59 protein-coding genes and 1 tRNA gene (2 of these 60 cut by a window edge) are annotated in these 55,555 nt (G+C 60.4%); 40 read left to right on the top strand and 20 right to left on the bottom strand.

Annotated features, from left to right (window positions below; translation table 11 throughout):
* The 4 genes in view from AAC850_RS03980 to AAC850_RS03995 are tightly spaced (at most 44 nt apart) and all read right to left on the bottom strand, a layout consistent with a single transcriptional unit that may run on beyond the window.
* Nucleotides 1-400, bottom strand: the 5' portion of a protein-coding gene (locus AAC850_RS03980) for an ATP-binding cassette domain-containing protein (protein ID WP_340587327.1). Its footprint begins 278 nt before the window's first position; the window shows 400 of its 678 coding nt (coding positions 1-400); its start codon is at nt 398-400; its stop codon lies beyond the left edge, outside the window.
* Nucleotides 390-1,085: a molybdate ABC transporter permease subunit gene (gene modB / locus AAC850_RS03985; RefSeq protein WP_340587328.1), complete on the bottom strand. Its 696-nt coding sequence runs from the start codon at nt 1,083-1,085 to the stop codon at nt 390-392. The genes AAC850_RS03980 and modB overlap by 11 nt, the downstream gene beginning before the upstream one ends.
* Nucleotides 1,082-1,861, bottom strand: coding sequence for a molybdate ABC transporter substrate-binding protein (modA, locus tag AAC850_RS03990; RefSeq protein WP_340587329.1), 780 nt, complete (start codon nt 1,859-1,861; stop codon nt 1,082-1,084). Before modA ends, modB begins: the two co-directional genes overlap by 4 nt.
* Nucleotides 1,862-1,905: 44 nt before the next feature.
* Nucleotides 1,906-3,534 (bottom strand): CHASE domain-containing protein, encoded by a 1,629-nt coding sequence (locus tag AAC850_RS03995; RefSeq protein ID WP_340587330.1) that lies wholly within the window; start codon nt 3,532-3,534, stop codon nt 1,906-1,908.
* A 306-nt stretch (nt 3,535-3,840) separates the two neighbouring features.
* On the opposite strand from AAC850_RS03995, the gene AAC850_RS04000 reads away from it, so the two are divergent.
* From AAC850_RS04000 to AAC850_RS04010, 3 genes are read left to right on the top strand one after another with little or no spacing between them, the layout of a single operon-like run.
* Nucleotides 3,841-3,999, top strand: a complete 159-nt coding sequence (locus AAC850_RS04000) for a NepR family anti-sigma factor (RefSeq protein WP_340587331.1) — start codon at nt 3,841-3,843, stop codon at nt 3,997-3,999.
* Entirely contained in the window at nt 3,996-4,631 is a 636-nt protein-coding gene (locus AAC850_RS04005; RefSeq protein WP_340587332.1) for a sigma-70 family RNA polymerase sigma factor, read from the top strand. The genes AAC850_RS04000 and AAC850_RS04005 overlap by 4 nt, the downstream gene beginning before the upstream one ends.
* A 42-nt stretch (nt 4,632-4,673) precedes the next feature.
* Complete coding sequence (locus AAC850_RS04010) at nt 4,674-5,831, top strand: AI-2E family transporter (RefSeq protein ID WP_340587333.1); 1,158 nt, start codon at nt 4,674-4,676, stop codon at nt 5,829-5,831.
* A 64-nt stretch (nt 5,832-5,895) separates the two neighbouring features.
* Here AAC850_RS04010 and AAC850_RS04015 read toward each other — a convergent pair whose 3' ends face one another.
* Nucleotides 5,896-6,507, bottom strand: coding sequence for a superoxide dismutase (locus tag AAC850_RS04015; protein ID WP_340587334.1), 612 nt, complete (start codon nt 6,505-6,507; stop codon nt 5,896-5,898).
* Nucleotides 6,508-6,687: 180 nt separating this feature from the next.
* Between AAC850_RS04015 and glmM the strand changes: the two genes are divergently transcribed.
* The 3 genes from glmM to thiD are packed head-to-tail and all read left to right on the top strand — an operon-like array spanning nt 6,688 to nt 8,998.
* Complete coding sequence (glmM, locus tag AAC850_RS04020) at nt 6,688-8,025, top strand: phosphoglucosamine mutase (protein ID WP_340587335.1); 1,338 nt, start codon at nt 6,688-6,690, stop codon at nt 8,023-8,025.
* The gene (locus AAC850_RS04025; RefSeq protein ID WP_340587509.1) at nt 8,025-8,249 is read left to right on the top strand and encodes a DUF1272 domain-containing protein; all 225 of its coding nucleotides are present in this window, start codon (nt 8,025-8,027) and stop codon (nt 8,247-8,249) included. Before glmM ends, AAC850_RS04025 begins: the two co-directional genes overlap by 1 nt.
* Nucleotides 8,246-8,998, top strand: coding sequence for a bifunctional hydroxymethylpyrimidine kinase/phosphomethylpyrimidine kinase (thiD, locus tag AAC850_RS04030; protein WP_340587336.1), 753 nt, complete (start codon nt 8,246-8,248; stop codon nt 8,996-8,998). The genes AAC850_RS04025 and thiD overlap by 4 nt, the downstream gene beginning before the upstream one ends.
* A gap of 12 nt (nt 8,999-9,010) precedes the next feature.
* On the opposite strand, the gene purU is transcribed toward thiD, so the two are convergent.
* The 3 genes from purU to AAC850_RS04045 form a co-directional block, all read right to left on the bottom strand.
* Entirely contained in the window at nt 9,011-9,886 is an 876-nt protein-coding gene (gene purU / locus AAC850_RS04035; protein ID WP_340587337.1) for a formyltetrahydrofolate deformylase, read from the bottom strand.
* A gap of 21 nt (nt 9,887-9,907) precedes the next feature.
* Nucleotides 9,908-10,798 (bottom strand): LOG family protein, encoded by an 891-nt coding sequence (locus tag AAC850_RS04040; RefSeq protein WP_340587338.1) that lies wholly within the window; start codon nt 10,796-10,798, stop codon nt 9,908-9,910.
* A 102-nt stretch (nt 10,799-10,900) separates the two neighbouring features.
* Nucleotides 10,901-11,602, bottom strand: a complete 702-nt coding sequence (locus AAC850_RS04045) for a M23 family metallopeptidase (RefSeq protein WP_340587339.1) — start codon at nt 11,600-11,602, stop codon at nt 10,901-10,903.
* Between the two features lie 334 nt (nt 11,603-11,936).
* On the opposite strand from AAC850_RS04045, the gene AAC850_RS04050 reads away from it, so the two are divergent.
* From AAC850_RS04050 to AAC850_RS04120, 15 genes are all read left to right on the top strand, one after another.
* Nucleotides 11,937-12,713, top strand: a complete 777-nt coding sequence (locus AAC850_RS04050) for a hypothetical protein (protein ID WP_340587340.1) — start codon at nt 11,937-11,939, stop codon at nt 12,711-12,713.
* Between the two features lie 81 nt (nt 12,714-12,794).
* Complete coding sequence (locus AAC850_RS04055) at nt 12,795-13,040, top strand: hypothetical protein (RefSeq protein WP_340587341.1); 246 nt, start codon at nt 12,795-12,797, stop codon at nt 13,038-13,040.
* Nucleotides 13,041-13,501: 461 nt separating this feature from the next.
* Nucleotides 13,502-13,759: a Flp family type IVb pilin gene (locus tag AAC850_RS04060; protein WP_340587342.1), complete on the top strand. Its 258-nt coding sequence runs from the start codon at nt 13,502-13,504 to the stop codon at nt 13,757-13,759.
* Nucleotides 13,760-13,853: 94 nt separating this feature from the next.
* Nucleotides 13,854-14,789, top strand: a complete 936-nt coding sequence (cpaB, locus tag AAC850_RS04065) for a Flp pilus assembly protein CpaB (protein ID WP_340587343.1) — start codon at nt 13,854-13,856, stop codon at nt 14,787-14,789.
* Nucleotides 14,790-14,791: 2 nt separating this feature from the next.
* Nucleotides 14,792-16,198, top strand: a complete 1,407-nt coding sequence (locus tag AAC850_RS04070; RefSeq protein ID WP_340587344.1) for a type II and III secretion system protein family protein — start codon at nt 14,792-14,794, stop codon at nt 16,196-16,198.
* Nucleotides 16,188-16,475, top strand: coding sequence for a hypothetical protein (locus AAC850_RS04075; protein WP_340587345.1), 288 nt, complete (start codon nt 16,188-16,190; stop codon nt 16,473-16,475). Before AAC850_RS04070 ends, AAC850_RS04075 begins: the two co-directional genes overlap by 11 nt.
* Nucleotides 16,476-16,487: 12 nt before the next feature.
* Complete coding sequence (locus tag AAC850_RS04080; RefSeq protein ID WP_340587346.1) at nt 16,488-18,092, top strand: pilus assembly protein TadG-related protein; 1,605 nt, start codon at nt 16,488-16,490, stop codon at nt 18,090-18,092.
* The gene (locus AAC850_RS04085) at nt 18,089-18,616 is read left to right on the top strand and encodes a TadE/TadG family type IV pilus assembly protein (protein WP_340587347.1); all 528 of its coding nucleotides are present in this window, start codon (nt 18,089-18,091) and stop codon (nt 18,614-18,616) included. The genes AAC850_RS04080 and AAC850_RS04085 overlap by 4 nt, the downstream gene beginning before the upstream one ends.
* The gene (locus AAC850_RS04090) at nt 18,613-19,230 is read left to right on the top strand and encodes a TadE/TadG family type IV pilus assembly protein (protein WP_340587348.1); all 618 of its coding nucleotides are present in this window, start codon (nt 18,613-18,615) and stop codon (nt 19,228-19,230) included. The genes AAC850_RS04085 and AAC850_RS04090 overlap by 4 nt, the downstream gene beginning before the upstream one ends.
* 50 nt (nt 19,231-19,280) lie before the next feature.
* Nucleotides 19,281-20,429 (top strand): CpaE/TadZ family protein, encoded by a 1,149-nt coding sequence (locus AAC850_RS04095; RefSeq protein ID WP_340587349.1) that lies wholly within the window; start codon nt 19,281-19,283, stop codon nt 20,427-20,429.
* Nucleotides 20,430-20,545: 116 nt separating this feature from the next.
* A complete protein-coding gene (locus AAC850_RS04100) occupies nt 20,546-21,856 on the top strand; it encodes a TadA family conjugal transfer-associated ATPase (protein WP_340587511.1) in 1,311 nt (436 codons plus the stop codon).
* Nucleotides 21,857-21,859: 3 nt separating this feature from the next.
* A complete protein-coding gene (locus AAC850_RS04105; protein WP_340587350.1) occupies nt 21,860-22,861 on the top strand; it encodes a type II secretion system F family protein in 1,002 nt (333 codons plus the stop codon).
* A gap of 1 nt (nt 22,862) precedes the next feature.
* Entirely contained in the window at nt 22,863-23,837 is a 975-nt protein-coding gene (locus AAC850_RS04110) for a type II secretion system F family protein (RefSeq protein ID WP_340587351.1), read from the top strand.
* 5 nt (nt 23,838-23,842) lie between these two features.
* Nucleotides 23,843-24,697, top strand: coding sequence for a tetratricopeptide repeat protein (locus AAC850_RS04115; RefSeq protein ID WP_340587352.1), 855 nt, complete (start codon nt 23,843-23,845; stop codon nt 24,695-24,697).
* A 14-nt stretch (nt 24,698-24,711) separates the two neighbouring features.
* Complete coding sequence (locus AAC850_RS04120; RefSeq protein ID WP_340587353.1) at nt 24,712-25,149, top strand: A24 family peptidase; 438 nt, start codon at nt 24,712-24,714, stop codon at nt 25,147-25,149.
* Between the two features lie 25 nt (nt 25,150-25,174).
* On the opposite strand, the gene AAC850_RS04125 is transcribed toward AAC850_RS04120, so the two are convergent.
* Both AAC850_RS04125 and AAC850_RS04130 read right to left on the bottom strand, forming a co-directional pair.
* Nucleotides 25,175-25,558 (bottom strand): hypothetical protein, encoded by a 384-nt coding sequence (locus tag AAC850_RS04125; RefSeq protein ID WP_340587354.1) that lies wholly within the window; start codon nt 25,556-25,558, stop codon nt 25,175-25,177.
* Complete coding sequence (locus AAC850_RS04130; protein WP_340587355.1) at nt 25,555-26,424, bottom strand: DUF2391 family protein; 870 nt, start codon at nt 26,422-26,424, stop codon at nt 25,555-25,557. Before AAC850_RS04130 ends, AAC850_RS04125 begins: the two co-directional genes overlap by 4 nt.
* A 142-nt stretch (nt 26,425-26,566) precedes the next feature.
* Between AAC850_RS04130 and gntA the strand changes: the two genes are divergently transcribed.
* The 4 genes from gntA (at nt 26,567) to ligD (ending at nt 31,284) form a co-directional block, all read left to right on the top strand.
* Nucleotides 26,567-27,271 carry a guanitoxin biosynthesis heme-dependent pre-guanitoxin N-hydroxylase GntA gene (gntA, locus tag AAC850_RS04135; protein ID WP_340587356.1) on the top strand — a complete coding sequence of 235 codons (705 nt, stop codon included), beginning with the start codon at nt 26,567-26,569 and terminating at the stop codon, nt 27,269-27,271.
* The gene (locus AAC850_RS04140) at nt 27,268-27,855 is read left to right on the top strand and encodes a DUF1989 domain-containing protein (protein ID WP_340587357.1); all 588 of its coding nucleotides are present in this window, start codon (nt 27,268-27,270) and stop codon (nt 27,853-27,855) included. The genes gntA and AAC850_RS04140 overlap by 4 nt, the downstream gene beginning before the upstream one ends.
* Nucleotides 27,856-27,933: 78 nt before the next feature.
* On the top strand, nt 27,934-28,779 hold the full coding sequence (gene ku, locus AAC850_RS04145) for a non-homologous end joining protein Ku (RefSeq protein WP_340587358.1): 846 nt from the start codon (nt 27,934-27,936) through the stop codon (nt 28,777-28,779).
* A gap of 3 nt (nt 28,780-28,782) precedes the next feature.
* On the top strand, nt 28,783-31,284 hold the full coding sequence (gene ligD / locus AAC850_RS04150; protein WP_340587359.1) for a DNA ligase D: 2,502 nt from the start codon (nt 28,783-28,785) through the stop codon (nt 31,282-31,284).
* 6 nt (nt 31,285-31,290) lie between these two features.
* Here the strand turns inward: ligD and AAC850_RS04155 are convergent, their stop codons facing one another.
* The 5 genes from AAC850_RS04155 to AAC850_RS04175 form a co-directional block, all read right to left on the bottom strand.
* Nucleotides 31,291-31,878: a PRC-barrel domain-containing protein gene (locus AAC850_RS04155; protein ID WP_340587360.1), complete on the bottom strand. Its 588-nt coding sequence runs from the start codon at nt 31,876-31,878 to the stop codon at nt 31,291-31,293.
* 54 nt (nt 31,879-31,932) lie between these two features.
* Nucleotides 31,933-32,006 (bottom strand) — tRNA-Gln (locus tag AAC850_RS04160).
* Between the two features lie 65 nt (nt 32,007-32,071).
* On the bottom strand, nt 32,072-32,488 hold the full coding sequence (locus AAC850_RS04165) for a DUF2147 domain-containing protein (protein WP_340587361.1): 417 nt from the start codon (nt 32,486-32,488) through the stop codon (nt 32,072-32,074).
* A gap of 33 nt (nt 32,489-32,521) precedes the next feature.
* Entirely contained in the window at nt 32,522-33,508 is a 987-nt protein-coding gene (locus AAC850_RS04170; RefSeq protein ID WP_340587362.1) for a radical SAM protein, read from the bottom strand.
* A complete protein-coding gene (locus tag AAC850_RS04175; RefSeq protein ID WP_340587363.1) occupies nt 33,508-34,926 on the bottom strand; it encodes a dihydrolipoyl dehydrogenase family protein in 1,419 nt (472 codons plus the stop codon). Before AAC850_RS04175 ends, AAC850_RS04170 begins: the two co-directional genes overlap by 1 nt.
* A 91-nt stretch (nt 34,927-35,017) precedes the next feature.
* On the opposite strand from AAC850_RS04175, the gene AAC850_RS04180 reads away from it, so the two are divergent.
* Nucleotides 35,018-36,067, top strand: coding sequence for a methyltransferase domain-containing protein (locus AAC850_RS04180; protein WP_340587364.1), 1,050 nt, complete (start codon nt 35,018-35,020; stop codon nt 36,065-36,067).
* Nucleotides 36,058-37,062, top strand: coding sequence for an SDR family oxidoreductase (locus AAC850_RS04185; protein WP_340587365.1), 1,005 nt, complete (start codon nt 36,058-36,060; stop codon nt 37,060-37,062). The genes AAC850_RS04180 and AAC850_RS04185 overlap by 10 nt, the downstream gene beginning before the upstream one ends.
* On the opposite strand, the gene AAC850_RS04190 is transcribed toward AAC850_RS04185, so the two are convergent.
* Nucleotides 37,059-37,802, bottom strand: a complete 744-nt coding sequence (locus AAC850_RS04190) for a glycosyltransferase (protein WP_340587366.1) — start codon at nt 37,800-37,802, stop codon at nt 37,059-37,061. The two genes, AAC850_RS04185 and AAC850_RS04190, sit on opposite strands and share 4 nt — an antisense overlap.
* Complete coding sequence (locus AAC850_RS04195) at nt 37,781-38,365, bottom strand: TIGR04282 family arsenosugar biosynthesis glycosyltransferase (protein WP_340587367.1); 585 nt, start codon at nt 38,363-38,365, stop codon at nt 37,781-37,783. Before AAC850_RS04195 ends, AAC850_RS04190 begins: the two co-directional genes overlap by 22 nt.
* A gap of 137 nt (nt 38,366-38,502) precedes the next feature.
* Between AAC850_RS04195 and AAC850_RS04200 the strand changes: the two genes are divergently transcribed.
* Together AAC850_RS04200 and AAC850_RS04205 are read left to right on the top strand one after the other, a co-directional pair.
* The gene (locus AAC850_RS04200; protein ID WP_340587368.1) at nt 38,503-39,702 is read left to right on the top strand and encodes a Ppx/GppA phosphatase family protein; all 1,200 of its coding nucleotides are present in this window, start codon (nt 38,503-38,505) and stop codon (nt 39,700-39,702) included.
* Entirely contained in the window at nt 39,699-40,367 is a 669-nt protein-coding gene (locus AAC850_RS04205; protein ID WP_340587369.1) for an RlmE family RNA methyltransferase, read from the top strand. The genes AAC850_RS04200 and AAC850_RS04205 overlap by 4 nt, the downstream gene beginning before the upstream one ends.
* Nucleotides 40,368-40,426: 59 nt before the next feature.
* Here the strand turns inward: AAC850_RS04205 and AAC850_RS04210 are convergent, their stop codons facing one another.
* Complete coding sequence (locus AAC850_RS04210) at nt 40,427-41,101, bottom strand: c-type cytochrome (RefSeq protein ID WP_340587370.1); 675 nt, start codon at nt 41,099-41,101, stop codon at nt 40,427-40,429.
* 119 nt (nt 41,102-41,220) lie between these two features.
* Here AAC850_RS04210 and AAC850_RS04215 point away from each other — a divergent pair, with 119 nt between their 5' ends.
* From AAC850_RS04215 to AAC850_RS04260, 10 genes are all read left to right on the top strand, one after another.
* Entirely contained in the window at nt 41,221-42,117 is an 897-nt protein-coding gene (locus AAC850_RS04215; RefSeq protein ID WP_340587371.1) for a prephenate dehydratase, read from the top strand.
* Nucleotides 42,118-42,192: 75 nt separating this feature from the next.
* Nucleotides 42,193-42,867: a hypothetical protein gene (locus AAC850_RS04220; RefSeq protein WP_340587373.1), complete on the top strand. Its 675-nt coding sequence runs from the start codon at nt 42,193-42,195 to the stop codon at nt 42,865-42,867.
* Nucleotides 42,864-44,126 carry a DUF4350 domain-containing protein gene (locus tag AAC850_RS04225; protein ID WP_340587374.1) on the top strand — a complete coding sequence of 421 codons (1,263 nt, stop codon included), beginning with the start codon at nt 42,864-42,866 and terminating at the stop codon, nt 44,124-44,126. Before AAC850_RS04220 ends, AAC850_RS04225 begins: the two co-directional genes overlap by 4 nt.
* Nucleotides 44,123-45,085 carry an AAA family ATPase gene (locus AAC850_RS04230; protein ID WP_340587375.1) on the top strand — a complete coding sequence of 321 codons (963 nt, stop codon included), beginning with the start codon at nt 44,123-44,125 and terminating at the stop codon, nt 45,083-45,085. Before AAC850_RS04225 ends, AAC850_RS04230 begins: the two co-directional genes overlap by 4 nt.
* Before the next feature lie 11 nt (nt 45,086-45,096).
* Nucleotides 45,097-46,449, top strand: a complete 1,353-nt coding sequence (locus tag AAC850_RS04235) for a DUF58 domain-containing protein (RefSeq protein ID WP_340587376.1) — start codon at nt 45,097-45,099, stop codon at nt 46,447-46,449.
* Complete coding sequence (locus AAC850_RS04240; protein ID WP_340587377.1) at nt 46,449-47,498, top strand: stage II sporulation protein M; 1,050 nt, start codon at nt 46,449-46,451, stop codon at nt 47,496-47,498. Before AAC850_RS04235 ends, AAC850_RS04240 begins: the two co-directional genes overlap by 1 nt.
* A 47-nt stretch (nt 47,499-47,545) precedes the next feature.
* On the top strand, nt 47,546-48,382 hold the full coding sequence (locus AAC850_RS04245; protein ID WP_340587378.1) for an RDD family protein: 837 nt from the start codon (nt 47,546-47,548) through the stop codon (nt 48,380-48,382).
* Nucleotides 48,383-48,471: 89 nt separating this feature from the next.
* Nucleotides 48,472-49,713, top strand: coding sequence for a mechanosensitive ion channel (locus AAC850_RS04250; protein WP_340587379.1), 1,242 nt, complete (start codon nt 48,472-48,474; stop codon nt 49,711-49,713).
* Between the two features lie 57 nt (nt 49,714-49,770).
* Nucleotides 49,771-50,301: a GNAT family N-acetyltransferase gene (locus AAC850_RS04255; RefSeq protein ID WP_340587380.1), complete on the top strand. Its 531-nt coding sequence runs from the start codon at nt 49,771-49,773 to the stop codon at nt 50,299-50,301.
* 49 nt (nt 50,302-50,350) lie between these two features.
* Nucleotides 50,351-51,601, top strand: coding sequence for a sensor domain-containing phosphodiesterase (locus tag AAC850_RS04260; protein ID WP_340587381.1), 1,251 nt, complete (start codon nt 50,351-50,353; stop codon nt 51,599-51,601).
* 19 nt (nt 51,602-51,620) lie between these two features.
* Here the strand turns inward: AAC850_RS04260 and AAC850_RS04265 are convergent, their stop codons facing one another.
* Nucleotides 51,621-53,384: a cation:proton antiporter domain-containing protein gene (locus AAC850_RS04265; RefSeq protein ID WP_340587382.1), complete on the bottom strand. Its 1,764-nt coding sequence runs from the start codon at nt 53,382-53,384 to the stop codon at nt 51,621-51,623.
* A gap of 31 nt (nt 53,385-53,415) precedes the next feature.
* Nucleotides 53,416-54,423 carry a zinc transporter ZntB gene (locus AAC850_RS04270; protein WP_340587383.1) on the bottom strand — a complete coding sequence of 336 codons (1,008 nt, stop codon included), beginning with the start codon at nt 54,421-54,423 and terminating at the stop codon, nt 53,416-53,418.
* 85 nt (nt 54,424-54,508) lie between these two features.
* Between AAC850_RS04270 and ispG the strand changes: the two genes are divergently transcribed.
* Nucleotides 54,509-55,555, top strand: the 5' portion of a protein-coding gene (gene ispG / locus AAC850_RS04275) for a flavodoxin-dependent (E)-4-hydroxy-3-methylbut-2-enyl-diphosphate synthase (RefSeq protein ID WP_340587512.1). The gene runs 99 nt beyond the window's last position; 1,047 of the gene's 1,146 nt are visible here — the first part of the coding sequence; its start codon is at nt 54,509-54,511; its stop codon lies beyond the right edge, outside the window.

Here is a 55,555-nt window from a genome sequence, read left to right on the forward strand (position 1 = left end):
ATAGGGTGGCGGGCCAGCGCCCAAGCAGGTCCTCGATCTGGAGCAATCCGGTGACATTGCTGCGCGTTATCCAGCGCTCGGCAGGGGCCGCCAGCTTTTCACCATAGGCCAGATTACCCTCCACTCGCAGGTGTGGGAAAAGGCGGGCGTCCTGGAACACGTACCCCGCGCGCCGCTTTTCGGGCGCGATGTCGCAGTGAGTACTGGAATCGAACAGGAAATTACCGGCCACCGCAATCCGGCCAGAGCTGGGTTTGAGAAGGCCTGAGATGGCGTTGAGCACGCTCGTCTTTCCCGCACCGGACGGCCCAACCAGCGCCGTCAATTTCGCGCCGGATGCAAAGGCACAGGCGATCCGCCGCTCGCCCAAGGTCAGCTCGATGTCGACATCAAAGGACATGTGCGCGGCTCCCTTGCGAGCGGCGGACCAGCCATTCGGAGACCATCAGCGCGCCGAGCGACAGGATGATCGAGATCACCGCAAGTCGGGCGACTGCATCCTCGTTTCCCGGCACCTGCAGCCCGCTATAGATTGCCAGTGGCAAGGTGCGCGTTTGTCCTTCGATGTTGGCGGCAAAGGTGATCGTCGCGCCGAATTCGCCGAGCGAACGGGCGAAGCCGAGCATTGCTCCCGCCGCAATGCCGGGCAGGCTGAGCGGCAGGGTGATCGTGAGGAACGCCCTGAAAGGTGAAGCGCCCAACGTCCGGGCCGCCCCGACCAGTCGCCGGTCCACCGCCTCTATGGACAAGCGCATCGCGCGCACCATCAGCGGCAGGGCCATGACCGCCGCGGCTATGGCTGCTCCCAACCAGTTGAAAACCAGGGTGATCCCGAATGCCGCCTCGAGCCATGCGCCGACTGGACCATTACGCCCCAGCACGATCAGCAGCAGCCAACCCGTTACGACCGGCGGCAGCACAAGTGGCAAGTGGATCGCCGCATCGAGCAGCATCCCTCCCGGAAACCGCCGCCGGGCGATCAGCCATGCCAGCGCATAGGCAATCGGCAACGTCACAAGCACCGCAACGAGACTGACCCGCAAGGACAGGGCGATCACCGCCCATTCGGCTGTCGAGAGGATCACGGCGCCATCTCGTATGGGATAAACCCGTGAGCGGCATAGATATCGTGCGCGGTGGAGCTGGAAAGGAACTGCAGGAAGGCATCGGTTTGCGGGTGCCGCGCAGAAGACAAGCGGGCGGCGGGGTAAACAATCTCCGGCGTGTCGCGGAAGTCAAATGTATCCACGATATGCACGCTGCCGGATGCTTGCGCATCGGTTGCATAAACTATCCCGAAGCGTGCCTCGCCAGCCTCTACCAATGCAAGAGCGGCGCGGACATTCTCGGTTGGAACTATACGGTCCATTATCGCGTCCCACAGGCCCAGCGCGCCCAGCGCCGCGCGACCATAGCGGCCCGCCGGAACAGATTGCGGATCGCCCATCGCCAGCCGCCCGCTGCCCAGCACTCGCAAGCTTTCGGTTATCGAACCCTTGCTGTCTGCCGGACTGGCCGCGATCAGGACAAGCGCATTGCCAACAAGCACCCGCCGCGTTCCAGATTCGACCAAATTGCGCTCGGCAAGCCAATCCATCCATGCGGTATCGGCTGTGATGATGATGTCTGCCGGAGCCCCGCGTTCCGCCTGCCGCACCAATGCCGCTGTCCCCGCGAAGGAAAGTGCCGGACGTTCATGGCCATCGCCCTCCCACGCATCCGCCACCGCTTCCAATGCTTCCTGCATGCTCGATGGTGCCAGCACGGTTGGACCATCAGGCTCGCCTGGAGCGCAGGCGGAAAGCATGAGGGCGAACAGCAGGCCCGGCAGCAGTTGCGCAAGGGAATAGAGGGGCCGCATCGGCGGGACTGTAGTTTGGGGCACGAAAGCCGTCCAGCGCCGCGCTAACTGTCCTCGTGAAAGGCTGCGGGCTTGTCGCGCCCGGCGCGGATCATGAATTCGGTTGCCCGGCGTACCGGGATCATCAGCACGCAGCGCACTCCTTCAGGATCGAAATCCAGTTCTACTGGATGGCGCAATTCATGCGCAACAATACGCTCGATCAAATCGGTGCCGAACCCGCGAGTGCGTTCCTGCGAAACAGGCGGCCCGCCCCGCTCGAGCCATTCCACCCGAACGGTCGTTGGGTCTACGAGCTTCCAGTTGATCGAAACAGTCCCTTCCGATTGGCTCAGCGCACCATATTTGGCAGCATTTGTGGCGAGTTCATGAATTGCGAGCCCCAGTGAAAGTGCATCGTTGGGCGCTAACTCCACGGCTGGTCCGGTCATTTCCACCCTTCGGTCGGCTCCATGCGCATAGGGCAACAATTCAGCCTCCAGCACGGCCTCTACAGGGGTCGAGCCCCAGTCCGATTGCGTCAGCAAGTCATGCGTGGCTGAAAGAGCCCTGATACGTCCGTCGAGCGAGTTCGCGAAATCCTCTACCTTGTCCGCGCGGCGACGCGTCAGGGCGATGATCGAAAGGACATTGGCAAGTGTATTCTTGACCCGGTGGTTGAGTTCCCGGGTAAGCGAATTACGGATCGAAGCCTGTTCCTCGAACCATGCGAGCGATGCCTCATCTTCCTGCGCCTGCTGGGTGAGCATCCGTACCAGCAGCATCAGGAGTGCAGCAACCAGCAGCCCAAAGATAAGCGTCGCCATCGACAGGCCAGATAGGCCGGGCGCGGCGCGCGAACTGGTAACGAGAACCCACGGGTTATTGGCAATGGTCAGGTTCTGGCGGACCTGTTGCAAGCCGTCCATGTCGGCGTTTGCGGCGAAAGTGCTTGCGAGCAGGGATTGCGGGTCCGGCTCCCCATCGTACAGTTCCACCCCGAACGCGCCGACGTCCTCCAGCGCGAGGGCACTCTGCAGGAAATCGGTGGCGTTGAACGGACTGTAGATGAACCCCTTGAGAGCTCGTCCACCAGCGCTCGCTTCGAACACGGGCATATAGACCAGGAATCCGGGCGATCCCCCAGACCCCTCCTGCCGCAAGACGATCTTGTCGGTGGCCGTGGGGCGTGCGCTGCGCTCAGCCTCCTGCATCGCGGCGCGGCGTGTAGGTTCGGAAAACATGTCGAAGCCCAAGGCACGGCGATTGCGCTCGGTATCGGGCTGCAGATAGGTCACCGGGATTGAATAGGGCTGGCTCCCGTCGGGCTGGGGGTAAAGCTCGTAACTGCCCACACCCAGTTCGGCAGCCTCGGCGTTGAACTCTTCGACCTGCGAGGGCGTGACAACTTTCGCCCATCCAATCCCTTCCGCACCGCGGTAGTCGGCATCAAGCCGCAATTCCGACACAAACCGGCGGAAATCATCGGCCGGGACTTCATCCATGGTGGAAAGGAGCGCGGCGCCCGCGCGCAAATAGGCACTGCTGGCATTTGCTCGTCGCTCGAGCGCCGACGCGATTGCAACCGAGCGAGCGTTAAGCTGCGCCTCGTCACGCTGCGCCTCACCGCGTTCGATGGCAAAAATGCTGAGCACCGTGATCGCGGCGATGAGGCAGAAGATGCCGAGCGGCATGCCGCGCGGGTAGCGCAGCAGCCACCGCTTCGTCCTGCTCCTTCGGCCCGTCTGCTGCTGCAAAAAATCACTCCTCGGCTGCGGGTGCAACCGCCGCTATGGCCCCTTAATCACCAGACAAATCGCGTCAATGCAATCGGCCCGGCGCACAAAACGTGTTATGCGGGGAACCGGATGAGCAGCGTTTCGTTCCAAAACTACGCTCTGGACAATAATATTTAGTGGCCCTCCGATTGAACTTTGCTTCAGGACAGGGCCAGCGACGGGAAAAAGCAAGAACACATGGCATCCGACAAGGACGACAAAATGGCAACGACGCCGGCCAAGAAGGCTGAAGGCTGCGGCGCTGGTGAAGCGGATTGGACCTCCGGGCTCAAACGCCTGTACGATAGTGTGCTGGACGAACCATTGCCCGATAGTTTCAAGGACTTGCTCTCGAAGCTGGACGAAAACGGGGCCAAATGAGCAAACAGGCAACCAAGCGAGAGCTGCCCGAGCGCAGCGAAGCGGACAAGCACGCCTTCAAGCGGGAGCTGACCGAGGTCGTACCGCATCTGCGCGCATTCGCACGCGGTCTTTGTGGGCGTCCCGACATGGCCGACGATCTGGTGCAGGAAGCATTGCTAAAGGCTTGGGCAGCGCAGCAACGCTTCGAACCGGGTACATCGATGCGCGCATGGACATTCGTGATCCTGCGCAACGCCTATCTCACCGACATGCGTCGCAACCGCTTTCGCGGTGAGTATGATGAAGGCGTAGCCGAACGGATCCTGACGGCACCGGCTGGCCAGGAAGAACCGATCCACCTGTCCGACTTGCACCGAGCCTTGCTGACCTTGCCGCCCGAAAGGCGCGAGGCACTTTTGCTCGTTGGAGCGGGCGGATTTTCCTACGAAGAGGCAGCCAATATCTGCGGCTGCGCAGTTGGCACGATCAAGAGCCGGGTGGGCCGCGCACGTGCCGCGCTGTCCAGCATGATCGAGGATGGCGATATTCCCGACCGGGCACTCACCGATCCGGCGGCACACCGTGCGATCCTGGAGGAACTGGATGAAGTCGCGGCCGGGCGTGGCGAAGCGGCGGCAACGAACAAGTAATCCGCCATCGGCGCGGGGGCAACAGGGACAGGAACCGCGTAGATGATCGCGTCTGGAGACAATTCCGAAACCAGCTCTCCGGACCAGCCGGAAACGAGTCCGCTTACATTTGCCGCGCAGGAAGTGCGGCTGATTTCCGCATTGGTCATGCTGCTAACCATCGGCCTGTTCCTCGCCTTGCCGTTCGTATTGTCGATCGGTTCGGTGGTGTTCCTGCCGCTTTTCGGCGGTGTTATTCTCACCATCATCCTCTCGCCACTGGCAGACAAGCTGGCGGGATGGGGCATTCCCAACTTTCTCGCCTCGCTTCTCGCGCTGCTGGTCTTTTTCGCGATTCTGGCACTGGCTTTGATGGCCGTCTTTACTCCTGCCATATCGCTCTATGACGAAATCCCCGACATGGCCCGGCAAGTGGGTGCCCATTTCAGCGATCTGCAGATGACATTTGCCTGGGTTGGCGAACTGAACAGCCAGCTGGCGGCCTTGACCGGTGATGGGGAACAGCAAGTGGTGCTGGCTGGACCGACCATGCTCGAACAGCTGGCCTTTGCCACGCCAACCGTACTGCTCGAATTGTTGCTCACCTTTCTCCTCGCATTCTTCATGATCGAGGCGCGCGTGCGAATGCGTCGCCGCCTGCTGCTCGAGCGCCAGCAGGTAGGTGCCAGCCTCAAGGCGGCACGGGCGATGCGCGAAGTGCAGGACAGGGTGGCGGCCTATATCCTGACTGTCGGCCTCATCAATACGGGCGTTGGCATTGTGGTGGCCCTGGGTGCTTGGGCATTGGGCATGGATGCGCCGATCATGTGGGGCGGGCTTGCCGCACTTCTCAACTTCGTCCCCTATATCGGCCCGCTGCTGATGGTGGTGCTGCTAGGGCTGTTCGGACTTGGTTCGGCGGATTCTGTCCTTGTCGGGCTGATCCCCGCGGCAGCATATTTCGGTCTGCATACGATCGAAGCCAACGTGGTAACGCCAAGCGTTCTTGGCGCGCGCTTCACGATGAACCCGATCGCCATCCTGCTGGCACTGTCATATTTCGGCTGGATCTGGGGCGTAGCCGGAGCCCTGCTTTCGGTCCCGATCCTGCTGACATTGACCGCGCTGGTCGATCATCTTGGAAGGCCCAATATCATCGGCTTCATCTTCGGCGAGCCGCTGTTCGCCACCAACGTCCTCGACTTGCAGAACGAGGACTGACCAAACGACAAAGGCCCGCATCCCACCGGGATACGGGCCTTCGACAAACTTCTGGATCGCCAGATCAGGCGGAATATGCCCAGACCGAACCGCGTTCGAGATTGTCGGCAGCGAAGTCCCAGTTCAGGTGATCGTCCACCACAGCCGAAAGATAGCTGGGGCGCGCGTTCTGGTGGTCGAGATAATAGGCGTGTTCCCACAGGTCGATCACGAGCAGCGGATTGCCGCCCTGGTCGACAAGCGTATCGGCATCGTGTGTATCGGTGACTTCGAGCTTGCCGCCCTTTTCGACTAGCCAGACCCAGCCGCTGGCGAAATGGCCGGCGCCCTTGCTCTTGAGCAGGTCCTTGAGTTCGGTGAGCGAGCCGAAGCATTCCTCGATCTTCGCAGCCAGCTCGCCGGTCGGGCCGGTGCTCTGCGGGGCGAGCGAGTGCCAGTAGAAGCCGTGGTTCCAGACCTGCGCAGAATTGTTGAACAGACCCTGGTCGCTTCCGCGCGAGGCGGCGACAACGTCTTCCAGCGACTTGTTCGCAAGGTCCGTGCCTTCGACGGCGGCGTTGGTCTTGTCGACATAGGCCTGGTGGTGCTTGCCATGATGGTAGCTGAATGTTTCAGCCGTAATCGCCGGAGCGAGTGCTTCTGCATCATAGGGCAAGGGCATAAGTGTGAAAGCCATGGGTCTGCGTCCTTCCTGAGTGTGAAAATCGGGTCCTGCCTAGGCAACGCCCAAAGCGCGGTGAAGTTGCATGTACGTCCCGTATAATAGGATGCAACCCTGCCGACCAGCTTGACGCGTGACAATACGGGCGCAAGGCGGCATTGAGAGCACGCAAGCTTATCGCGGCAAGAGAGATTTATGGGACGCACCTATTTCGGCACAGACGGCATTCGCGGCCGTGCCAATGGCAAAAAACTGAACGCCGCTATTGCCATGAAAGTCGGGCAGGCCGCCGGGCGCCACTTCCTGCGCGGCGATCACAAGCACCGCGTGGTGATCGGCAAGGACACGCGACTGTCGGGATACATGATGGAGAACGCCTTGGTCGCGGGCTTCACCAGCGTCGGCATGGACGTGATCATGACCGGCCCCTTGCCCACTCCGGCCGTCGCCCTGCTCACCCGCGAAATGCGCGCCGATATCGGCGTGATGATATCTGCCAGCCACAATCTGTTTCCCGATAATGGCATCAAGCTGTTCGGTCCCGATGGCTTCAAGCTTTCCGATGCGGACGAGGAAGCTATCGAGCGTGCCATGGAAGAGGACCAGCCGCTGGCCGAAGGCGACGCCATCGGCCGGGCGCGGCGGATCGAGGATGCGCGCGGACGCTACATCCACGCGGTCAAGCGTTCGCTGCCCGAAGATGTGCGGCTCGACGGGCTCAAGATCGTCGTCGATTGCGCGCATGGCGCTGCCTACAATGTTACCCCGACCGCATTGTGGGAGCTGGGAGCGAAGGTCATCGCAATGGGTGTCGAACCAAATGGCCGCAACATCAATGACGGCGTCGGTTCGACCGATCTCGATGCCATCAAGGCCCGTGTGGTAGAGGAAGGCGCCGACATCGGCATCGCGCTCGATGGCGATGCCGACCGCCTGATCGTGATCGACGAGAAGGGCCAGAAGGTCGATGGCGACCAGATCATGGCGCTCATCGGTTCGCGCTGGGCCAAGGACGGGCGGCTCAAGGGCGGCGGCGTGGTCGCGACGATCATGTCCAATCTCGGGCTCGAACGCTTCCTTGAGGCGCAAGGATTGTCGCTCATCCGCACCAAGGTCGGTGATCGCTACGTGCTCGAAGCGATGAAGGCGGGCGGATATAATGTCGGCGGAGAACAGTCAGGACATATGATCCTGCTCGATCACGCGACCACGGGCGACGGCACGATTGCGGCGTTGCAAGTACTCGCCGCGCTGGTGCGGACGGGCAAGCCGGCGAGCGAGCTCCTGCACCTGTTCGATCCGGTCCCGCAGCTTCTCAAGAATGTTACCTACGACGGCAGCGACCCGCTGGAAGTCGAGAGCGTGAAAGACGCGATTGCCGCGGGCAAGGGGCAGCTTGGTGGCAGTGGCCGCGTCGTCATTCGCAAATCGGGGACCGAGCCGGTTATCCGCGTAATGGCCGAAGGCGATGACGAAACGCTCGTCACAAGCGTAGTCGACGATATTTGCGCAGCAGTGGAGAAGGCCGCCTGATGCTGGAAATGCGGCCAGATTGCGAGCGGTGCGGGTCAGACCTGCCCGCGCATTTGCCGGGCGCTTTTATATGCAGTTTCGAATGCACCTTCTGCGCCACCTGCTCGCACGATCTTGACGACACTTGCCCCAATTGCGGAGGCGAAATGCTCGACAGGCCGACGCGCCGCGGGGTCGCGCTGGAGAAGAACCCGGCCAGCACGAAACGCCGCTTCACCGGATGAGTGCGCGCCCTCCCCGCATCCTAGCCATCGCCGGGTCGGACAGTTCGGGCGGCGCGGGCATACAGGCCGACATCAAGACCATCACAATGCTCGGCGGTTATGCGATGACCGCAGTTACCGCGCTTACTGCGCAAAACACCCGCGGTGTGCACGGTGTTGAAGCGATGGCGCCCGATTTCGTCGCCGCGCAAATCGATGCCTGCCTAGAAGACATCGGTGTCGATGCGGTGAAGATCGGCATGATTGGCAGCGCCGACATTGCTGAAGTGGTGGCTGATCGTCTGGAAGACCTGCCCTGCCCCATCATCTTCGATCCGGTCATGGTTGCGACCAGCGGCTCCGTACTGGCGGACCCCGCTACCATCGAAGTGTTCGAGTGGCTTATGGAGCTGGCCACGCTGACAACACCCAATGTTCCCGAACTTGAGGCTTTGGGCGGCGCGGCGGGAATGGCCGAACGACAAATTGCCTATCTCGCCAAGGGAGGTGATGCAGACGGTCCGATGGTGGAGGACCGCCTCGTGCAGCCTGGCAGGGAAGATGTCGTGTGGAATGAAGCGCGCATCGTGACCAAGCACACTCACGGCACCGGCTGCACCCTGTCCAGCGCAATCGCTACGCATATGGGGCATGGGTTGCCGCTTGAAGACGCCGTGGCGCAGGCCCGCAAATTCGTACGGGAGGCGCTGAAAGCCGCGCCCGGTTTTGGTTTTGGAAATGGCCCGCTGGGCCATCAGGCGGCTCGTTAAGTCCGATTCAACTCAGCGGAATACGATTGTCCGCGCGCCGTTCAGGAACACGCGCCGCTCCGCCGTCCAACGCACTGCACGGGCCAGTACGCGCGCCTCGATATCGCGCCCTATCTGGGCAAGCTCCTGCTCATTCGCGCGGTGGTCGACGCGTTCGACATCCTGCTCGATAATCGGACCTTCATCGAGATCGCTGGTCACGAAGTGCGCGGTCGCTCCGATCAGCTTCACGCCGCGATCGTGCGCTTTCAGGTAAGGCCGCGCGCCTTTGAAGCTGGGCAGGAAGCTGTGGTGGATATTGATGCACTTGCCGGCCAGTTGGTCGACAAGCCGAGGTGAAAGCACCTGCATGTAACGGGCGAGGACAAGATAATCCGAACCTGATGACCGGAAGATGGAAAGCATTTCGGCTTCCTGGTCTTCGCGACGTTCGGGATCAACCGGCAGATGATGATAGGGCACACCGTGCCATTCGCTCAGATCGCGCAAGTCCGGGTGGTTCGAGACGACCCCGGCTACGTCAATCGGCAGGTTTCCGGTCTTCCAGCGGTGCAGAAGATCGTTGAGGCAATGGCTACCCTTGGAAACCGCGATGAGCAGGCGCGGCGTGTGCGATGACGGCAGCAATTCCCAATCCAGGTCGAACTCGCGGGCAATCGGGGCGAACCCGTCGCGCAATTCGTCGAGAGACGCCGGAAAACCTTCCCCTGCCGGTTTGAATTCCAGCCGCAGGAAAAAAGTCCCTGCATCAAGGTCGGCATATTGCTGGCTGTCGAGAATGAAGCCGTCGATCCGTGCAAGATGCCCGGTAACCGCCGCAACGATGCCAACGCGATCGGTGCACGACAAGGTCAGGATATAGGAATCACGAGCGATGGAAGTTGTCATGATCTTGTATCGGCCTCGCGCCTAGCGCTTCAGGTCGTAGAACCCTGCAATCGCGGCCCACGCGTCTTCCGCCGTTTCGCACCATGTGATGAGGTCGAGGTCGGACTTCGAAATCGTGCCTTCTTCGGCAATCGCGTCGAAATTGACGACACGGCTCCAGAAGTCCTTACCGAACAGCAGGATCGGGATTGGTTTCATCTTGCCAGTCTGGATCAGAGTCAACAGTTCGAAGAACTCGTCGAACGTGCCAAAACCGCCGGGGAACACCGCCACCGCGCGGGCGCGCATGAGGAAGTGCATCTTGCGTAGCGCGAAATAGTGGAACTGGAAGCTGAGATAGGGTGTCACATAAGGATTGGGTGCCTGCTCATGCGGCAACACGATGTTGAGCCCGATGCTCTCGGCCCCGGCATCGCTCGCGCCCTTGTTGGCCGCCTCCATGATCGACGGGCCGCCGCCCGAACACACTACGAACTGGCGATGTCCGTCTTCGATGATGGCCTTCTCACCTGCCAGCTTCGCCAGATTATAGGCTTCCTGGTAGTATTTCGATTTCGCCGCCAGATTGCGCACGATCAGCGCCTCGTCGTCGGGCAGGTTCTCCGCCTGCTTGAGTGCTTCTTCACATGCTTCGGGCGGCGGGATGCGGGCGGAACCGTACATCACCAGCGTCGAGCCGACGCCTGCTTCTTCGAGCAACATCTCCGGCTTGAGCAATTCGAGCTGAAAGCGGACCGGGCGCAATTCCTCGCGCAGCAGGAAATCGGTGTCGCGGAATGCCAGCTTATAGGCCGGATGCATGGTTTGCGGAGTTTGCTCGGGTAGCGAGTCCGCGAATTTCGCTTCGCTATCGGCATGGTAGAAGCGGTGTTCGGTCAGTCCGCATTCGTCAGCATTGTCTTCGGCGCTCACTCAACTCTCCTGAAAGGTCTATTGCTTGGCCCTAGAGCGCGTTGGCGATGTTGGAAAGCCCGGCGGATAGAGACTTTGCCATCCACCGCCGGAATGTGTGCGTTACGATGGCGGCAGGGGATTTACCGTGCGACCGTCTACCCGCACCTCATAATGCAAGTGCGGGCCGGTAGAACGCCCTGTCGAACCGGACCTGCCGATAAACTCGCCCTCGCGCACCGACTGGCCCGGAACCACCGCGATGGACGAAAGGTGCGCATAGCGGGTCTGGACACCACCTGGATGATCGACTGTAACCAGCAAACCGTATCCGCCTTGATAACGTGCCGTGCGCACTTCGCCCTCGGCAGTGGCGACGACGGGCGTTCCGGTGGCGACCGCGAGATCGATGCCGCTATGCGACGATCCGCGCCCGCTGATCGGGTGGATCCTGTAGCCATAGCGGCTGGTCAGCCGGACGCGCGAAACCGGCAGCCGTACCGGTATCGCGCCTCCACTATCTGTCCCATAGGGGCGGATCGCGGAAAAGCGGACATTGACCATGCCGTTCTCATCTTCAGAGCGAACAGCATAGCGCCTTGCGCCGGCGACCGTGTGGAAACCGACGCTGACACGGTTGTTTGCCACCCCGCCCTGCCTGTCTGGTGAACCTATAACCGTGATCGCTGGTCGAGAGACTGGTGCAGCGGCCGGTTCGGCCTGTGTTTCGGCAGCGGTCAGTTCCTGAGCGGCGGAAGCCGAGGGTACACCAACACAGAGGATGGCGGCTCCGATGCCGGCCAGTAGTCTCGATCTTTGCCCCATGGTCTCGCCTCCCCCCGGTGCTTGCCAGTGGGCTATATTGCTCTTCAATCCGATGAAAATCCAGTTGTCTTTGCAGAGCCAGTTTTGCCAACCACTACTGGTGCAGCATTCGTCCTGCAGAACTCATTCAACAATTGGCCCTCCACCGATAACTTGTTCCATTGCTGGAAACCTCGCCGCAGACTGTTGATAAGAGACAGCTATGGGGTAGGTGACAATTAGTTAACCCTGATGTAAAACTTGCAACAACAGGGGTACGCGCTGCACTGTATTGCGGCATTAAACGGGGGTTTCAGCACACATGGTCGCGGCCGCGCCTTTTGATTTCTCATACGTGGTCAAGGCCGAAGAACTACTTTCCCTCAATTACCTGCCTGACGATCATCCGCAGCCTGTCCACGTCGAATGGATCAATCGCGCGACCGATCGCGTCATGTCTCCTTCCACCGTTGAACAATTGTTGCGCACGCTGCATTTGCCCCAGGCTTCGGCCAGTGTCCTGCAACTGCGGGAGACATCGGGCCTGCGCGCCAGCTTTGCTACCGAGCGGGAGCGCAACGATTTCGCGCGCATGTTCATGCAGGCATCGGCAGACGAAACCGCTGACAGGGCGCACCTTGTTACTGCGATCTTCCCTTCTCCCGAAGTGGCGACGCAAATGGCAGACCGCCTGGTCGATGCAGGCATTCCCAGGGAGCATATCTCCTTGTTGTGGCGTTCTCCGCTGGGTCCAGAGGGCGCAGTGTCCAGGGTTGAAGGGCACAGCACTTCGAAAGTTTTCGCAACTGTCTCGGGCGGCGGCATTGCCGGTGCCGCGGTCGGCGTAGCCGTGCTCTTGATACCGGGAGTGGGGCCGGTTGCTGCTGCTGGGGCCGTACTGGCGTCGGCTTACTCGGCAGTGGCCACAGCGAGCGGCATCATCGGCGCGACCGGTGCTGCCATGGCAACCATGCTGAGCGACCGGGATGTGGATGACTTTGCTGAAAACCATATTGAACGGCAGTTCAGGCACGGCAAGGCTTTCGTCGCAGTCAAACTCGATCAGGGGCCAATGACGCGCGAGAAAATTTCGGCTTTGCTGGAGCAAAACGAGGGCCGGTGCATTGAATAGATGAGGGGGCGACAACTAACGGAGTCATAAAATCCCTCGTTGCATAACCACATATTTACCACTTGATCCGATTGTAGCGGCATGACCCAAAGTCGCTCCAAGATCGTCCGCTTCATCCTCCGCTCGGTTGCGCTGCTGATTGCGCTCAACGAGATCCGCGGGCTCATCCTTGCCGCGCCGGTCTTCTACGCCATGTACCAGGCAGGCGGTTCGCTGATGGCAATCTGGCTTGGCATCAGCTCGCTGCTGGGTATCGCTGCCTCAGTCATAATTCCGATGTTCGCAGTAAAACGACTCGAAGCGAAATTCGCCCCGGCGGTTTCTTGACAATAGGCCAAAGGCGCATTGCAATCGCGTCAATTGTATATTTGCGACATTTAGGGCGTTTTTGAGCAGCCCGTCTTCGGTTCACTCCCACTTTCCGAATCACTTCACAACGTTTGCGACTCGGTAACTTCCCGAGTCGCGCCGAGTCGTGCGTTTTCCGTTCCGATCTGGCGCAGTTCAGAACATGGTTAATTTCCTGTTAAGCATTATGTTTAGGGTTTTAGGCTCATAACCCATTGGAAATCGGAGATGTTTTTTCCCGAGTTTAAGATTCGTTGATTCCCCACCCGATTTTACAGACCATTGTTGGCGTCGGAGGGGGCAAGTTCCTCAACGCCATAACTGATCGACACGCTTCGGACAGGGGGATTGGCGGCAGGGGTTCTACCTCAGGCAATTTGTGGGATCCGGAAATAGATGCCGGGCCATTTGGTTGAACAACTGAAAATGAGAGAATCAACATGAAAACTTTCCTGAAAAACTTCATTGTAGACGAATCGGGTGCCTCGGCAGCTGAATACGCACTGATCATCGCCGTTGTCGGCGTCGGCATCGGTGCAGCAGCACTTGCCCTGGGCAACAACGTTGAAGCTGCCGTCGGTGGCGCTGCCAACGATGTTGACAACTGCAACCAGTCGAACGACGCACCGGATGCGACTTTGGCCTCTGCACAATATACTGGTGCTGAGTGTGATGCTGGCGGCGGCGGCACTGCCTAAGTTGACCCAAAACGGGCCCCCGCGAGATTTTTCTCGCGGGGGCTCTTTTTTTTTGTTAAGCTAAATCAACAATTCACTTTCTGGGGGGAAAGTAATGGGGGGCAGAAATTTAGCGATTCTCGCGATTGCCGTAGTGCTCGGCATCATCGCAGTCGTATTGGCCAATGCCTGGTTTTCCGGAGTGGAGGAACGCCAGCAGCAAGTGGCCGAAGAGCAACAACTAACCCGTATCGTCGTCGCCACGCAGCCGCTTGAATTCGGCAGCCCACTGACGACCGAAAACCTCAGAATGCAGAATTTCCCCGCGGCATCCGTGCCGGTGGGTTCCTTCACCAGTATCGAACAGGCGATGAATGGCGGGCGCGTCGCGCTGCGGCCGATCGTTCCCGGCGAACCCGTTCTGGCCGACAAGGTCAGCGGCGCGGACGGGCGCGCAGTGCTTTCCGCCCTGCTGCCAGACGGTATGCGGGCGATCTCCATCCCCATCGGTGCAGTTACCGGCGTTTCAGGCTTCGTGCGGCCGGGCGATATTGTCGATATCATCCTCACCCGACAAATTCCCGGACCGGGTGCAAACCAAGAAGACGTGATGAACGATGTCATCATGGAAGGCGTGCCGGTGCTTGCGATCGATCAGGTTGCCAGCGACCAGGCGACAGCACCAAGCGTGGGCCGCACCGCCGTTGTCCAGGTTGACACATATGGCGCGCAGAAGCTGATCCTTGCCGACAGGCTCGGCAGGCTGACACTCGCGCTGCGCAATGTCGAAAACCAGGAACCGGGCGCGCTGACCACGGTGACCGCGCGCGATCTCGGCACTACGAGCATTTATCTCGCGGGTCGCGGCAACAACAACAACCAGACACCTTCGGCCGCATCACCCCCACCCGTGATCATTGCACCGCCGGGATATGGCGCGCCCGCGCCGCAACCGGCGGCCGCACCACCAAGACCTACGGGGCCGACAATGTCGATTATCCGCGGCACTGAATCGACCGAGTATCCGGTCGGTCGGCAAGGGGGACGCTGAAAATGACCAGACTTAAAGCTTTTTTCGCACTGGCCGCTTTTGCCGCCCTGTTCGGCGCCAACCCGGCCATCGCTCAATACGATACCGACTACGGACTTCATGCCGGCGAATTGATCGTGCCGATCAACAAGAGCCAGGTCGTCACCACCAGCGAACGGATCGACCGCGCGATGGTCGGCAATGCCGATATCGCTGATGTGCTGCCAATCTCGGAACGCTCTATCTACGTGCTCGGCAAATCGCTCGGCACGACCAGCCTTACGCTTTATGACCGCAATAACCGCGTGATCGCAGTGATGGATGTGTCCGTCGGCCCCGATGTCGACGGTATGCGCCGCCAGCTCCAGCAATTGCTGCCAGGCCAGCCCATTGAAGTGGGCCTATCCAACGGCTCGCTGGTGCTTTCGGGCACGGTGGACGATCCGGGCGCTGCCGACCGCGCGACCCGCCTCGCCAGCGCCTATGCCGGTGAGCGGGTCATCAATTTGCTCGGTATGGGGGCAAGCCAGCAGATCATGCTCGAAGTGCGCTTTGCCGAAGTCAGCAGGACGGTTGGCGAGCAATTGGGCGTTGGTGGCTTCGGAAGCAATACCAGCGGAGATTTCCGTGCGGCCATCGGCAGTGGTGCGAGCGCGACACCAGGTCCCGACGGTTCGACAGTCTTGGGTATCGGTTCCATCACCGATGCATTCGGTGTCTTCGGCGCGCTATTCGAACTGGGGGACCTCAGCGTCGAAGCCTACCTCGACACGCTCGAGCGCAATGGCCTCTCGCGCACCCTGGCAGAACCGACGCTTGTTGCCTTGTCCGGCGAAAGCGCATCGTTCCTCGCCGGCGGTGAATTCCCGGTTCCGGTGTCGCAAGGCGGCAATGACGGCAACAATGCCATCACCGTGCTGTTCAAGCCCTTTGGCGTCAGCCTGGCGTTCACACCTACCGTGCTCGGCAATGGTGTGATAAACTTGGTGGTCGAGCCCGAAGTAAGCTCTATCGATCCGAGCGCGTCGGTGACCGTCAACGGCCTGACCGTACCAGGCCTCCAGACGCGCCGCGCCCGTACCACTTTGGAGGTGCGCGATGGTGAAAGTTTTGCGATTGCCGGCCTTCTGCGTGACGAAACGCAGACTACCGTGAACCAGCTGCCGCTCCTCGGTTCCCTGCCGATCATCGGCTCGCTGTTCCGCTCGACCAGCTACCAGCGCGGAGAGACTGAACTGCTGATCGTGGTGACGCCGCGACTCGTGCAGCCGATCCGCCCTGACCAGGTGCGCATGCCGACAGACCGCGTGCCCGCACCCAGCGTGGCGGACGTGCTGCTGAATGGCGACATTTACCAGCCGCAGGACCTGGCACCCGCCGCTCCTGCGCCTCAAATCGATCAGACCGAAGGATCCGACTATGAATATTAAGAAGGGTTCCATCGCCGTTTGCGCCGCGAGCGTCCTGCTTGCCGGTTGCGCGAGCACCTACAGCGCGAAATCGGGCTTTTTCGATCCCGAGGACTTTGGCGAAGCCAACCGTCAGACCTTTGCCGCGCAGGTGGTCAATCCCGATCCGGTGTATACCAAGCCTATCGAAACCAGCGCCGAGTCGGCAGCTGCGGCGGCAGAGCGCGTTCGCACCCGAACCGTTATCCAGCCCCAAGCTGAAGGTACTACCTCGATTGGCAGCGGTGGCGGCGGATAGACGGAGGCTCCAATGTCCCTGCGTACCAACTTTCTTACGAATGAGAATGGTGCAGTCGCAGCGACCTATGCGATTGCCATCACCGGCCTCGTAATCGTCGCCGGGGCGGCGTTTGATTACAACCGCCTGATGGCGCTCGATTCCGAAATGCAGACTGCCGCTGATAATGCCGCGCTCGCTGCGGTAACCCAGCTCGACCAGACCGATGGCTCCTGCGCCAGGGCAGCAAACGCGGCGGTCGAACTGCTGCGAAACATATCTCTTATGTCGAATGACGGCGGAGGCAATACCACAAGCGTGAACGGCGGCACTACGATTGCCATTGCCGACGATGCCTGTGGATCGGTTTCCGGAGTGGTATTCTACGAAGACGCCGACAAGGTGAACGTTGCGACAACCGACGAAGATGCGAAGTTCGTCGAAGTCACCGTGGATCCGCGTCGCGGCCGCGTAGCCTTCACGTCGCTGGGCGACCTGTTCGCCCCCGAAATGCGCGGTGTCGCGCTGGCCGGGCTTGGCTCCGCGATCTGCGAAGTGCCGCCGTTGATGATCTGCAGCCCTGATCCGACCCAGCCTTTTGACGCCGATAACAAGCGCGGCATCGGTGTGCAGGCCACCGGCAATACGCAATGGGCGCCCGGCAACTTCGGTTTTCTCGAAGTGGGTTCGGGCCAGCTCAACGAACTGGCGAATGTGATCGCCTATGGCACATCATTCAACGACTGCATTGCGCTGGAAGAGGCGGACAATCCTGAAACGGGCAACGCGCAGGTGCTTTACGAAGCGCTCAATTCGCGGCTCGATATCCGCCCCGGCGGCGGCGGCACATTATCAGGTTGTGCCAATGGACTTTGTCCGGGAGCGATCAATTCGGTTACCGACCTGATCAAGCAGAACAATGGCACGACCAACAACCAGTGCCGTCTGGGCCAACAAGGCTGGAAATTGCCAGCCACGTCAAACCGCTTCGACCCGCGGCCGGCGCAAGCGGGCGATAATAGGCTGACACAAGTCCACAACACCGCGATGTCGGCGACGCCGCAGGTAATGGGGCTGACGAGGGATCTGTGCCATTACACCAATTATGGCGTTCCCTGCACCAGTGTGAATAGCGGCTACAATTACCGGTTTGGCAACGGCCACTGGGCGATTGCCGACTATTTCGCGAAGTATCATCCCTCAGTAACGCTCGCCCCGCCGACCTTCGATGTTGATGGCAACGCGATCCTGCCCCACTCGGAAATGACGCGGTACGAAGTTTACCTTTGGGAAATCAGCACCAACACCATCCCGGACGTCTCCAACGGATTCACGAACCAGTACGGTCGGCGAATTTGCCAGTTGGGCGCATCCTCTATCGACCGGCGCGTGCTGACGGTTGCGATCGTGACGAATTGCGATGAGATCAGGGGCGGTTCGACCACCGCCGATATCGACGAATGGGCCGATGTGTTCATGGTCGCTCCGGTCGTTGACGAGAATACCGAGCGCACCCGCGGTCGGGAGGCAAACTCGCTGTATGTCGAGATCATCCGGACTGCAACGCTGGGCGGCGGTGGCGGCGGATCTGCGGGCCCGCAATCTGTTCGCCGCGACAAGCCGTATCTGATCGAATGATGCAGCGCCCCGCCTTCTTTCTTTTTCGCCGCGATACGCGGGCAGCCGCAGCAGCCGAAATGGCGCTGATCCTGCCCATGGCATTTGCGCTGATTTTCACGACGATGGAAGCCGGGTACTATTTCCAGACCGAGCACAAGGCGATCAAATATGTGCGCGAAGGCGCCCGTTACGCAGCGCGGCAAAGCTTCCTCTACTATGACTGTTCGGGCGCCGGCGCTTTCGACACAGGTGCCGCAAATGCAGCCACGGTCGAAACGCAGATCAAGAACGTGACGATGACCGGTCTTGTCTCCGGAGGTAACAATCGCATTGCCGATTGGGAAGCCAGTGACATATCAATCAATGTGTCCTGCGATGACGGGTACGGAACCGGGCTTTTTGAGGGGACCGAGGACAGCAAGGCACCCAAGGTGCTTGTGGCAACGCGTTTCAGTTACACTCCCCTACTTGGATTGCTCGGCTTCGATGTCCGCGAGATTGATGTGGTCGCCCAGGCAGAATCTGTGGTCGGTGGATTATGATCTCGCTGGCCTCCTTCAAGCGCGACCAGCGCGCCAGTTCGGCAGCGGAATTTGCCCTTGTCCTGCCCGCGTTTCTGATCCTGCTGCTCGGCACGATCGATGTCGGGCGCTACATGTGGAACGTCGGCCAAGCCGAAAAAGCTACCATGATGGGGGCGCGGTATGCGGTGGTGACCAACTTGGTCCCATCCGACCTCTATACGTACAGCTTCGCCGTGGATGGCGGCATCGAGCAGGGCACCGTGGTTACTCAAACCGACTTTCCCGGTGTTACCTGCTCATCAAACAGCGGCACCGTTCAATGCCAGTGCAAGACAGGGGGGAGTTGCGCGTTCGGCCTGACCGCCGATGCCGATGCTTTCAACGCCGTCGTTCTTCGAATGCGGTCGTTCTACGGCGGGATCGGCTCCGATAATGTCGTCATCGACTATTCGTGGTCGGGCCTCGGTTATTCGGGGGATCCTCATGGAGCCGATGTCGATCCAATCGTCACGGTCTTCTTGAAAGACCTGCCGTTCAGACCGCTCATAACTGGCACAATGGGGAATTTGGGGCTGCCAGGCACCAGTCATTCGCTCACCATGGAAGATGGTGCAGGCACTCGTGGGAATTAGGCTCTGTGAATGAGATGAAGGATATTTTGAAACTTTCGAGCAGGGATGCAGTGAGCATAGCCGCCAAGACAGCTGTTGTGGCGGACGAATCTTGGATCAAAGGTATTACGGGGGGCTCCTGGGATTTCATTCCTGGCGCTAGCCTTGTTCCAATCACTGCAAACGAAAACATCGAGCGCGAACATCTTCGTGATGTCGAGCTGCTGGTCCTTGAGGTGGATGCGCATGTTCCGGCAACGCTTGACCGGCTTGCATCGGTCAAGCGGATGCAGCCGGATATGGAAGTGATTGCGGCGGTGAAGAACGCCGATCTCAAGGTCATGCGCAGTCTGTTGCGGCACGGCGTATCTGACGTTGTCAAACTCCCCTTTGAAGCAGATGAACTGATCGCGGAAATCTGCAGTGTAGGCGCTCGCCTGGCCGAAAGCCGTGATGTGCCGCTTGCACCGACCATATCCTTTGTTAGCGCACTAGGCAGGAGCGGTTCGACCTGCATCCTCCACCACCTCGCCGACACCCTGGTGCATGACAGCGACCATCCGATCCGCTGCTGCCTGATCGACCTGGATTTGCAGGCGGGGCACTTGGCAGCACACGCCGGGATCGACAATTCGCGCTCTATCCTCAGCCTCCTCGAAGCTGACGAACGGCTTGACCAGGACATGATCCGCAACGTGGCCACAAAGGCCAGCGATGGCGTCTATATTTTGCCCGCACCGAAGCAAATCTTGCCTTTGGAGCAGGTCGATACCGACCAGTTGTTGCGTATCGTCGCGCTAGCGCGAGCGGAATTCGACATTGTCCTTATAGACATGCCGTCTGCCTGGACGACCTGGTCGCTTTCCATCGCGGCAGAATCGCAGACTGTCCTGATGGTGACCGAGCAAACGCTCGACCATTTGCGGCAGGCGCGTCGATACATGGATCTCTTCCGCGAAGTGGGCATACCTGCTTCCAAGGTGCGCATTGTGGTCAACCGCTCCACGCGGACGCGTGCCCGAACGATCTCGACCCAGGATGTGGCAGACACGCTGGGCGCTGAGGTCATTTGTGAAATCAAGGAAGACCGGGGTGAACTTGTCCAGGCCGTTGATGAAGGCAAGCTGGTCACCGAACTGTCACGGCGAAACGTCTTTGCCCAGGGTATCGAGGATCTCGCTGATTCCTTTGCCGATCTCGCGAATGAAAGCCGATCATGAAATGGAATCTCAAGCACTCGCGTTTACAAACGCCTGACACGGCTTCCGATGAGGAAATCCCCGCACAGGATGTGGACGAAGCTGACGAGTTGGCACCGGACCATGCGCCAGCCAAGATGACCGTCCCCGCCGAGGTGGCTTCGGGCAAGAGCTACAATCGCTCGCTGGAATTGAAGGTTTCGATCCACAAGGCACTGCTCGACCGCATCAATCTGAGCGCGCTTGACAAGATGTCGACCGAAGAGCTGCGCAGGGGCATCAGCGAAATCGTTGCCGAACTGCTGATAGAGGAAGACGAGGTCCTCAACCGGGCTGAGCGTGAAGCGCTCATCAACGACGTATTCGACGAACTCTTCGGCCTAGGCCCGCTCGAGCCTTTGTTGCAGGACGAGGACGTCACCGATATCCTTGTGAACGGTCCGAAGAACGTGTTCGTGGAACGCTACGGCCTGCTCGAGAAGGTGCGCACCGAATTCAAGGATGAGCGCCATCTAATGCGCATCATCCAGAAGATCGTGAGCGCGGTTGGCCGCCGGATCGACGAAAGCTCGCCCTTTGTCGATGCCCGTCTTGCCGATGGCTCCCGCGTCAACGCCATTGTTGCACCGCTGGCGGTGGACGGCTCGCTCCTGTCGATCCGTAAATTCGCCAAGAAGCGGATTGGTATCGACCGTCTTATCGAACTTGAATCGATGCCTGTTGCGATGGCCGATGTGCTTTCCGCAGTCGTCCGCTCACGGCGCAACGTACTGATTTCAGGGGGTACGGGCTCGGGTAAAACCACCATGCTCAATGCCATGTCGTCCTTCATCGACGAGAAGGAACGCATCGTGACGATCGAGGACAGTGCCGAACTGCAACTGCAGCAAGAGCACGTCGCCCGGCTCGAAACACGCCCGCCCAACATCGAAGGCCGCGGCGAAGTCACCCAGCGCGACCTGGTCAAGAACGCCCTGCGTATGCGGCCCGACCGGATCATCGTAGGCGAGGTTCGTGCGGGCGAAGCCTTCGATATGCTCCAGGCCATGAACACCGGCCATGACGGATCGATGACCACGGTTCACGCCAATACGGCGCGCGATTCGCTCTCCCGTCTCGAACAGATGATCGGCATGAGCGGCATCGATATCACTTCCAAGTCGAGCCGCGCGCAGATCGCCTCGGCCATCAACGTGGTCCTTCAGGTCGGACGACTGTCTGATGGTCGACGCAAGGTGCTGAGCCTTTCGGAAATCACCGGCATGGAAGGCGATGTCGTTACCATGCAGGACATCTTCGTATTCCGCATCAAGGATCGGACGGAAGATGGCACCGTTATCGGCGATTTCGAAGCGACCGGCATCCGGCCCAAGTTCCTGGAGCACGCGAAGGCAGCAGGCATCAACCTTCCGGCGGAATTGTTCCGTCCCGACATCAAGGTGAACTGAGCCATGGGCGACATCATTTTCAGGATCGGGCTGCTGCTGGCTATATTTGCCTCGATCTTCCTTGTGAGCCAGCTGGCGCTCAATTCATTCTGGGCGCGCAACGTCCATACGCGCGCGGTCAACCAGCGCCTTTCGCTGATAAAACAAGGGTTTGACCGAGAGCAGATCGTTGCCCTCCTGCGCAAGAACCAGCCACGTGAGATCACCGGCCTGCCACCGATCCTGCAGGGTCCGGCAACCGCTTTGCAGCGAACCATCGCTGGGTCTGGCACACCCTTCTCGATAGTGCAGGTGCAATTGGGCATGGTGGTCGGTACCTTGATCGTCTTCGCGCTGATCCTTGTGCTCATCGCGACAACCGATGTGACGGCTTCTGTAGGCGTCCTGTTGCTCGCCGCAGTAATATCGCTTTGCGTAGGGATATTCCTGCCGTTGATGATCCTGTCCATGATGGCCACGCGGCGACGGCGGCGCGTCGAGGAACAGTTTCCCATCGCGCTCGACGTATTCGTGCGCGCGTTGAAGGCCGGTCACCCCATCGCATCGGCGTTGGTGATCCTTACGCAGGAGATGGAGGACCCGATCGGCAGCGAATTCGGCCTGGTGTCGGATGAAGTCTCCTACGGCTCGGAATTGACCGATGCACTGACCGAAATGGCCGAACGGTGGGACCTCGATGACATCCGCATGTTCGTCGTGTCCCTGTCGGTTCAGAGTGAAACCGGCGGCAATCTGGCGGAAATTCTCGAAAACCTCTCCGGCGTCATCCGCGAGCGCGCCTCACTCTTCTTGAAGGTGCGCGCACTGAGTTCCGAAGGACGGATGACCGGCTGGCTGCTGACCGCATTGCCAATCATCGCCTTGGTCGGGATGTTCTCGGTCAATCCCGGATTTTATCTCAGTGTCGCTGGCGAGAGCTCATTCCTGATCGGGTTTGTCGTCCTGATGGTGATGTATCTCTGCGGCTTCCTCATGATACGCAAAATGATTGATATTCAGGTCTGATATGCTTGAACAAATTCTTGCCAGTGATGTCCTTCGCCTCGCCTTGCTGATCGGGGTTTTCGTGGTCGTTGTGATCGCGAGCTTCGCAGTCATGGTTTATTACAATCGCCAGAACGCAGTGCGGGGCGAATTGAAAAAGATGCAGGATGAAGTGGCCTTCGCCGGTGCCACCATGCCATCGCATGATCGTGATAGCCGCAGTGCGTGGACGACCATGGTCGATGCTATCGAGCGCGCGGGGCTGCATCTTGGCGACACGAAGGACGTACGCCTCCGCGAAAAGATGATATCGGCCGGGTACTCCTCCCCTTCGGCGCCGCGCATCTACACACTCGTGCGCCTGGCATTGGTCTTCCTGCTGCCCGGCATTTATCTGGCCGTCGCGTTGACAAGACCGGAGCCCCCTGGGTTTCTTTCCCTTTATCTCTTCGGCTCGATCCTTGGCCTTCTTGGACTTTTTCTGCCTTCGCTATTCGTGCAGGCCAAGGCAGACCGGAGGCGCGAACTCGTCGTCAACGGCTTTCCCGATGCTCTCGACCTCATGCTGGTTTGCATGGAAGCAGGCCTCGGGGTGGAAGCCGCACTCGACAGGGTTGCGCGCGAAATCGTCACTTCGCATCCGCTGGTAGCCAGCCTTCTCGGAACTGCGGTGCTGCGATTGCGCGCAGGTTCGACGCGGGAAGAAGCGTTTCGCCATATGGCAGATGCTGCCGGGGTCGACGAGATCCGCAGCTTCACCACATTGCTCATCCAGTCGGACAAGCTGGGCACATCCGTGTCCTCAACGCTGCGCGTTTACGCAGAGGAAATGCGTGAGAAACGCCGCATGCGTGCAGAGGAAAAGGCGCACCGTCTTCCGGTGCTGATTTCAATTCCGTTGGTGGTTTTCATGCTGCCGACGATGATCGGTGTCGTCATGCTGCCAGCCGGCATCAGGATGGTACGCGATATCTTCCCTATTATGGCAGGAGGTTGAGAACAATGAAGAAACTTCATAGCGCAACACTATGTCTCGCATTTCTGGCGACCGCCGGTTGCCAGAGCTTTCCCCTGAATTTCGGCTTGCATGATCGGGCCGTCGAACCCGCATCTGCGGACATGTCGAGCTACTTTGCCCAGCGGCTTAATGACGGTCGCAGGCATCTGCAGGCAAACCGTCCGGGCGCAGCGCTCACTGCCTTCCGGCAAGCTTCCTATCATCAAGATTACGCAGGCGAAGCCTATAACGGCATGGCAATCTCCTATGACCGCATCGGACGCTATGACCTTGCCGAGCAACTCTTTGCGCGAGCCGTTGAAACGGCGCCCGACGACACGCGCTTTGCGCGCAATGCCGCCCGCTTCGAAGCAACCATGCTGGCCCGGCGCGGAGAAACCGCTGAGGTGCAGCTTGCCGAGAAGGTCGAGGAACCTGCGGCCCAGACTGCTCCGGTAAATCTTGCCGTCGCAGCGCAGGCGCTGGACGCAGAAGTCGGGCCAATGCCGGAAGAACGCCTGCAACGCGTGTCCAACCGCGAGGTCAGGATTGCAAGCCGGGACGAATGGACTTCGCGCGTGCTCGGATTTGCCCAAGCGCGTCCTGCTGTGCTGCATATACAAGGCGGATCATTCGCGGCTCTCGACCCCGCACATGAAGAGCCGCCCTATCCCGTCCGGATTGCAATGACATCGGTTCCGGTCACGCAGATCGTCACCGATCGCACCGCGTCGCACCCGGCAGCGAACTCGCATTTTGTCGGCAATGGTGGAGCAGTACGGGTCCGTGTCTCGGGAGAGCTGCGACCGCAGGAGCAGGCCGCCTATCCGATCCGTATGGCAATTGATTCGCGCCGCTGATCAAAGTGCCAGTATTGCTTTCCCTGACGCTGCTCGTCATCCTGGCGGGCGCCGGCGCAGCGTCCGACCTCGTCTCGCGCAAAATACCAAATTGGCTTAATCTTCTGATCCTAGTTGTCGGGGTGATCCTGTTGATCGTGACCGCATCTTGGAGCGGTGTCTGGCCACATCTCCTGCACTTCGCGATCGCGCTCGCAGCCTCGCTGATCCTTTTCAAATTTGGCATGTGGGGCGGCGGTGATGCGAAATTCTACAGTGCGCTGGCGGTCTGGTTCCCGCTAACCGCCGCACCCTTGCTGGCACTTTTCGTCGCCGTTTCAGGCGTGGCTGTCCTGCTGCTGATGGCGATTTGGTCGAAGTTCAAGTCGCGGCCCAATTGGTCGAGGGAGTTACCCTACGGAGCAGCGATTGCGTCCGGCGCTATAATCACAGCGGTGGTGACGGCCAACTAGATAGCAGGACACCTGACTGGGCAGCCTACGGCGCTTCGTAAGACAGTATCTTATAGGAGATTTCTGCATCAGGTGCGGGCGCATCGACCACGACTGTCACAGTCTCGCTCTCACCCAGCATGGGTATCGAGACTTCGTGAGTAGTCGAACCTGCGGTCAACTCAACATCCATCGTTCGAATGGTGGAGCTACCGACATTCCTGATTTCGACCGGCAGCAGTGTCTGACCGTTTTGCTCACGCGCCTGATCCACCTGCGGCGACAGCTCGAGCTCGATATCTTTCGGAGGCTTTGCGATCTGAAAAACAAGATATGCAATCATCGCGGCTATCGCGAAAAGCGAAATGGCGCGGATTATGTAACCCAGCACTGTGGGCGGCGTATTGTTCGATTCTGCATTGCTGCTCATAGTACCAGCCTTCCTGCTGCGCCGCCGAGTGTGGTTGCATATCCCAGAACAACCGCCTGGGGGAACCAGACCTCCATCGGATCAAATGGCGTCGAGTAGCCGAAAACCCAAAGGAGCAAGACGCTGATTGCGAATGCCGCAAGGTACGAAACCAGCGTTTCGAGCCATTCCGATGTGATGTATTTGCGTTCTGAAAGATCGCGTTGTTCAAAGCACGCCACTGCGACAACCATATACGTTACCGCGAGCGACAATACGAAGGTAGCCGCTATCAGCCACCAGTTCTGTTGTAACGTGATGACCTTGGTTTCGATGGTCGGTGCAATGTTGAAAGCGAAAAGGAAGGCACCGAGCACCGTCCCGACGAGGACTACACCATCGGGAGAGAGCCCAGTCTTGTCGGTCGCGCCCTTGTCGCCCGAACCCAACTGGTTGATCGCTACCGCTGCGCCGACGCTTGTCGGCAGCGTTTCGAGGGCGACGGTCTTCAGGATCAGTTTGGTGGAGAGTTCAGGCATGATGATCCCTGCGACGAACAAGGTAATCACGCTTGCAAAGGCGCCGATACCGAATGCGACGACGGTATCCCACCACGGCGAGTGTTCGAATCCGTCATCCTTCCGAAAGCCCGCAAACCCGATGTAATAACGCACGAGAACAAAAGTGACCGCGGCGAAGCACAACGATGTCCAATCCGGAATTGTTCGTGCGATCTGCCACATCTCCATCGTGAACAGCAGGGGCAGGGAAACAAAGAGTGCGCCGGACAACCCGCGCGCAAGATCGCGCACTTCTACTTCGCCCGCGTTGCACTCTTTTCCATCATCGCAGATGTCTTCTTTCCAGCCGGTAATTCGCAGTGCCATGACACGTCCAATCCGATTTGCTTTCTGCCGGAACATACGCCTCCAAAGCGGGTTGGTTTCCACTTTTCAGCCCACCATGGACCATGGTCTATGGTCGCTCAAAATCGCGGAACTACTTGAAAGATCGACCGTCTGATTAGGCATGAACAAGCCCTCTCTTTTCAATTCCGATCATGTGGCAGAGCGCACCCGCGAACTGACATCGGTGATCGAAACCATGGTATCCGCCGCCGACTTCCCGTGTGTCGGGGCAAAATCCGCACTCGCGCGCAAGAACCTCAAGGTGATTTCGGCTCACCGGCTCGACAGCAATTGGGACGACGTGAAGCTGCATTCCGAATTGCTCGACTGGTCGCGCACCTACCGGGATAGTGAAGGTGACCTTCGCAGTCTTGCGGTGGTGTTCGAAGGTCCGGACGACCTGACCGAAACCGAATTCGAAAAGCTCATGTGGGAACGCATCCAGTCGCTCGCCGATAAGGACGCTTGGCTCGGCCAGCCTTACGATGAGAGGGTAAGCGCCGACCCTTCCGACCCGCACTTCTCACTCAGCTTTGGTGGGGAAGCGTTCTTCGTTGTCGGGCTGCACCCCAATGCGTCACGACCCGCGCGTCGCTGTCCGCACCCTACGCTCGTCTTCAACCTGCACGACCAGTTCGAGCGGCTTCGCGAAGAGGGGCGTTACACTAGAATGCGCGAGGCCATACTCGAGCGCGACAAGAAGCTGGCTGGTAGCATAAACCCGATGCTGGCCAAGCATGGCGAATCCAGCGAGGCCCGCCAGTATAGCGGTCGCATGGTGGGCGGTGACTGGAAGTGCCCTTTCTCCGACCCGAGGGCCGCATGACCCAAACGCGGATTGCACCTCGAACTGGAACGGCATTCGAACTGGCCAAAGGCGAGACCCTGGAAATTATCGACCCTGAAGGCGGACAGGTTTCCGACCTTGTTGCGTTCAATGCCGGGGACGTACGGGAAGCAATATCCAACGGACGCACCTTCGATTACGAAGAGACGATAAAACTGACCACCGGCAATGTCCTCTGGTCCAACCGGTCAAACCCAATGCTGCGCATTGTGGTGGACGATGTCGGCGTGCATGATTTCCTGCTCACCCCGTGCAGCACCGCCACCTTCAAGCATTTTTATCCCGACAAACCGGTCCATCGCGGTTGTTTCGGCAATCTCGCGGCTGCCCTGGCACCTTACGGGATCGTAGAAGACACGATCCCTTGTGCCTTCAATGTCTTCATGAACGTGCCTGTCGATAGCGAAAGCGGCAAGCTGGAAGTCATCGCTCCGGATAGCAAGGCAGGCGACCGGCTCGTCCTGACGGCCGAGATGGACCTGATTATCGGCATGACAGCATGCAGCGCCTACGCATCCAACGGCGGATCGTTCAAGCCGATCGATTACAAGGTTTACGCGTAAGGCCGGGAAACGCCCGCGCCCTTGATGCATTCTAACAGGTAGGGAACCCGCTAGACCACCACGGAACAGGACCAGATCATGGCTGCAAGAGCATATTGGAAAGGCCAATTGCGGCTGGCGCTGGTGTCCATTCCGGTCGAGGTATTTTCCGCCACGAAAAGCGGCGCGAAGATCAGCTTCAACCAAATTCACAAACCGAGCGGCAAGCGCATTTCGTACGAAAAGACTGCCGCGGGGGTCGGCCCGGTCAACAAGGACGATATCGTCAAGGGCTACCAGATCGCCAAGGGCGATTATGTGCTGCTCGAGGACGAGGAGATCGAGAGCGTCAAGCTGGAGAGCAAGCGGACACTCGAGCTCGTCCAGTTCGTCGATGCCTGCGAAATCGATCCGCTCTATTTTGAAAAGCCCTATTATGTCGCACCAAGTGACGAGCTGGCCGAAGATGCCTTCGTCGTGCTGCGCGATGCCATGCGCAAATCGAAGAAGGTCGGGCTCGGCCAGTTGTCGGTCAGGGGCCGGGAGAAGCTGGTTGCGGTAAAGCCCTGCGGCAAGGGATTGCTGCTCGAAACGCTGCGTTATGCAGATGAAGTCCGGCAGGGGCAGGCCTTCTTCGACGACATATCCGATGCCAAGCCTGAAAAGAGCCTGCTCGAACTCGCCAACACGCTTATCGAAGCGCGCTCGGCACCGTTTGATGCCAAGGAATTCGAAGATCGCTACGCCGACGCGCTGCGCAAGCTGATCGACAAGAAGGCCAAGTCGAAAGGCAACAAGCTGGTCATCGAAGATGACGAAGAGACGGATGGCGAGAGCGGATCAAACGTGATCGACCTGATGGCTGCGCTCAAGAAATCGGTCAGCGAGGAAGCTCCCAAAACCAAGGCGAAGGCCAAGTCTTCGCGCAGCAAGAAGTCTGCCTGACAGGTGGCCAAGCGCAGCGCCCTTGCCGACTACAACTCCAAGCGCGACTTCAAAAAGACCCCAGAGCCTGCGGGTGAAGTCGCAGCCAGCGATGGCGGCAACCTCTTCATCGTGCAGAAGCACGAAGCGACCCGGCTGCACTGGGACTTGCGCCTCGAAATCGACGGGGTGCTGAAAAGCTGGGCAGTCACCAAGGGACCATCGCACGACCCCGATATCAAGCGACTGGCCGTGCGCACCGAAGATCACCCGATGTCCTATGCCGAATTCGAAGGCGTTATTCCGCAGGACGAATATGGCGGCGGTACGGTCATGTTGTGGGACAGGGGCACATGGGACCCGATCGAAGGCAAGAGCGCAAAGGATTTGGTAGACGGCCACCTTCATTTCGTCCTCAACGGAGAGCGGATGAAAGGCGAATGGCTGCTCATCAGGCTTCGCAAGAAACCCGGCGAGAAGCGTGAAAACTGGCTTCTTCGCAAGCTGAATGACGAGTTTGCAGGCACTGGTGATGCTCTGGTCGAACGCGAAATTCGCAGCATTGCCACGAACAGGTCGATGGCGGAGATTGCCGCGGGGAAAACAGCGCGCCCCAAGCCGAAGTCGAAGACCCGCAAGAAGCCGCCCGCCTCTTCAACGAAAAACAATCGTCCCGCGCCGCTCGAAATAGAACGTTCGGCACCGCTACCCAAATACCGCAAGCCGCAGCTTGCGACGCTGGTCGATGATGTCCCGACCGGAAACGGCTGGATGCACGAGATCAAGTTCGACGGGTATCGCGCGTTGATCGCCGCGAAGGGCAAGTCGGTCAAGATCTTCACGCGCAACGGCAAGGACTGGAGCGACAAGTTCCTGCCGCTCAAGAAAGCTTTCGCTGACCTGGACCTGCCCCCTTCCCTGATCGACGGGGAAATCGTTGCACACGATGCCAACGGCAATCCCGACTTTTCAGCCCTGCAATCGATGCTCAAGCGCGGCAAGAGCCAGCAAGAAGACAGTGACGTGCTCACTTTCTACGGTTTCGACCTGCTGACACTGGGCAAGACCGACCTCACCGATCTCCCCAACATCGAGCGCAAGGAACATCTCGCTGATTTGCTCACTGACGCAGGACCGAACATACGGGTGGCCGAGCACGTGGTCGGCTCGGGAGAGAAATTGCTCAAGCTGATGTGCGACGCCGGTCAGGAAGGGATCATATCCAAGAAAATCGACGCACCCTACCGATCCAAACGGACGAAAGATTGGCGCAAGATCAAGTGCCTGCGCCGGGATGACTTCATCATCATCGGTTACAAGGCATCCAAGTCACGCGGGCGCGCATTCGCGTCGCTGCTGATGGCACAAAAGGTCGATAGCAAGCTCGTTTATCGTGGGAATGTCGGCACCGGCTTTTCCGCGAGCCAGATGGATGAGCTTGCGGCCAAATTGAATCGTCTTGCCCGCAAGACAGCGCCGGTGGAGGTCGATGCGGTGGCAGCCCGCGGCGTTTCCTGGGTTACTCCCAAGCTAATCGCAAATGTCGCCTATGCCGAGCTGACTTCCTCGGGCCGCATTCGCCACGGTAGCTTTCTGGGTTTGCAAGAGGCTGGTCCGAAACGCTCCGCGAAAGGTAGCATCCCAAAGAAGGCCAAGACAAAATCCGCACCGCATGGCGTGAAGATCACCAGTGCGGACAGGGTGGTTTTTCCCAACGGAAACTTCACCAAAGGCGAAGTCGCGGATTACTACGATCACCTTGCCGAACCGATGCTGGAATTCCTCGCGCGAAGGCCGGTCAGCCTCGTCCGCTGCCCGCAAGGCCGCGCCAAGAAGTGCTTCTTCCAGCGCCACGACAGCGGCGCACTGGGCGATCATGTGCACGCTGTGCCGATTGCCGAGAAGGATGGCGGGACGGAGGACTATCTCTACGTCGAGGATCGCACCGGCATCCTGCAATGCGTCCAGATGGGAACGCTCGAATTCCACGGCTGGGGATCGAGCGTCGACGATGTCGAGAAACCCGATCGCATGGTGTTTGATCTCGACCCTGATGAGGGTCTGGATTTCCAAGACGTCAAATCGGCATCGCAGCTCATTCGCGAACAGCTCGACCAGATGGGCCTTGTCAGCTTTCCCCTGCTGTCGGGCGGCAAGGGCGTGCACATCATCGTCCCGCTCACGCCCGGACACGACTGGCAGCAGCACAAGGACTTCTCCCAACGCTTTGCTCAGGCGCTGGCGCTGGCCGAACCGGACCGATTTGTGGCCAGCATGAGCAAGGCCAAGCGTAAGGGGAAGATATTCATCGACTGGATGCGCAATCGCCGCAGCAGTACAGCGATTCTACCCTACTCGGTGCGTGCACGCGAAGGCGCGCCCGTTGCAGCTCCGCTCTCCTGGTTCGAACTGGATGATACCAAGGCCGCCAACAGGTTCACGATCGCCGACAGGGACTTGCTGATAGAGCGAAGCCGAAAGCTGGAAGGCTGGGGCATCGCTGAGCAGGTGCTGCCCGACCTCTGAGCAACCTCAAGCCTTGTTGAAGGCGCGAATATCGGCGGGCCAATCGTCCGCTTCGATGAGAGGCAAAGTCTCGAACTCGGCGTGGGTCAGGTCGAGCTGTAGTTGCTTGCCGTCGATGTGCGCGAGGTCCATGCCAACACCGCGCAGTTCTTCCTGCACGCCTGCAACACCGCCGGTACCGATGACGAAATAGTCCACCTTCATTGTCTCGCAATGCAGCATGGCATCGACCACTGTTCCCAGTTCTTCGCCTTGTTTGTCAAGTACTTGTATTCCCGCGAAACCCTCCATGCGGAGGAGTTTTCCGGTGGCCTCGCGCTCGCTCGCCTCTTCAGCCTGCTCGGCACCATCTTCGAGCTTCGCCTGCCTGCCCAGCCAGCGCCACACGCCGAAGATATTGACGAAAGTCAGCAGGACATTTGTCACCAACAGGCCGGTCTGGCCGGTGGTCATGCCGATGAAGGACCAGGTGATCGACCCTATGGTGAAGACGACGAACCCCCAGCCCGTGACCCGCGAGCCAAGGTTTGAAGCGGTCATGAGCGCCGCGATCATCGTGGCGGCAGGCGCGAGGTAGTTTGCCAGGCTCTCCACCTAGTGCGCTTTCGATATGGCTAAGGTCGAACGGTTGGCTTTGCTGGCGAAAGCTGGATGCCCCGTGAGGATTCGAACCTCAATTGACGGAGTCAGAGTCCGTAGTCTTACCATTAGACGACGGGGCAATACCGCGAAGCGCGGGCCTCTATAACGCGCACCGGATTCGGTCAAGCCGTAGCGGTGCCGCACGTCAACCGGCCACGCGCCAGTTCACGGTGCGGCAGAATAGCGTGACGCAGCCCTTTACTTCAAGTCCGCCACCGGCTGCCGGGCGCACTTCGGCGCGGTAAGTGCCCCCATCCTCGGGGTTGTAGACCTCGCCGCGCCATACGCCATCGTCCCAGCGCAGGTTCTGCAGCACGTTGATGCCTAGGATCGGGCGATTGCGCAGGGCCGGATCGTCATTGTGCGCATCACGGGTCGACTCTCCGGGTTTGCGGCGGACAATCCGCGTGATCTCGCCGCAGCGCGAATTGCCGCAGGGGCCGACGGTAATTTCGACATAGCCGCCCTGGTCGAGGTAGGTTCCATCGATAGAGCGTTGGGCCGAAGTGACGTTTGGCAATGCAGCGATAGCTACGGCGGAGGCGAGAGCGAGACGGATCATGATGGCTCTACGCCTTAAACCGCCAAAAGTGCCCTAGGCTGAACAGCTTGCCCCGCCCAATACGCAAAAGCGCGAGCAATGCGGGTGGTTGAGCGCCACCGGGCGGTCGGCTTCAGCCACGCTCGCGCCAAGGTCGAAGCCGGGATCGTAAGGCAGCAGCGTGCAGGCCACTACGCGGGGTGAAGGCTCGCCCTTGCGGTGTACGACCATGCGGCTGCTGGCGCACATCTGCTCGTCCGGCGATTTGCCGAGGATGCCCCAGCACGCCTCGCTGATCTCGGGAACATCGGCCGCCGCATCCATCTCGGGGAACAGCACCAATTGTGCAGGGTCGGAGGTGTTGATGGCGATGCCCTCGTCAGCGAACAGCATCCCGTAGGCGGACCGCGCCAGTACTTCGGTCTCGCCCGTCATGCTGCGCCCGGCGGCTGCGATGGAAAAGCCGTTGGACGACAGCCAGCGCAGTCCATCGATCATCGGCTGCCAGCTGTTCGGGCCGCGCTCGGCCTCATGCACTTCGCGCGTGTGATGATCGATCGAGACGCGCAAGGTGAGCTTGTCACCATAGGCCTCACGCAGCCGCAGGAGTTCGGCCTCATGCCGCCGCATCGGCTTCATCGCATTGGTGAGCACCAGCACGTCATGGCCGCGCGACAAGGCGTCTTCTACCATCGCGATAATTTCCGGATTCAGGAATGGTTCGCCGCCGGTGAAGCCGATTTCACGCACCTTGCGCTCTGCCACCTCATCGAGAAAACGCGCGACATGATCGGCGCTGAGGTAAACCAGCGCATCATTGGTCGGGCTGCTTTCGATGTAGCAGTTGGCGCAGGCGAGGTTACACAAGGTGCCGGTCGCAAACCACAGCGTGTCGAGCTGGCGCAGAGCCACTTTCGCACGCGGGCTGCCGTCTGCCGTCACCTGCGGATCGCTGAATTTTTCCCGCGACAATGGTGCCGCATCAACCGCAAAGGGCGATGCGCCAACGGGTGCATTGCGAGAAAGCGAGCGCGAAGCCATCAGAAGGCCCTGCGAATCCTGGCGAGCAACGCCACCCAGCGCTTGGGCCATTTCCCGAACACCGTCGGTTCCCACGCTGCAAAGGCGGCGGCCTTGGTAATTTCGGAGCGCGTGGGATAGGAAATGATCGCACCGCCCATATCGAAAGTGCCGGACTTGCCGGTGATCATCTGGGTGAATGGCAACAACAACTCACCCGCATTCACGCCGCAAATGCTCGCGCCGACGACCTTCTTGCCTTTCATCATGACCTTCAGATGGCCTTTCTCGAGGCCTTCCGCAATGGCGCGTTCGTTATGGTCGAAACCTTCGGTCACGACGCGCAGCTTGTCGCCATAGGCCTTGCGCGCCTCGCTCTCGGTCATGCCGATCTGGGCGACTTCGGGTTCGGTATAGGTGCACCATGGCAAAGCTTTGAAATCGGCCTTGGCCGGCAGGCCAAGCGCGATTTCGAGCACGGCGTTGGAGCCTTCATAGCCCGAAACATGCGTCAGGCGTGGCCCTTCGCGGCAATCACCGATGGCGTAGATATGTTTGAGGCTGGTGCGGCGTCGGGCATCGACCTTGATGCCGTTCTTGCCCAGTTCGATGCCCAGTTCCTCTAGCCCATAGCCAGACACGCGCGCCTTGCGGCCAACCGCGACCAGCAGGTGCGAGCCGGTCACATCTTCGCCTCCCTCGGTCGTGACGGTGATTGCGCCGTCGCCCCCCTGCACGACTGAAGCTGCCTTGCCGGTCACGAAGCGGACACCTTCTGCCTTCATCACATCGACCACGACACGAACGGAATCGCGATCGTCGCGGCCCATCGGATTGCCCGGCTCGATCACGGTGACATCGCTGCCGAGACGGCGGAAGCTTTGTGCCATCTCCATGCCGATCACGCCGCCGCCGATTATTACCAGGTGTTCGGGCTGGTCTTGCAGGTCGAACAGGTTTTCGTTGGTGAGATAGGGCACGTCTTCGAGCCCGGGTATCGGCGGCACCGCCGGTCCCGAACCTGTCGCGATGACGATGCGCGGCGCAGTCAGCGTACGTCCACCGACCCCGACCGAGTTTGGTCCGGTGAACTTCGCCCAGTCCTTGATGACCTCGCAGCCCATTTCCTCGAACCGTTCCTCGCTGTCATGCGGCTCGATCTCGGCGATGGCGCGATGGACATGGGCATGGACGCCCGTCCAATCCACTTGCGGCGGTTCGAGCTGGACGCCAGCGCGTTTTTCCTCCCTCGCTTCGGCAGCGCGGCGGGCAGACGCGATCAGTGCCTTTGACGGAACGCAGCCATTGTTGAGACATTCGCCGCCCATCTTGTGACCTTCGATGAGAGCGGTTTTCAGTCCGAACAGGGCGCAGCCGCCGGCCGCCGTCAGGCCCGCAGCACCGCCCCCGATAACAATCACGTCATGCGTGTAATCCATGAAATTCCCTGTTCGTAACCAATAGAGGATGACGCGCGAATTCAACCACGTCTATGCGCTTGCTATTCGCATAATAAGGGTCCCCGGTTTCATGAATCTCGAAAACTCGCAGAATTATTATGGCAAGGTGCTCGCGCAATCGGGGGACCTGCGCACCGATGCCTGTTGCACGTTCGAAATGCCAGCGCCCGACATTCGCGCAGCGCTGGCCAATGTGCACGAGGATGTGAAGGCGCGCTATTACGGCTGCGGACTGGTGACGCCGCAGGCGCTCGAAGGCTGCAATGTGCTCGACCTTGGATCAGGTAGCGGGCAAGACGTGTACCTGCTCGCTCAATTGGTCGGCCCGAACGGCAGTGTGACCGGTGTCGACGCTACACCCGAACAGCTTGCTGTCGCGCGCGAACATCAGGGTTGGCACGCCGAGCGGTTCGGATATGCCAACACAAACTTCGTCGAGGGCGATATCGAGAGGCTGGATGAGCTGGGTCTCGAGCCCGGCAGCTTCGATGTGATCGTATCCAATTGCGTGATCAATCTGGTGGCGGACAAGGCGGCGGTGTTCCGCGCCGCCCATCGCCTGCTGAAACCCGGCGGTGAACTCTATTTCTCCGATGTCTATGCCGATCGCCGTGTGCCTGCCCACCTGCTGGACGATCCGGTACTGCATGGCGAATGCCTGTCCGGCGCGCTTTACTGGGGCGACTTCGAACGGCTGGCGAAGGCGGCCGGGTTTGCCGATCCGCGCCTTGTTACCGATCGCCCGCTCGGCATCAACGACGCAGAGGCCGCCGCCAAGCTTCAGGGCATCAGCTTCGTCTCTGCCACCTATCGCCTGTTCAGGCTGGACGGGCTGGAGCCACAATGCGAGGATTACGGCCAGGCTGTGCGCTACAAGGGTGACCTTCCCGGCCATGAACAGGCATTCAACCTGGATGCCCATCATGCGATTGAGGCGGGGCGCATCTTTCCGGTGTGCGGCAATAGCTGGCTGATGCTGGCCGAATCCCGCCTTGCCGACCACTTCGAGTTCTTCGGTGATTTCTCGCGGCACTACGGCGTGTTCCCCAGATGCGGCACTGCCGTGCCCTTCGGCCAGTCCGATGCGAGCCCCGCAAAGGCAGAGGCACCGTGTTGCTGAAAATACTTGTTACCGGAGCTGCCGGATTGATCGGTGGCGAAGTCTGTGCGCGGCTGGTCGCTCGCGGTCATGATGTCAGCGGAATGGTGCGGCGCACGCCCGAGGTGCGCGGCAATGATGGCCGCGAAGTGACCGGGCTGCGAACGCTGGCAGGCGATGTCACACAGCCGCTCATGGGGCTGGAAGCCGAGCCGTTTGATGTCGTGATCCATTGCGCTGCCAGCCTCGAGTTCGATGCGCCGGAAGAGGAATTGCAGGCCGTCAATGTCGAAGGCACCTGCAACGCTCTTGCCTATGCCGAGGCTGCAGGAGCGCGCTTCATCCATGTCAGCACGGCCTATGTCTGCGGGATGCGCGAAGGCGAGATTTGCGAAGGCCCGGTGCCTGCCGAAACCCGCTTCACCAATCGCTATGAAGCGAGCAAGGCGGCGGCCGAGGCAGTGGTTGCGCAGAGCGGAATACCTTTCGCCATCGCCCGACCGTCCATCGTGTTGGGAGATAGCGAAACGGGCGCGATCCGTGATTTTCCTTCGCTGTGCAACGTCTTCCGCCTGATGGCGCGCGGCAAGGTCACGGTGTTTCCGGCGGAGGCGGGATCGACGCTCGACCTCGTACCGCTAGACCATGTCGCCGAAGGCATCGTGCGCATCGCGGAGAATATGGAGCAAGCGGATGGACGCTATTTCCACCTGACTGCAAGCAGCCCGATGCCAGCCGCCGAACTGGCGCATGGCGTGGCGCGGGTCGCGCATTTCCCGGACCCGCAGGTGATCGCGCCGGATAATTATTCGATGGCGGATTTGCGGCCTGCGGAACGGATGCTTGCCGGACGGATGCTCGGCACATTCGGCTCCTACTTCACCCGCTCGCCGCAATTCGACGACAGCCAGCTACGCACCCTCACCGGCCTCACCTGCCCGCCCACCGACAGCGCGTGGCTCGACCGGCTGATCGCTTACGGGATTGCCCGAGGATATCTGCCTGCGGCTGTCTAACGAACGTCAGGATAGTGCCGCTCGAGCCGTTTCCTTGCTCCCAATCCCCACAGGAAGCCGACCTTCAGGTAGATCCAGTTCGCTTTCAACGCTCCCCATTCGGCCACCCGACGGTCCGAAGTCTCGATGGTGCGCGGCACCAGCTTGACGCGGCCGAATTGCGTCATGCGAATGCAAAGGTCAGCTTCTTCCATCACCTTGGCCTCGGCGTCGCACCCGCCGCATTCAAGAAACTGCTTGCGACGAAAGAACATCGCGTGATCGCCGAACAGCAGACGGCAGCCTTTCATGAACAAATGCGGGCGAAACAGCAGCGGCGCGTACCATGTCTTGGCCCAATTATGCGCCGTCGTGCCCCAGCGGGTCTTTTCCGGCCCACGCAGGATGGGCGTGAAGCCTGCGAGTGAAATGGAAGTGTCGGACAGCGTTTGCTCGATAATCTCCACCATATCCACCGGCGGCACGGTATCGGCATGGAGGACAACGACGATTTTGCCCTGGGCCGCCTCGACACCCACATTGATCTGCCGCCCCCGTCCCGCCGGTGTTTCGACAATTTGCCATCCCGCTGCTTGGGCCAGCGCCACGGAGTCATCATTGCTCCCGCCGTCGACCGCGATGATTTCAAGCGGACCGGGATCAAGCTTTGACAAATTCCCGGCCAGAACCGGCAAGGCGCGCGCTTCATCGAGCATGGGGATGACGATCGAGACGCTGGTCACGGCAGCAGGTCCGGCCATTTGGCAAGATCATCGGGCCGGTCGCAATCGTCGAGTTCACCAAGCATCCGGTAAGGCAGATCATGCTCCCGCAAGCGCGCTTCAGTCCCTTCTAGGACCGTTTCAGTCCCCCACGGCATGTCCTGCCATAAAAACGGGATTTCCTGTGTGAAACCAAGTAGGTAATACCCGCCATCGCTGGCAGGCCCGATGACAACTGGTACCTGTTCCAAAGCCCGCGCGGCGTCCCGCAGATGTCCTGCGGTAAGCCCCGGAATATCTGCTCCCAGCAGGATTGCCGGAGCCGGAACGCGCGCCAGCCGGTCGCCCAGATCACCATCACCCTGCTCCACCAACGGCACATCTTTGCCCAGCCATTCGGCGAACTCGGAATGGGTCGCCCCGGTGGTCCATACCGTAAAAGGCAGGCCGCTTTCGCGCATCCTCTCCAGTGTTCGTTCGACCAGTCGGCGGTGCAGATCGGCCGCTCCCGCCGCGCCCAAAGCCGGGATCAGGCGTGTCTTGGCGCGCCCGGGAACGGGGTATTTGGCGAACAGCGCAATGGTGGGCGGCGGATGATCCATCCGCGCACCCCTAGCTTTCCCGCGGGCCACTGGCGAGAGCGGCGCTTACCTTAACTTGTGTCAATTGCCCTCTTGGTCTAGCCTGAGGGCAGGTTCCGCTCGGATGTGGCGGGTATAGAAGATTAGAAAGTACGATCATGGCGGATCAACACCCGCCGGAAGGTCGCGCAAAAGCCCGGAACGGGGCGGATAGAAATGTCGGCAATTCCAACCGCCGCAACCGCTCAAATCCACAAAAGGGCCCGAAACGCACTCCCGGCGATGGCAATACAGGCAAACAGCGCGATAATTCCAGCTGGAGACGTCCGCCGCACAAATCCTTCAAGCAGGCCTATGCCGCAATCGATCTTGGCACCAACAATTGCCGCCTGCTGATTGCGCGCCCGTCAGATGAGAATTTCGTAGTGATCGACGCCTTCAGCCGGGTTGTCAGGCTGGGTGAGGGTCTGGCGCAAACCGGCCGCCTGTCCGATGAAGCTATGGACCGGGCGCTGGGTGCACTCAAAATCTGCGCCGACAAGCTGAAGAAGCGCAACGTGCATCTCGCCCGCTCGGTCGCGACCGAAGCCTGTCGTCGCGCGAAGAACGGCGAGGCCTTCATCGACCGCGTACGTGAAGAAACCGGCGTCGTGCTCGACATCATCAGCGCGCAGGAAGAGGCGCGCTTGGCGGTTCTGGGCTGTCACATCCTGCTCGAGGACGGAATCGGACCTGCGGTTATTTTCGACATCGGCGGCGGGTCGACCGAATTGGTGCTGATCGAACCGGGCGCACCCGTCCCGCGCATCCTCGACTGGCAAAGCGTCCCGTGGGGCGTCGTGTCACTCACCGAAACCGTGGGTCACGAGACCGGCAGCGTCGAAGACCGCCTTGCGCGCTATGCCGAAATGAAACGCCTCGTACGCGAAAGCTTCGACGAGTTTGCACAGCGGATCGAGCGGCACAAGGCCAATGACCAGCGCCTGCTCGGCACAAGCGGAACGGTGACAACGCTTGCCAGCGTACATCTCGGACTGCCGTATTACGACCGCAAGCAGGTGGACGGATTGATTGTGCCGACCGATGCCATGCTCGACATCTCTCAGCGCCTCTCGGTCATGTCTCCCGACGAACGGAGCCAGCTTGACTGCATCGGGCACGAACGTGCCGAACTGGTAGTGGCAGGCTGCGCAATTCTTGAAGTCATAAATGAAATCTGGCCCGCAGCACGGCTCGGCATCGCAGACCGTGGCATTCGCGAAGGTATATTGCGCAGCCTGATGGCAGCAGACGCTGAAGGCGTTGAAGCGCAGGAAGCCTTGCGCCGGCTGAAATCATCGGGGAGCACACGGAAATGAGCCGCGCCGGAGACGACTCGCAACGCCGCCTGAAGAGCGCCAAGAAGCGCAAGGCCAGTTCGCAACGCTGGCTGGAGCGCCAACTGAACGATCCTTACGTCAAGCGCGCCAAGGAAGAGGGCTGGCGCAGCCGTGCGGCATTCAAGCTGATCGAGCTGGATGACAGGTTCGGCCTCGTCAAAGGCTCCAAGCGGGTGGTCGACCTTGGCATAGCGCCCGGCGGCTGGGCGCAGGTCGTGCGCAAGCGCGCGCCGCACGCAACCGTGGTCGGGATCGACTATCTCGAAACCGAACCGATCGACGGCGTCACAATCCTGCAAATGGATTTCATGGACGATGCCGCGCCCGCCGCATTGGAAGAAGCACTGGGCGGTCCTGCCGACCTCGTCCTGTCGGACATGGCGGCGAATACGGTCGGCCACAAGCAGACCGATCACCTGCGCACTATGGCGTTGGTCGAAGCAGCAGCGTGGTTCGCGGTCGAAAACCTCACCGAAGGCGGTGCCTTTCTGGCGAAGGGTTTTGCAGGCGGCACGGACAAGGATTTGCTCGACCTGCTCAAGACCCATTTCCGCACGGTCAAACACGCCAAACCGCCCGCCAGTCGCAAGGGTTCGAGCGAATGGTATGTGGTTGCACAAGGCTTCAAGGGATCGACTGGTTGATCCCAACAAAAAAGCCCCGGCGCGAACCGGGGCTCTTTTTTTAATTCTGCCTGGAAGGATCAGGTGCCGGGGTTTTCCGCGACAGGCTGATCATCACCCATTGCGCCAACAGCTTCCTGTGCGCTGGCTGGTGCGCCTTCGACTTCGCCCGGACCTTCGCCCGCGCCATCGATGCCTTCGCCTTCGGCTGGCGCTTCTTCAACGACAACCTCGGGAAGATCGGGGCCACCGCCATACTGGCGCATGTAGAGAATCACATTGGCGCGGTCTTCACCACTGCCAAGACCGGCAAAGCTCATCTTGGTACCGTTCGCGAAACCACGCGGGCTCTGCAGCCAGGCATCCATGTTTTCGTACGTCCAGTTGCCGCCAACATCGGCCAGCGCGCTCGAATAATCGAAGCTGGGCGAATGGCCGCCAATCGGGGAGCCGAGCACGCCGTAGAGATTCGGACCGATGCCTGCAGCACCGCCCTGTTCGATCGTGTGGCACGCCGTGCACTTGGCGAACACGGCTTCACCGGCTTCGGCAGAACCGCTGGCGAGCAGTTCAGCAATCGATGGCCCGGCATCGCCGCCCGCACCTTCTTCCGCTGCTTCAATCACGTAACCGGGATTCTCCGGCATTTCAGGGCTGTCGCCGTGAAAATAGGTTGCAGCAACGATGCTGGAGCCGAGGGCGATACCGCTGCTGGCGAGAATCCAGCCGAAAATGGTGTTTGTACGATCGTTCATGACAAAGGCGTTCTTCTGCGATGTGAAGGTCGCTGGCGACTTAGTGGCCAGCGGCGCGGGGCGCAAGTCTCCTTTAGCCGCTTGTCCGGCAGCAAAGCCCAAGCTAGGCGCTTCATCATATGGACAGCTTCCCCGCCCCCGCTCTCGCCATGGTCGAAAACATGCGCGCCGCAGCAGCAAGCGATCCTGCGCGCGCCATCTCCTTCCAGGGGGCGCCGGGAGCCAATTCTCACCGCGCCGTGCTGGAATGGGAGCCCGATGCCCTGCCATTGCCCTGCTTCAGTTTCTCCGATGCAATCGATGCTGTGAAATCCGGGCTGGCGGGCTGCGCGATGATCCCCATCGAGAATTCGCAGGCAGGACGCGTGGCCGATATCCATTTCCTGCTGCCCGAAAGCGGCCTGTCGATCGTTGGCGAGCATTTCCTGCCGATCCACCACGCACTGATGGCGCTCGATACGAAAGGCCCCTTCGGAGCCGCCTACAGCCATCCCCATGCCTTGAGCCAGAGCCGCCACTATTTGCGCGAGCGGGGTATTGTCCCACTCAGCCATGCGGATACGGCGGGCGCTGCGGCGCATGTCGCGGACAAGGGCGATCCGACACTTGCAGCGATCGCGCCGATGCTGGCTGCCGACCTCTATGGGCTCAAGATTGTCGAGGAAAATGTTGAGGACAGTGCCGACAACACCACGCGCTTCGTCGTGCTGGCACCAACCCCGCTCACTCCTGAAGATGTTGCCGGGCGCGAAGCGATGACGACTTTCGTGTTCGAGGTGAAGAATATCCCCGCCGCGCTTTACAAGGCCCTGGGCGGCTTCGCCACCAATGGGGTCAACATGACCAAGCTGGAAAGTTACCAGAAGGGTGCGAGCTTTGCCGCCAGCATGTTCTACGCCGACATCGTTGGCGCACCAAGCGATCCGGCTGTGAACAGGGCACTGGAAGAGCTGGCGTTCCACTGCAACCGCGTCACCATGTTCGGCACCTATCCGCTGGCGCGCCAGAGAGGATGATCTGCGGCGGAAAAAGCTCGCAACCACACGGGCAAGTCATTGCTTCGTAACGGTCCCCATGCCACGTAGTCGCCTGTGACGACGGGCAAGGGGAATGACGCGCTGCCGGCGCGAAGCGAGAATTTCGCGCAGGCGTGGCAGGACATGCGCGCCGACGAGACGATCCAGTACACCGAAGTCGCAATGCCCGAAGAGGCGCCTCCGCCCGACTGGCTGGTGCAATTCATGGAATGGCTTGCGGACGTACTCGCTCCGGTGGGGCGCTTTTTTGTTTACATCTGGCCTGTGCTTTCGTGGGTGTTGATCGGCTTGGCAGTTGCCCTGCTGGCCTACCTGATCTGGCGCACTGTCGGCCCCGACCTGCAGGCCAAGCGCAGCCGTCCCGAACCGGTCGATGATTGGGCACCCAACCAGCACGAAGCGCTTGCCTTGCTCGAAGAGGCTGACCGGTTGGCGGCTGCCGGACAATTCGACGAGGCAACTCACCTGCTGCTGAAACGCTCCGTCGGCCAGATCGCGCAGGCGCGGCCCGATCTGGTCGAGCCATCGAGCACCGCGCGCGAGCTTTCCGCCGAACCGCGCATTCCCGAGGGCGCACGTACCGCCTTTTCCGTGATCGCCGGTCGTGTCGAACGTAGCCTGTTTGCGCTCACGACCTTGTCCTCTGACGATTGGCAAGCTGCCCGCGATGCCTATGCCGACTTCGCGCTTGCGCAAAAATCGCTGGGAAACAGGGCGCTAGCTGGATGAGCCGAGCGCGCAATCCGTTCCGGCCCGGCATGGTGCTGGCAGTGCTGGTGATTGGCGCGGCGGCGTTCCTGCTGATGCTCTATGCGCTTGGTCAGGGGTGGGATGGCCGCAGCGATCGCAATGGCGGAAATCATGCTGCATCAAACGGGCTGAACGGATTTGCCGGGCTAGTCACATTGCTGGAGGAAGCGGGTTACGAGGTCGAGGTTTCGCGCAACCGCGGAAGCCACGATTCCTTCGGCCTGCTGGTCCTCACCCCGCAGATGTTTGGCGATGGCGAAGATCTTGCCGAGATCATCGAGAACCGGCGCGAAAATGATTACGGGCCGACACTGGTCATCATGCCCAAGTGGCTGGCCTTCCCCATTCCCGAACAGCTCGATGTGGAAGCCGAGGAAGGTTGGGTGTTCCTGAGCAATGCGGACAGCCCCGGCTGGTTCGATGAGCTGGACTTTGCCGAAGGTGCCCAATTGCAGGTCGGCGAAGTCAAAGGCTGGAACGGGCTTGGTATGACCGGCGCGCTGCCTGACGGTGAGCGGGTTCAGGCACTGACGAGCCAGCCCGACGAGGAACTGCGTCCGCTCGTGCTGGACAGCGACGGCGACGTGCTCGTCGCCGACTTGCCTGACAGTTACATGCCGACCGACTTCGACTATGCGCCTTACCCCACCACCTTCGTGTTCGAACCCGATCTGATGAACAATTATGGTCTCGCGGACCAAAACCGCGCGCGGCTTACGTTTGAACTGATCGTACATGCGACCGAAGGCGAAGGCGATCTCCCGATCATATTCGACCTGGCTCTCGCCGGTCTGGGCGCGAGCGACAATCTGCTGACACTCGCTTTCAGGCCGCCGTTTCTCGCTGCCACGCTGTGCCTGTTGCTGGCCGCGCTGGTGATCGCGTGGCGGGGCTTCAGCCGTTTCGGACCGCCGGTGGCAGAGGCGCCCGCCATGGCGAGGGGCAAGCGCCAGCTTGCGCGCAACGGCGCCTCGCTGATTGAACGGGTGAAGCGCTTTCACCTGCTGTCCGAACCCTATGCCGCGCTGATGAGCAAACGCATCGGCAATGCGCTGGGCATTCGCGAAACCCATGCAGAAGCCCGCGCCAATGCTATCGACCACGCGCTGGAGAGGCGCGGCGTCGAAGGTCCGGGATTCTCGCAAAGAGCCAATGAACTGCGCAGCGCGACCCGCCCGCGTGACATCTTGCGCGCCGCTGGCGCACTCAAATCCATCGAAAGGACGCTGAAACGATGAGCATGACCCTGGAAGAAACCGCCCAGCTTGCGGGGACGATCCGCAACGAGGTCGGCAAGGCCATCGTGGGCATGGACGAAACGATCGAGCACTTGCTCATCGCACTGGTCGCGCAGGGCCATGTGTTGCTGGAAGGCCCGCCGGGGACTGCCAAGACGTTCCTCGCCAACTGCTTCGCCCATGCGACCGGCCTCGATTTCGGGCGCATCCAGTTCACACCCGACCTGTTGCCGGGCGATATCCTCGGCTCCAACCTGTTCAACTTCCAGACCAGCCAGTTCACCCTGACACGCGGACCGATCTTCTGCGAATTGCTGCTGGCGGACGAGATCAACCGCACCCCGCCCAAGACGCAGGCCGCGTTGCTCGAGGCAATGCAGGAACGCAAGGTCACGCTGGACGGCGAAACGCACAGGCTGAGCGACAATTTCATGGTAGTCGCAACGCAGAACCCGATCGAGAACCAGGGCGTATACCCGTTGCCCGAAGCCCAGCTCGACCGGTTCTCGTTCAAGCTGCTGGTGCCCTACCCAAGCGCCGAGGAAGAGGCGCGCATCGTCTCCCGCTTCGGCGATCGCAGCGGACCGCAAAAGCCTTCGGATTTCGGAATTGCGCAGGTCGCCACGCCCGAAACCCTGAGTCAGGCGCAGGCAGCCGTCAAAGACGTGACGCTGTCGCAGGATGTGCTCGAATATGCCGTTTCGCTCGTCCGGGCGACACGCGAAAGCGCCGATCTTGCCAGCGGCGCAAGTCCGCGCGCAGCGGTGTTGCTGGCCAATTCGGCCCGTGCACGCGCTGCCCTGCAAGGTCGCAACTACGTGATACCCGACGACGTGAAGGCGCTCGCCACGGCCACGCTGCGCCACCGTTTATTGCTATCACCCGCTGCCGAAATCGAAGGCAAGCTGGTGGAGGATTTGGTCGCAGGCCTGATCGAAGAGACCGAGGCGCCGCGCTAGGCCGAACCCTCGTGAAATTGCCCCGCATCAACCTGCCGCCAATCCCTATCGTGCCAACCGCGCGCGCGCTTGTGCTGCTCGCGCTGCTCGCGCCGGTGGCGGCAGTGGTGGCAGCGACGGCTCCCGGCGCGTGGATTATCGCCCCCGCCGCGGGCAGCGCGCTCCTGTTGCTGGTGCTGATCGACGGATGGCTTGCGGGTAGCATGGTCAATTTCGATTACTTCGTGCCAGCCGATGTCGAAGTCGGCCAGCCCGCCATGCTACGGGTCGATGCGACCATCGAGCGCGACAGCGATGCTTCGCTTCCCGAAGCCTCTATCGGGTTCGAACCTCGCTTGGGCGACCGCGGCGTTGCCAGTTTCCGGCTGCAGCCGGCAGGTGAAGCGAGCCGCTTTTCGGGTGTCGGACAAGCTGTGCCCGTTCGCCGCGGAACCGGCGAATTGCACGATCTGTGGCTGCGCTGGCCCGGGCCGCTGGGTCTGGGCGTGCGGCAGGTGCATCGGACGCTCGATGCGCGCATCAGCGTGTGGCCCGATCTCTCGCCGGTTCGATCTCCGGTGTTGCAGGCATTTCTGCGCGACAGCCAATTCGGCCTGGTTGCCCGGCGCATTCGCGGGGAAGGCACGCAGTTCGAGGCGCTGAGCGAATACGAGCCGGGCATGGATCGCCGCCGGATCGACTGGAAAGCGTCTGCTCGCCACACCGCACTTTATGCTCGCGAGAATGAGGCCGAGCGCGACAACCAAGTGGTCTTTGCCTTCGATTGCGGCCAGTCGATGTGCGAGCCGGTGGACGGTTTGCCGCGCATCGACAGGGCTGTTTCCGCCGCGCTGACCGCCGCCTATGTCGCACTGAAAGGCGGGGACCGGGTGAGCCTGTTCGGTTTTGCCGACCATCCGCAGGTCATGACGCCATTCGTCACCGACACACGCGCATTCTACCGCTTGCAAAGTGCTGCGGCAGAACTCGACTATGTCCCGCGAGAACCCAATTTCACGCTGGCACTGGCAACGCTCACCGCACGGCTCAAACGCCGCTCGTTGATCGTGCTCTTTTCCGATTTTGCCGATCCGACATCGGCCGAAATGATGGTCGAAAGCGTCGAGCGACTGGTGCGCCACCACCTCGTGATCTTCGTCACCATGGTCGATACCGAGCTGGAAGACCTTGCCGCGACCGAGCCGGACAGCATGGGCGATATTGCCGTTGCAGTCAGCGCCGACGCACTTGCCCGCCAACGTGCACTGGTGTTGCAACGCCTGCGGCGGCTGGGCGTCAATGTGATCGAAGCGCCCTATGAACGGATCGGCTACAATCTGATCGATCTCTATCTCCAAACCAAGCGTGCGGAGGCAATCGGCTGATGGCCTTGCCATTCTTCAAAAGCGCGGAGATCGAGCCGCCCGCCGATATCGAGGCCGCATCGCTACGTTCCGACCGTTTCCGGCTGGAGCGCGAGGTCGATTGGCAAAGGCTCGAGCAGATCGTCACCGCGCTCGAAAAAGGTCGCCCCAAACGCATCAGCGATGAAGATCTGCTCGATCTGCCCGTGCTGTACCGCAAGACCGCATCCAGCCTTGCAGTAGCGCGAGAAACTTCGCTCGATGCGGCAACGCTCGGCTATCTCGAGGCATTGGTGCGGCGCGCGTGGTTCCAGATCTACGGCCCGCGGATCGGCCTGTTCGGCTGGCTACGTCGGTTCATCGGTGGCGGTTGGAGCACTTCTGTACGCGAGATATGGCTCGATATCTGCATTTCCTTCGCCGTCATGGTGGCGGGCACCATGATCGGTTGGCTGCTGGTAGCGCGCGACCGCGAGTGGTTTTACGCCCTGGTTCCGGGCGAGATGGCTGGCGGGCGTGTGCCGGGCGCCGATCGTGCCGTTCTGGAAGAAAGCCTGTCGCAAGCGGAGAACGCCGAGGGGCTCTCGATGTTTGCCGCCTACCTCTTTTCCAACAACACCGGCGTGACAATCATGGCGTTCGCGCTGGGCTTTGCCTTTGGCGTGCCCACGCTCTTGCTGCTGATCTACAATACCGCGCTGCTGGGCGCGATGCTGTGGGTGTTTGCCGACGCGGGGCTTGGGCTGGAATTCATCAGCTGGCTCTCGGTCCACGGCACGACTGAACTTGGCGCAATCATGCTGGGTGGTGCCGCAGGCCTGCACGTCGGGCGCACCATGGCGTTTCCCGCAGAGCGATCGATACTTGCCGCCATGCGCGATGCAGGCGTGCGCGCGGCACAGGTGATGGCAGGTTGCACGATCATGCTGATCGTCGCGGGCCTGCTGGAAGGATACGCGCGACAATTGGTCGGCGACACCGCATCGCGGCTTACTATCGGCGGCGGGATGCTGGCGTTCTGGATCATCTATTTCGCCTTCGTACGACGCCGTCCGGAGCGTGACGCTTGAGTGCCGCGACCAACATTAGGCAACGCGGTGCCGCCAAGCGAGACAGGATGCTTGTTACGCCGGAAGGGCTTGCCCTGCCGCTGACAGTCGGCAGTCGCGGCAACCGTGCAGGCGCGTTGTTGCTCGACATGACATTCATCGTGATCGGCGTGATCGTTTTCTTCCTGGCCTTGGCGGCGGTCGGCTTCGGACTGTTCGACCTCGCCGGAACCGAGAACGTCAATCCGGTGCTCGAGCTGATTTTCGTCGTCATCATCCTCTTTCTGTTCCTCGCCCGTTATGGCTATTTCCTGTATTTCGAGCTGGGTCCGCGCGCGGCGACGCCGGGCAAGCGCCTGCTTGGCCTACGGGTGGCAGCGCGCGACGGAGGGCGACTGACGGCGGAAATGGTTATCGCTCGCAACCTCGTGCGCGATGTCGAGGTCTTCATTCCCGGCTTTTTCCTGCTTGGCGGTGGTGAGCAGGCGGGCGTTGCCGGTCTGACAGCGTTCATCTGGCTGGCAATTTTCGTGCTGTTTCCCTTCTTCAACAAGGATGCCCTGCGCGCAGGCGATCTGGTGGCCGGAACATGGGTCGTCGAAGCCAAATCCGCCAAGCTTCAGGAGGCCATGTCCCTCGCCCCCGATCGCAGCACCGAATACCGGTTCGGAGAGGACGAGCTTTCCGTCTACGGAGAGCATGAATTGCAGGTCCTCGAAAACGTGCTGCGGCAGGACCAGCCAGAGGCGCTGCGCGATGTGGCCGATGCGATCACCAAGAAGATCGGTTGGCATCTTGGACGAGGGGACGAGCGCGAATTCCTCGAAGCCTTTTATGCTGCGCTGCGCGGCCATCTCGAAAGCGGCATGAGGTTCGGCAAACGTAAAAGAGACAAACACTCGTAAATCATTGAAAAGCAGTCGATGATCTCATTTCACGTTTTCTGGTTGCGCGTGCTAGAAGATTTGCAGGGTCCAATAAGAGGGGAATGCAAATGTCCATCGGAAATTATCGGTTTGATTCTGCCCTTGCGGTAGAAATTGCGAAGGACGTCGGCCTCGCCGTCCTTATACTTGTCGTAACCTGGGCACTCGCCAAGGCAGCAAAATGGGCGTTCGCCAAGCTGGTCGACGCGGTTCCCTTGCTACAGCGTGGCACAGCCACGGGTGAAAGTGTCGGTGAATCGCTGGGCAAGATCGTTTCCCTTTTCATATGGCTGTTCGGTCTGCTGGCCGTACTCCAGGTCTTCGGCCTCAACACCGTGGCAGGTCCGATCAACACATTGCTCGATAATGTCGTTGCATTCGTGCCGAACCTGATTGGTGCGGGCATCCTTGCCTACGTCGGTTTCATGATTGCAGGCATCGTCCGCGACATCGTGGTCACGGCAGCGCAGACGCTTAACGTCGACAAATGGGCGAACACCGCCAGTGCCGGCAATGTCGAGGACGTTACCGGCAGCACAGCCGTGAGCAAGACGCTTGGCACGATCGCCTACGTCTTCATTGCCATCCCGGTAGCCATCGGCGCGCTGGGTGTGCTCAACATCGCTTCGATCTCGGGTCCGGCAACTGACATGCTCGACATGATCCTTGCCGCCATCCCGCGCATCATCGCTGCTGCTGTCCTGCTTGGCCTGGGCTACATGATCAGCAAGTTCGTGGTGAATATCCTGACAGAACTGCTTTCCGGCTTTGGTGTGGATCGCTCGCTGGCAGCGACCGGCCTGTTCGGCGAAGGTACCAGCGCTTCCAGCATCATTGCGCGCGTCGTGCAGATTGCCATCATCCTGTTCTTCGCGATTGCCGCAACGCGGATGCTCGGTTTCCCCGAACTCACCAACATTCTCAACGAAGTTCTCGAACTTGGTGGCCGTGTGGTGTTTGGCGCAGTGGTTATCGGCGCGGGCTTCCTGATTGCAAACATGCTCGGCAAGCTCATCGGTGGAACGCCCGGAATGATCGTGCGCTGGGCGACGATCATCATCTTCACCTTCATGGGCCTCAGCTATACCGGCGTTGGCGATATCATTACCGAGACCGCATTCAGCGCGCTGGTGATCGGTGCCTCGGTCGCGGGCGCTCTCGCCTTCGGTCTGGGTGGCCGAGAATGGGCCGGGCGCAAGCTGGAAGAATGGGATCGCGCCACGGGTTCGCATGGCACAAGTGCGGGCAGTTCTGCAGCCTCGCATCCGGGGCCAGCCGACGATCCCAAAGACTTGCCGCCCGGAGCCTGAGTCGGCATAGCCTGGCCTTTACGGACCGGCACAAAAGCAGTTACGGGGCGCAGGGTCATGATCCTGCGCCCCGCTTCTTTGTCCGATGCCGAAAACCTCGCCCAACTCGGGCGTCACAGCTTTTGCGCCGCCTTTGAGCATCTCTACCGGCCCGAAGACCTGTCGACGTTCCTTGAACAAGCCTATTCGGTCGACGCGGTTTCTCGTGAGATTGCCGATCCGTCGATTACCCATTGCCTTGCGCTGGACAACGACGGCGGATCTCTCACCGGCTTTGTGAAGGTGAAGCAGCCGAGCGGGTATGAAGAGTATTCCGACGCCGCCAATCCACTCGGCCTGGGTCAGCTCTATTGTGCTCCTGACCGGCTTGGCGAGGGCATCGGTGCGGCATTGATGGATTGGGCGCTGGCAGAGGCCAAATCACGCAGCTGCGATGCCATCCAGCTATCGGTATGGAGCGAGAACTTCGGCGCCCAACGCTTCTACGCCCGTTACGGCTTCACCAAGATCGCCGATATCGACTTTTGGGTGGGTAAACAGCGCGATGACGAATTTCTTTATGAATTGCGCTGGAAAAAGGGCGAATGACCGCGCCAGCTTAAGCTGGTTTTAGGGCTTTTCCCGCAGATTGGCGGTAATGATAAAAGTCGCACACAACTTACCGAGTTCCGAGTATCCAGCCGGCCCGCTTCCGGACGAGTTGGTTCACGATACTTCGATAGAACGCATTCTGGCCAGTGTTCGCGGGCACCTTGGCGTAGAGATCGCCTTTGTTTCCCGATACGTCGGAGACAGCCAACGCGAGCTGACGCATGTCAGCACCGATCTCGACCTGCCCATGGGGCCCGGTTTTCGCGAAGATCGCGAAGACAGCTATTGCTGGCACGTGCTTCAGGGCCATTTGCCTGAACTGATCTGCAATCCGGCCGACTTTCCGCTGACAAATCAATTGGCGATCACCGATTTTCTGCCCGTCGGTTGCCACGTCAACACGCCGCTGCGCCTTGCGGACGGCACCGTATGGGGCAGCTTTTGCGCCTTGGGACGTGAGCCGGACCGGTCGATGAACGAGCGTGATCTGAAGATCCTGAAGAGTTTCGCCAGTCTCGCCGCCGAACGGATCGAAAGCTCGCTAGAAAAGGAAATCAGCCTACGAGAAGCCCGCAAGCGCGTTGAATCCATGCTGGACGGCCATGGCGTCTCGACCTTTCAGCAACCGATCGTTTCGCTGGCGACCGGCGAACCGGTCGGCGTTGAATGCCTGTCCCGCTTTCCCGACCTCACCAAGCGCGGTCCCGATGCGTGGTTCGAAGATGCCGAAATGGTCGGGCTTGGCAAAGAGCTGGAGCTTACCGCCGTGCAATGCGCGCTCGACTCCCTGACGCACCTTCCGGCGGGCATCTACGCGACGCTCAACGTGTCTCCGCAAACCGTTGCCTCCGGCGCACTTCGCGAACTCCTTGCTGCGACCGAGATCTCCAATCTCGTGGTTGAAATCACCGAACATTGCCAAGTTGCCGACTTCGAAGAACTGGCGCGCGAAATCGAAGCGCTCAAACCTCATGCACGCATTGCCATTGATGACGTTGGAACAGGCTATTCCGGCCTGCGACACATCGTCGACCTGCGGCCCGACTTCATCAAGATGGACATGGTGCTAACTCGCGGGATCGAGACAGACCCGGCGCGCAAGGCGATGACGGCAGCGCTAGTACGGCTCGCCCACGAGATCGGCTGTACAGTTGTTGCCGAAGGGATCGAGACCGAGGGTGAAGCGAGTACGATGCAGAAGCTGGGTGTCGATTGCGGGCAGGGTTACCTTTATTCGCGTCCCTTGCCGGTTGTCGCTGCACAACAATTCCTGCTGGGCCACGGTAAACCGGCCTAGCGGTCGCCGGGCTTGAAGCTCAGGTTTCTCCGCGCAGCTTTCGCTGTTGTTCGCGGGTCATTTCTTTGGCCGCGTAGATATCTCCGCCTTCGATCTGGATGTGCATGCGCTGCTTGTCGTTTTCGCGATAGGTCGCTTCGGCGCGGTCCAACTCCTCTTCGCTCAGACCAATCTTCTCCAGCGCCAGCCGCGCCATGTGGATCGCGGATTCGTGCACTTCGCGCACGACATATTCTGCCGGGCTTTCGGCGAGCGCGATGACCGAGCGGCGGTCGAAGCCGCGCACGTAGATCAGCGCATCGGGGAAGGTTTCATGCACCGATTCGATAAACTCTGCCTCGGGCACCTCGTCGATGCAAAACAGGATCAACTGCGCTTCGCTCCCGCCGGCCTGGCGCAGTAAATCCAGCCTTGTTCCGTCACCATAATAGACCTTGCTGCCAAATTCCTCGGCTATGTCGATCTGGTCGGCGTTCTTGTCGATGACGGTGACCGACAGCCCGCCCGCGCGAAGCGTGTTTGCTACGCTTTGGCCAAAGCGGCCGTAGCCCACCACGAGAGCGCCCGCGCCATCGCCCACTTTCTGCGGACCTTCACGGGTTTGCTCCGCTCCGCTCGGTTCTCGCCTGATACGGGCGGTAGCCATCATCAGAAACGGTGTTGCAGCCATGGATAGCGTCACGATTGCGCCGAAAATGCTGGTTGTCGCCTGTTCGATAAGCAGCGCGCTCTCCGCCGCCGTGTAGAGCACGAAAGCAAATTCGCCGCCCTGACTGAGCAACAGGCCGAGCGCGAGGGCAGAGCGCCAGGTCATCTTCGCCAGCAAGCCCAACCCGGTGATGATTGCCGTTTTCACCGCGATCAACAGCACCGCAAATCCGAGCACGAAGAACGGACGTTCCGCTACCGCACCCAGATCGAGCATCATGCCCACAGCCACGAAAAACAGGCCGAGCAGGATCGAGCGGAAAGGCTCGATATCCGCCTCCAGCTCATGGCGGTAAGGTGTATCGGCCAGCATGACACCGGCAATGAACGCGCCCAGCGCCGCAGACAGACCCAGTGCCTGCATGACAAAGGCGCTCGCCAGCACGGTGAACAGCGCGGCGACAATGAACAATTCGCGCTCTCCCAACCCTCCGATCAGGCGGAATAGCGGGCGGATGATCAGTCGTCCGGCCGCGATCAATCCGAAGATGGCGCCAAGCGTCAACAGGCCTAGCATCCACCCTGACGGACCGGATTCAGCCGCGGGATTGCGGCTCATGGCGGCAACAATCGTGATCAAGGGGATGATCGAGAGATCCTGGAACAACAGGATGCCAAAGGCCTTTTCGCCGAATGGCGTGCGCAATCGTCCTGCCGATTGCAGCATCGGAAGTACCTGCGCGGTAGACGACAGGCCCAGCGGCAGGCCAATCGCCAGCGCGGCTTCCATCGTGTAGCCAGTCAGCGCGAGAACCGTGGCAGTTACCGCCAACCCGCAGGCCACCACCTGCGTCAGGCCCAGGCCGAAAATCAGGTGCTTCATGCGCCACAGCCGTGCGGGGCTAAGCTCCAGCCCGACGACGAACAGCAGCATGACTATTCCGAGTTCGGCAACGGTCGCCATTTCCTCTGCATTGCCGACCAATCCGAGGACTTGCGGGCCGAGCAGCGCGCCGGCCACCAGATAGCCCAGCGTCGCACCCAGTCCGGCGCGGCGGAAAGCCAGTACCGCTACGAGGGCAAAGCCCAGCATCAACAAAGCGTCGCGCAGCATCAATCCGCCGTGCTGTTCCATCAGGCCATTCCTTAATTTGCGAACACGGGCGCTACAGCCACTTCCACTTCCAGAACAGGAAAAGCTGCAAGGACAAGATCGCAGCGCACAATCCCGTCACGATCCAGAACCCGTTGCCTGCATCGACGCCGGGCATCCCGCCGACATTGATACCCATCAATCCGGTAATGAAGCCGAGTGGCAGGAAGATGCCTGCGACAATCGTCAGCATGTAGGTGGCATGTTCGCTGCTCGCCAAGCTGCGGGCGCGCAACTCGTCCTGCAAGACAAGGGCGCTTTCCTTGCTGATATCGATATCGTCGAGATAGCGGCGAAGGCGCGCGATGCTTTCCAGCACTTCGCGCCGGTCATGGTCTTCGAACCATTCGGGCGCGTCACGGTTTATCTGCAACAGCGCCTCGTGCTGCGGGGCCATATGGCGCTGCAAGGACAGACAATTGCGCCGGATGGATGAAATGCGGTGCAGCAGTTCTTCGGCGTCCCCTTCCAGATCGGCTTCTTCCAGCTCGTCGATCTTGTCATTCATGTCGACCATCGACTGGTTCATCCGCACCACCAGTTGCTCGACGATCTGCGCGATTGCGTTGCCTGCATCGACCGGGCCGACGCCCTGATCCAGCAGGGCGATAACGTCGCGCGGCGTCTGCATCGGCAATTTTCGCAAGGTAATCAGACGCTTGCCGTCGCACCATAATTGCAGCGAGATCATGTCTTCGGGCTGGGCCGACGGGTTGAAGTTGATCCCCCGCAAAGTCGCTACCAGCGCATCGCCCTCTCGCAACGCGCGCGGCCGGGTCGAATCCGACACCAGCAATTCGGATGTCGCTTGCGGTACGCCGAGGTAATCGACGAGCCAGGGTTTCACTTCAGGGGCATGGCGCCGCAAGTGAAGCCACAGCAATTCACCGGGTGCCTCGGGCTCCCAGGCGTCCACATCCTCCCTTCGGATCGGCCTCGCGCCGCCCTTGCCATCGAGAATACGGCCGAAGATCAGCGGATCCTTGCCCTCGGTCTCGTCGGTCACGTTCTGCTCGATCATTGTCGCATCCTGCACCAATTGCGCGTCGCTGTCATTGCCCCTTCATGCGAGGGTGTCTATATCGCTGGCCATGTCCATAGACGCCATCTCCTCCGTGCGCCCCTGGCGCATGATAGAGCGCCGCAAGTCGCGCCAGATCATGGTCGGCAATGTGCCCGTTGGCGGCGATGCGCCGATCAGCGTCCAAACGATGACCAATACGCCGACAGAGGATGTCGGCGCAACGATCGACCAGATCCGCCGCTGCGAGGATGCAGGCGCGGACATTATCCGCGTGTCCTGCCCCACGGCAGAAGCGACCGAGCATTTCGACCAGATCACGAGGGCGGCACAAATCCCGATCGTCGCCGATATCCATTTCCACTACAAACGCGCGCTCGAAGCGGCTGACAAGGGCGCGGCCTGCCTGCGCATCAATCCCGGCAATATCGGAAGCAGCGAACGCGTTGCCGAAGTCGTGCGCGCTGCAAAGGCCAACGGCTGCGCCATCCGCATCGGCGTGAATGCCGGCAGTCTCGAGAAGGACCTACTTGAGAAATACGGCGAGCCCTGCCCCGAGGCACTGGTCGAAAGCGCGCTCGATCACATCAAATTGCTGCAAGACCACGATTTCCACGAATTCAAGGTCGCGGTGAAAGCGAGCGACGTGTTCCTGGCTGTTGCTGCTTATCAGGGATTGGCCGAAACGGTCGACTGCCCGCTTCACCTCGGCATTACCGAAGCGGGCGGATTGATCGGCGGCACGGTCAAATCCTCCATCGGCATGGGCAGCCTGCTGTGGGCTGGCATCGGCGACACCATCCGCGTCAGCCTCTCGGCAGAACCCGAGCAGGAAGTGAAAGTCGGCTTCGAAATGCTCAAGGCGCTAGGACTTCGGACCCGCGGAGTTCGCGTGGTTTCCTGCCCATCGTGCTCGCGCCAGGGCTTTGACGTGATCCGCACGGTCGAAGCGCTCGAAGCTCGGCTCGAACACATCAAGACACCCATGAGCCTCTCGGTCCTTGGCTGCGTGGTCAATGGCCCCGGCGAAGCGCGCGAGACTGACATCGGCATCACTGGCGGCGGCGCGGGCAAGCACATGGTCTACCTGTCGGGCGTGACCGATCACCATGTCGAAAGCGCCGATATGCTC

It is taken from the genome of Erythrobacter alti (assembly GCF_037996805.1).
GTDB classification, from domain to species: Bacteria; Pseudomonadota; Alphaproteobacteria; order Sphingomonadales; family Sphingomonadaceae; genus Alteraurantiacibacter; species Alteraurantiacibacter alti.

What these genes read in the sequence shown, in the direction of transcription:
- glmM (WP_340587335.1), top strand. Translation starts at nt 6,688, where the DNA reads ATGGGACGCACCTATTTCGGCACAGACGGCATTCGCGGCCGTGCCAAT.
- modA (WP_340587329.1), bottom strand. Translation starts at nt 1,861, where the DNA reads ATGCGGCCCCTCTATTCCCTTGCGCAACTGCTGCCGGGCCTGCTGTTC.
- gntA (WP_340587356.1), top strand. Translation starts at nt 26,567, where the DNA reads ATGAACAAGCCCTCTCTTTTCAATTCCGATCATGTGGCAGAGCGCACC.
- AAC850_RS04195 (WP_340587367.1), bottom strand. Translation starts at nt 38,365, where the DNA reads ATGGATCATCCGCCGCCCACCATTGCGCTGTTCGCCAAATACCCCGTT.
- AAC850_RS04080 (WP_340587346.1), top strand. Translation starts at nt 16,488, where the DNA reads ATGTCCCTGCGTACCAACTTTCTTACGAATGAGAATGGTGCAGTCGCA.
- AAC850_RS04200 (WP_340587368.1), top strand. Translation starts at nt 38,503, where the DNA reads ATGGCGGATCAACACCCGCCGGAAGGTCGCGCAAAAGCCCGGAACGGG.
- AAC850_RS04115 (WP_340587352.1), top strand. Translation starts at nt 23,843, where the DNA reads ATGAAGAAACTTCATAGCGCAACACTATGTCTCGCATTTCTGGCGACC.
- AAC850_RS04180 (WP_340587364.1), top strand. Translation starts at nt 35,018, where the DNA reads ATGAATCTCGAAAACTCGCAGAATTATTATGGCAAGGTGCTCGCGCAA.
- cpaB (WP_340587343.1), top strand. Translation starts at nt 13,854, where the DNA reads ATGGGGGGCAGAAATTTAGCGATTCTCGCGATTGCCGTAGTGCTCGGC.
- AAC850_RS04270 (WP_340587383.1), bottom strand. Translation starts at nt 54,423, where the DNA reads ATGATCGAGCAGAACGTGACCGACGAGACCGAGGGCAAGGATCCGCTG.
- AAC850_RS04070 (WP_340587344.1), top strand. Translation starts at nt 14,792, where the DNA reads ATGACCAGACTTAAAGCTTTTTTCGCACTGGCCGCTTTTGCCGCCCTG.
- AAC850_RS04015 (WP_340587334.1), bottom strand. Translation starts at nt 6,507, where the DNA reads ATGGCTTTCACACTTATGCCCTTGCCCTATGATGCAGAAGCACTCGCT.
- AAC850_RS04140 (WP_340587357.1), top strand. Translation starts at nt 27,268, where the DNA reads ATGACCCAAACGCGGATTGCACCTCGAACTGGAACGGCATTCGAACTG.
- AAC850_RS04045 (WP_340587339.1), bottom strand. Translation starts at nt 11,602, where the DNA reads ATGGGGCAAAGATCGAGACTACTGGCCGGCATCGGAGCCGCCATCCTC.
- AAC850_RS04170 (WP_340587362.1), bottom strand. Translation starts at nt 33,508, where the DNA reads ATGGCTTCGCGCTCGCTTTCTCGCAATGCACCCGTTGGCGCATCGCCC.
- AAC850_RS04255 (WP_340587380.1), top strand. Translation starts at nt 49,771, where the DNA reads ATGATCCTGCGCCCCGCTTCTTTGTCCGATGCCGAAAACCTCGCCCAA.
- AAC850_RS04100 (WP_340587511.1), top strand. Translation starts at nt 20,546, where the DNA reads ATGACCGTCCCCGCCGAGGTGGCTTCGGGCAAGAGCTACAATCGCTCG.
- AAC850_RS04090 (WP_340587348.1), top strand. Translation starts at nt 18,613, where the DNA reads ATGATCTCGCTGGCCTCCTTCAAGCGCGACCAGCGCGCCAGTTCGGCA.
- AAC850_RS04215 (WP_340587371.1), top strand. Translation starts at nt 41,221, where the DNA reads ATGGACAGCTTCCCCGCCCCCGCTCTCGCCATGGTCGAAAACATGCGC.
- AAC850_RS04210 (WP_340587370.1), bottom strand. Translation starts at nt 41,101, where the DNA reads ATGAACGATCGTACAAACACCATTTTCGGCTGGATTCTCGCCAGCAGC.
- AAC850_RS04225 (WP_340587374.1), top strand. Translation starts at nt 42,864, where the DNA reads ATGAGCCGAGCGCGCAATCCGTTCCGGCCCGGCATGGTGCTGGCAGTG.
- AAC850_RS04000 (WP_340587331.1), top strand. Translation starts at nt 3,841, where the DNA reads ATGGCAACGACGCCGGCCAAGAAGGCTGAAGGCTGCGGCGCTGGTGAA.
- ku (WP_340587358.1), top strand. Translation starts at nt 27,934, where the DNA reads ATGGCTGCAAGAGCATATTGGAAAGGCCAATTGCGGCTGGCGCTGGTG.
- AAC850_RS04130 (WP_340587355.1), bottom strand. Translation starts at nt 26,424, where the DNA reads ATGGCACTGCGAATTACCGGCTGGAAAGAAGACATCTGCGATGATGGA.
- AAC850_RS03995 (WP_340587330.1), bottom strand. Translation starts at nt 3,534, where the DNA reads ATGCCGCTCGGCATCTTCTGCCTCATCGCCGCGATCACGGTGCTCAGC.
- purU (WP_340587337.1), bottom strand. Translation starts at nt 9,886, where the DNA reads ATGACAACTTCCATCGCTCGTGATTCCTATATCCTGACCTTGTCGTGC.
- AAC850_RS04010 (WP_340587333.1), top strand. Translation starts at nt 4,674, where the DNA reads ATGATCGCGTCTGGAGACAATTCCGAAACCAGCTCTCCGGACCAGCCG.
- AAC850_RS04055 (WP_340587341.1), top strand. Translation starts at nt 12,795, where the DNA reads ATGACCCAAAGTCGCTCCAAGATCGTCCGCTTCATCCTCCGCTCGGTT.
- AAC850_RS04110 (WP_340587351.1), top strand. Translation starts at nt 22,863, where the DNA reads ATGCTTGAACAAATTCTTGCCAGTGATGTCCTTCGCCTCGCCTTGCTG.
- AAC850_RS04060 (WP_340587342.1), top strand. Translation starts at nt 13,502, where the DNA reads ATGAAAACTTTCCTGAAAAACTTCATTGTAGACGAATCGGGTGCCTCG.
- AAC850_RS04105 (WP_340587350.1), top strand. Translation starts at nt 21,860, where the DNA reads ATGGGCGACATCATTTTCAGGATCGGGCTGCTGCTGGCTATATTTGCC.
- AAC850_RS04075 (WP_340587345.1), top strand. Translation starts at nt 16,188, where the DNA reads ATGAATATTAAGAAGGGTTCCATCGCCGTTTGCGCCGCGAGCGTCCTG.
- AAC850_RS04240 (WP_340587377.1), top strand. Translation starts at nt 46,449, where the DNA reads ATGGCCTTGCCATTCTTCAAAAGCGCGGAGATCGAGCCGCCCGCCGAT.
- AAC850_RS04125 (WP_340587354.1), bottom strand. Translation starts at nt 25,558, where the DNA reads ATGAGCAGCAATGCAGAATCGAACAATACGCCGCCCACAGTGCTGGGT.
- thiD (WP_340587336.1), top strand. Translation starts at nt 8,246, where the DNA reads ATGAGTGCGCGCCCTCCCCGCATCCTAGCCATCGCCGGGTCGGACAGT.
- AAC850_RS04190 (WP_340587366.1), bottom strand. Translation starts at nt 37,802, where the DNA reads ATGGCCGGACCTGCTGCCGTGACCAGCGTCTCGATCGTCATCCCCATG.
- AAC850_RS04245 (WP_340587378.1), top strand. Translation starts at nt 47,546, where the DNA reads ATGCTTGTTACGCCGGAAGGGCTTGCCCTGCCGCTGACAGTCGGCAGT.
- AAC850_RS04085 (WP_340587347.1), top strand. Translation starts at nt 18,089, where the DNA reads ATGATGCAGCGCCCCGCCTTCTTTCTTTTTCGCCGCGATACGCGGGCA.
- AAC850_RS04025 (WP_340587509.1), top strand. Translation starts at nt 8,025, where the DNA reads ATGCTGGAAATGCGGCCAGATTGCGAGCGGTGCGGGTCAGACCTGCCC.
- AAC850_RS04175 (WP_340587363.1), bottom strand. Translation starts at nt 34,926, where the DNA reads ATGGATTACACGCATGACGTGATTGTTATCGGGGGCGGTGCTGCGGGC.
- AAC850_RS04250 (WP_340587379.1), top strand. Translation starts at nt 48,472, where the DNA reads ATGTCCATCGGAAATTATCGGTTTGATTCTGCCCTTGCGGTAGAAATT.
- AAC850_RS04165 (WP_340587361.1), bottom strand. Translation starts at nt 32,488, where the DNA reads ATGATCCGTCTCGCTCTCGCCTCCGCCGTAGCTATCGCTGCATTGCCA.
- AAC850_RS04205 (WP_340587369.1), top strand. Translation starts at nt 39,699, where the DNA reads ATGAGCCGCGCCGGAGACGACTCGCAACGCCGCCTGAAGAGCGCCAAG.
- AAC850_RS04265 (WP_340587382.1), bottom strand. Translation starts at nt 53,384, where the DNA reads ATGGAACAGCACGGCGGATTGATGCTGCGCGACGCTTTGTTGATGCTG.
- AAC850_RS04005 (WP_340587332.1), top strand. Translation starts at nt 3,996, where the DNA reads ATGAGCAAACAGGCAACCAAGCGAGAGCTGCCCGAGCGCAGCGAAGCG.
- AAC850_RS04230 (WP_340587375.1), top strand. Translation starts at nt 44,123, where the DNA reads ATGAGCATGACCCTGGAAGAAACCGCCCAGCTTGCGGGGACGATCCGC.
- AAC850_RS04260 (WP_340587381.1), top strand. Translation starts at nt 50,351, where the DNA reads ATGATAAAAGTCGCACACAACTTACCGAGTTCCGAGTATCCAGCCGGC.